This window comes from Mastigocoleus testarum BC008, from assembly GCF_001456025.1.
Classification (GTDB): Bacteria; Cyanobacteriota; Cyanobacteriia; order Cyanobacteriales; family Nostocaceae; genus Mastigocoleus; species Mastigocoleus testarum.
This window is the reverse complement of the sequence record NZ_LMTZ01000096.1, coordinates 1-57,671: the sequence shown is the minus strand read 5'-3', so window position 1 is coordinate 57,671 and position 57,671 is coordinate 1. Positions and strand designations below refer to the sequence as shown.

Here is a 57,671-nt window from a genome sequence, read left to right as displayed (position 1 = left end):
TGAGGTAAGTCCTGCTTATTTTTAATCAAATATGGTTCAGATAAACCTGAATTTCTTGGTAGAGACGTTGCATGCAACGTCTCTACAGCGTTATTTGTTTCAAAAGAATTCTTAACTGAACTGTATTGATCTTTAATTTTATTTGTGAGAAAACGGGCAATTTGACGAGAAACGAAGGGATGTCCGCCACTTTGGTAATGGATTTGTTGGGGTGTAGCTGCATCAAACTCTAAACCCATTAATTTACCAAGATTTACCAACATCTCTTGGGTTTCTTCCTCTGAGAAAGGTGGTAAAAATATTTCTTTGAAGAAGCTAAAAACTGGGTTTGTTGCAACTCCTGCTTGCGTCCAGGAATTAATCCGATTGCAATCGGGATGTACGTCAGCAACCAGTAATGAAATTTTCTTTTCTTGACATAATACTCGCAACGCTCCAAAAAAAGCATTGAATTCTTCAGCTTTTTCGCGATCATGTTCTGGTGTGGGAATAATTCTTTCTACTTCGTCTAAAAAGCACGGGATGGGTAGTTTATATTTCTTTTGGTTGTGATATTTTGTTTGGTTTTGGATCACACTGACATATTCATTCACCCGTTGAATAAATTCAGTTGTTAACTCAGCAGCAGGTTGCTCTCGAGGAAATGGTGCAAATTGGGGAAAGGGAGTTTCACTTTCTAAGCTAGATAAACCATCAATAATCTTGTTAAATAAATCCACAGCGTAACGAGAACCGCCATAGCTTTGCAAATCAATATGTATGATTGGATATTCCCGCAACATAAAACCCAATTGGATCAAAACTGAGGTTTTACCTGATTTACGCAATCCAAAAAGCCCTAATGCTTGATGTCTTAGTAGTTCTTCTCCTAAGCGTTGTAAGATTTCTGTACGACCGAAAAATGATAATGTGTCAGTAATGGCATTGCGATCATCAAAGAAGTCAGCATGTTGGAGATATCGATCAATATACTCATCCAGCAAGCCAATACAATTGTCTTTATCGCTTAAGGCTTTTTCCACTGATGTGATGGGAATGGGAATTAAGAGAAAATTATCCCGCAACCGCACCTTAGCAATTTCCATTCTGGCTGCAGGATCTGGAGGAATTTTGTAGATTAGTAAGCCAGCTTTGGGCGATCGCTCTGTTGTTATTTCTGTTTCTGCTGTCGATTCTGCTTTCAATTGTTGGGAAAGTTTTACCAAATGACTAATATCTTCATCTGTTGGGGTATCGATCGCGATCGCAACCGGGAAAGGCGCATAATTCCTCAAACTGCTTTCGATATTTTCAATGGTCAGGTATAGTTTTTGCTCCCGTTTGACCGTCGCATCGACCTGTTCTAAAAATTTTGCTACTAAATCTAAATACTGGGTTTTTTGTTCGTGTTGTTGTAATAATGACTTTACTTTTGCACCTTGCGTCCATTTTAGGGGTAAGCGCAACTGTAATAACTGAACAAACTTATCGCTTAATGTATGGTCTTTGCTGTTAGCAGCATAATCGATAATTCTTTCTCGCAGTTCAACTGCATAATCTAAAGGAAGTAAATTAGCTAATAATAAATAAACGCCGCGAAACCTAGGGTCACTAATGTGTTTTTGAATCCGTTCTTGAACTGCTTTATCTGCACCGCGAAAGTTTTGTACCAAGAAGAATTCCATAATTTTATCGTGGCGAAAATACCAGGTTTTCTCTGGTTCCCCTTTGTCACTCTCCCACTGACGACTGATAACCATCTTATATTTTTCATTTCCCAAGCATACTAATTCCGAACCAAATTCCTTGCTGGGTATAATGGTTTCGTCATACAATCGCATTTGATAAACAGCTTCAGAAAACCTTTTTAAAGGAAATTCCCGCTGATATTCTCGCTGATATTCAGCCGCCATCAGTTGATATTGTTGTTCTTGCAGGCGGAATAAATTTGGTTGCTGTCCTTGTGATAGCATCAGGGCAACCAAAGTTAAATCCATTGGGTTAGAAAGAATTCGCTTGGTTGCTGCTAAATCTTCTGGGGATTGTTGTTCGTTGAAAGCTTCCGCAAGATAGTTTGAACAAGCTTGGTCATATTGTGTAAATGATGCGTTAACTCCTTTGTCTTCTCCAGTCCCCAGTCTCCAATCCCCAATCGTCTCACCACGCAACAGCAAAAATTGCTCAATCTGTTCGCGTTCTAAAGGCTGCAATTCGTATTTCTTCGCAGTGGAAGGCGGTATCCAGTCTAGGGGCTGGGTTGTCATAATTATATTGCCCCGGAAATAGCTTTCTGCAAACTGGGAAATTTTTGCTCGAGTGTCTGCTGTAACTTCGTTGAGTCCGTCGATGCAGATATCTAAGGCTCCATTGTAAATCAGGTTTTTTAGGAACTTGAAATCATTTACTTGTTCTTTTAATTTGGCAGAAATTGCCTTGATTACCCCTTTATCACACTTTTGAGCGGGGAGATAAACAAGAATACGCTGGGAATTATTCGCTAAATGGCGCAGAAACATTGATTTACCCAAGCCAGATTCACCTTCTAAGACAATTTGTCCTTGAAGACTTGGGATTGCTTGAGTAATTGGTTGAACTTTTGACGTAATATATTTTGGGGAATAGTTATTTACTGTCATTGCGTTCAGCTTGCTGCGGGCTAGTGGAGCGCCAGTGTAGTGAAGCAATCCCCTTAGCATATGGACCTTGCGATTCAAAAACCTACTCGTCATTGCGAACGGAGCGCCAGCGTAGTAAAGCAATCCCCCTAAGATTTCGACCCTGTGATTACTTCCCATGCTCCCAATAACTCTAAATCTCTTATTCCTGCGTAAATCCCGACTTGAATTTAAAATTTGAACACTACCCGGTGGAACCTTCACATAAGATTCTCCAAAATAACCTTGCTCAACGAAATTATCTAATCGTGCATCTGCTAACAGCAAAGGTTTAAATGGTTGTAACAATCTTTCACGGAACCAGGGAACCAAAGTTAGCAGTAAGCCAATATAACCAAAACCAAGAATTCGTCTCAGCCAAGGATTCCATAACAAAGGTGCAAGAACTGGAGTAAATTTGGGGTAAAGAAGAATCAGGGTAAGCCAAATCGCAAGGTGAATCAGGATAATATTTCTGGCAATAAAAAACCATTTCCAAAATTCCAGATCATTAATAACACTATGCACAGTGTCAGCATAGTGAGATCTGCCATCTTTAAGGTTTTTATGGTGACGTTGAAGTAAATTGATGTCCCATGCTTCCCAAGAAACTTTTTTGGAAACCCTAGCAATCTGTCGTGCTAATTCCCGTTGTAAGTCTGGTAGGGAATCACACAGTTTCCAACTTCGTTCAAATAATTTCATGATTTTCCTGCCTTGAGCAACAGTTAAATCATTTGGTGTAGTTTTAACTTTGGGTTTACCAATCCATTTCATTAGAGTTTCTACATCTTGCTCTCCACCACCGATAAAATGGGCTAAAAATCTCAATCGATTAATTTCTGAAGGATAATAATGCACTGCATTCAGAATTTGCACAGTGACCGATAAACCTTGTTTTTCTAACTTTGGTAGTGCTCTTGCTGCGAAATCACGCACAAAAGAGTCAGAATCTTTAAGGAGTAGGGTAATTTGGGGTGCAATTTCTTTCGCTTTCATCTCCCCCAGTGCTGTTGCTGCGGAATTACGCACAGAAGACTTAGAATCTTTAAGAAGTAGGGCAATTTGGGGTGCAAATTCTTTCGCTTTCATCTGCACCAGTGCTGTTGCTGCGGAATTACGCACATAAAACTGAGAATCTTTAAGGAGTAGGGCAATTTGGGGTGCAAATTCTTTCGCTTTCATATTCCCCAGTGCTGTTGCTGCGGAATTACGCACAGAAGACTCAGAATCTTTAAGGAGTAGGGCAATTTGGGGCGCAAATTCTTTCGCTTTCATATTCCCCAGTGCTGTTGCTGCAGAATTACGCGCAGAAGACTCAGAATCTTTAAGGAGTAGGGCAATTTGGGGTGCAAATTTTTTCGCTTTCATCTGCACCAGTGCTGTTGCTGCGAAATAACGCACAGAAGACTGAGAATCTTTAAGGAGTAGGGCAATTTGGGGTGCAAATTCTTTCGCTTTCATCTCCCCCAGTGCTCTTGCTGCGGAATAACGCACAGAAGACTCAGAACTTTTAAGGAGTAGGGCAATTTGGGGTGCAATTTCTTTCGCTTTCATATTCCCCAGTATTGTTGCTGCGAAATAACGCACAGAAGACTCAGAATCTTTAAGGAGTAGGGTAATTTGGGGTGCAATTTCTTTCGCTTTCATCTCCCCCAGTGCTGTTGCTGCGGAATTACGCACAGAAGACTTAGAATCTTTAAGAAGTAGGGCAATTTGGGGTGCAAATTCTTTCGCTTTCATCTCCCCCAGTGCTGTTGCTGCGGAATTACGCACATAAAACTGAGAATCTTTAAGGAGTAGGGCAATTTGGGGTGCAAATTCTTTCGCTTTCATATTCCCCAGTGCTGTTGCTGCGGAATTACGCACGTCCGAGTCAGAATCTTTAAGGAGTAGGGCAATTTGGGGTGCAATTTCTTTCGCTTTCATATTCCCCAGTGCTGTTGCTGCGGAATTACGCACAGAAGACTCAGAACTTTTAAGGAGTAGGGCAATTTGGGGTGCAATTTCTTTCGCTTTCATATTCCCCAGTGCTGTTGCTGCGGAATTACGCACATCCGAGTCAGAATCTTTAAGGAGTAGGGCAATTTGGGGTGCAAATTCTTTCGCTTTCATATTCCCCAGTGCTGTTGCTGCAGAATTACGCACATCCGAGTCAGAATCTTTAAGGAGTAGGGCAATTTGGGGTGCAAATTCTTTCGCTTTTATATTCCCCAGTGCTGTTGCTGCAGCTCTACGGGAAAAGTTCTTTTCTTTTTTATCTTCCTTATCTGGAGGTGATAACTGTTCAAGCAATAGATTCTCAACTTCTTTATAGTTGGGAATTTGGTTTTTGGGATGGTCTAATTTATATGTTCCTAATCTATTTGCAGCTTCCAGCCTTACTACTGCATAAGGGTCTTTTAGCGCTGCTACTATACCTTTCATTTCCCATTCTTTCGGCGGTTTTGGCTTTTCTTCTTGAGCGCTAACCGAGGGTAAGGACAAAGAAATAATTAATAAAAAAGTAACCAAGAAAACCCAAATGGGAGCAACCTTGGGGCGGTGGCAGGAAAATGCAGTCATAAATCATACATATAAATAATTTTATTAACTTGCTTTTATTGTAAAAATTATTGTAAAAAGAATTTTCACTACCACAAATACGCCAGTGCTTCTGGGAGCATCTCAAATTTTGTCATTGCGAGCGTAATGAAATGAAGCGTTCGCGGAGCGCGTCCTCAGCAATCACAAATTCTAGATGTTGCGATTGCTTCATTCTGCTTCGCTGCATTCGCAATGACAAGCTATATTCTCGGTAAATTTTAAAAATTGAGATGCTCCCAGTGGGTCTTGCTCGGTGTTGTAGCAATCATATTTGATTTGTAAATAGATAAATCCCGTAGAGACGTTGCATGCAACGTCTCTACAGAATACATGCAACGTCTCTACAGAGTGGGAATATGAAAATGTATTTGATTCAAATAGAAACCGCTATAGTCGTCATTACAAATAAATCATCTAATTACTGTCTAGAAGTAGCAACTTTCACCTCTTCAATCGCGCCCGATCTCCCCATTGTTTTCGCCATTTCTTGATTGACACTTACTAAAACTCCCCCTGCATTCCCAGCACGAACTGTAAGTTCCTTATTTGCTTTCCAATTACGTTTACTTCCCTTCGCTAATTTACCTTCATATTTAACTTTGCCATCCGCTACCACCCGAATCCAAGATTCTTCTTTCAAAGTGATTCCTACTTGTACTTGTTTTTGGGATGGTTGATTATTTTTTTGATTCCCAACAGAGGAATCTTTTTCAGAATTTATCTGAGATTTTTCTGGATTTTGAGATAATTGCAACTGCGAATCATTTACATTACTATTAGCACTTAATGATGCAGTATTTAAGAAAGTAGATAAACCACTTATAGAAAATAAAATTAAGAAAATATAAATAAGATAAAGATGTACCGAGCTTAATTGTCCAATTGGTCTGACAACCCAGGGTGAATTAATCGTAATTTTACTCGAACCTAAAGGATAAGTACTAGCAAATTCCGCTCCATTAAAACCAAGGACATTAGCAAATTCTCTAATCAAACCTTGAGTATAAATTGGTTCTGGAAGCTCCGCTAAATTCGCTTGTTCTATTGCTTGCAATAACCGACGTGAAATCCTTGTCATTGCAACAATTTCATCCAGCGAAAAACCTTTTTCTTCACGACAAGTGCGTAGTTGGGCACCCATCTCCGTTAATCTTTCTGCTCTTTGCTCTTCTAGTGATATATTCGACTGCTGTTTTTCCTGCTTTTTAAACCACTTCATCTTTGGTTTGACTCCTTGGAATACCTTAATCATTAATGGGGATATACGGGGATTATTCGCACAAATTATTCGCACAAATTATTGATACAAATTATTGGTACAAAAAATTAACTTCAAAGTCTTTGAGATAACGGTATTGTCCTGGAGATAGACTCTCTTTTTTTGATGTATTTAATTTGATTTGACCAATAGCGGTACGATGCAGCTTGATTACTGGGTATCCCATTTGTTTCGCCACAAGGCGAATTTGGCGTTTTCTTCCTTCCTTGAGAATAATTTCGAGTTCACTAGTCGCAGCCAATTTTCTCAGCAGACGCACCTTTGCTGGTCTAGTTCTCCTTCCATCTAAAAGCACACCCTGACGCCATTGTTCTAATACTTCTTCCGGGGGAAATCCTTTTACTACTACTCGATAAGTCTTGGGGACACTGTGACGAGGATGAGTCAGTCGAAATGTTAGTTCGCCATCATTAGTTAATAATAATGCTCCTGTAGAATCAGCATCTAGACGACCAACAGGATGAATTCCTTTTCCTTTTCTCAGTTCTTGTGGTAATAAATCTAAAACCGTTTGTCTTCCCTGTGGGTCATCACATGTTGTTACAACACCTTTAGGTTTATGTAACAATAAGTACACTTTTTCCGGATTATTCTTAGGTAATACTGGATTATTATCAATTTCAATTATGTCAATTTGTGGGTCTATTTTTTGTCCTATATGTGCTAGCTCATTATTAACTTTTACGCGAGAATGCCTAATCATTTCTTCGGCTTTTCTTCGCGAAGCAACTCCCCACTGTGATAGTATTTTCTGTATTTTCACCCCCATCTGATACCTGGTATATTTTATATCTAGAAAATTAGTGTATATACTGCTTATGAATTATTGATAGCGATAATCGCTACATTTAAATTCTGCTCGAGTACATTTAAATCGTAACTTCACATTTATAAAGCTAGAGTAAACAAATGTCACATAATACCTCAAAGAAAAAAAAATCCAGAAAAATTCGTGTATTCACCAAAGTACTCACAGCGGCTCTTAAATTGTGGCTGCGATCGCAAGTAAGTCAAATATCCCAATTAGAACTGGAAATAAAAGCCAACGATGGTGAAATACTTTCTGGTTGCATACCCTGGGTATCAATTCTTGCTAGTGACGCAGTGTATCAAGGTATTCACCTGACCGAAGTCCAGCTGATAGCAGAAAATATTCGCATTAATATTGGCTCAGTACTCAAAGGTCAACCACTACAGCTACTAGAAACAGTCCGAGTGTTTGGTGAGTTGAGAATTGAAGAAAGCGACCTGAACGCTTCTCTTCCATCAACATTATTATCCGCAGCTTTAAACGATGTCATGACTCAGATTTTACCAGAAGATATTGCTAAATCCAAGTTAACTAATTGGCAAAAAATCATTATTGAAGAAAGGAAAATATTGCTCAATGGAAATTTATGTAAACAAAGTATTTACGAGCAAGTAGATATTGTTATTGGCTTAAGTTTATTGGGCTCTCAGAAGTTACAATTGTCTCCGATCCATATCACTAAATCTGATGAAAATATAATAAAAAATCATACAGAATATATTGATTTAGGAGACGATGTAGATATTCAATATTTGAATTTGAGTAAAGGAATACTTGCATGTAAGGGGACAGTGAATGTTAATCCTTAAATTAAATCCTTAAATTAGTCGTAAGCAAAATATTAACAGGTATTTTTTGTTGTACAATTTTTAACTATTACTTAAAAAAACCACAAATAAAACCGGGTAGTAGCTGGTTTAAGAAAAGATTAAAAATTGTTAATTTACTAACTATTCCTGTGTTTAGTTAGCTAATGCAAATTATTGGTATTAGTTTTTAATATTAATTATTACTCGAACGTTTTTGTAACAAGAAATGTAAATAAAATAGTTGGGGATTAAATATATGAAAACTAATTCCCTGACTATTAATCAATAGATAACTTAGTGCCTTGACACCTAGAGTGTTTTGCATTACATTGTAATACATGATATGTGGATAAAATATTGAATCTTAAAAATATTGAATCCCAATAATATTTAAATATAAGTCTTTAATTATAAAGTTAAAGTAACTTTACCATCCAATTACTACATTACAAAAAGATTCTGGTGTTGCTTACTAATTTTCATAGAGTTGTGACACCAATATTACTTGAAAAATATATTTGCATGCTAACTAGACTAATTTATTTGTCTAGCTATTTAAATCTCTATCTAATTAAATCTCTGTCTAACAGTTCCAATATGAAACAATAAGATTTTTACGATATTAAGGGCTTACTTATTTATTGATATCTGAACGATAGCAAATTACACATAACAAAATTTTTATACATAAATATCTTCCGAGTAATTTTTCAAATTTGATAGAAAATACTCGGATACGTAACATTTAAATTTGAAAATAGATTATCATCTGTAAATCTTGATTCCTTAATTTTTGATTGCTGCATAAATTCAAATATGGGATTTGATTATTTTGGTAAAAGTGACGACTATCGAAACAAAAATCAACCTAGCCTACTTGCTAATGGTTGGAGACCATTTAATCGTGAATTTGATTGGGATTTTTTGTGGCAATTATTTCATCAAGACACGCAAGAGTTAACTCAAAAAAGTTTGAATTTAGCAAGTCGTGTTGGAGAAAACTTAGGTAGAAATAATTATGCTTGGTGGGCAAACTTATTAAATATTTTCTCTGAAGATACGCGTTATGAAGTTGAAAAATTTTGGAATTACATTACACCAGAACCTTTATCGCCGGACTATCGTTACAAAGATATTCTAAGCACTGAGACTCCCATAGTTCAGTTTGTAAGCCGTAATAGTATTCCAATTGACTATGTCCTCAACCGTCTCCAGGAGATTGCTGTATTCAGAGTTTTAGATTTACTAGGTTGTCCGGATGTTATTACCCAATATTATTTAGAACGTGACTTTTATTTTCCTGTAGAAAAATTTAATGGTTGGGAGCGTTTGGATGTTGTCAACAGTGTGTACGCTTATTGGTCTCAACATGATGTTTGGCTCCAAATCGATCCCTATGACAGAGGTCGAAGACAATATACCTTAATGGCGAAAGATATACAGCCACTAATCAATAAAGCAACCTACGACTTAGCTGTGATGCTGAGTGGATACCAAAGTCGTGTGGGAAAAATTCATAGTGAATTCCCCATCAAAACTTTTGGAGCAAATATCCAAACTTTTACTGACTCAGTACAGCAAGCAATTCTTAATCAAAACCAGTTAGCTGTTCTGGTACACGGAAAACCTGGGACGGGGAAAACAGCTTGGACTCAAGCTGTTGCGAAAGAAATCCTTGCACCTTTGGGTTATGTTATCTTCATCTTGGATCATGATGCTATTTCCAACTTTGTTCCACCATCTTACTTAGAAAGAATTTGTCTCATTATCAACGAAGCAGATAATTTAGCTCAAGATCGCGCTAGTGAAGTAGCACAATATAGTAATAAAACAGAGCATATTTTGAGTTTACTTGATGGAACTCTATACCAGAGTGTTATTGATCATTCTGGCATACAAATGCGACAAAGATTAGTGGTTTTGATGACTTGTAACACTACTGAAAGATTAGACCCAGCAATGTTGCGTAAAGGAAGAGTAGATTTACTCCAAGAGTTCAGTCAAAAGTTTGTTTAATTATTATTTAAACGGGGAATATAGCAATCAGCAATTCCAAATCATTTATGAGATTCATGAAAATCAATATTGTAGAGGCGTTGCAGAGCCTGAAGCTTTGGCTTAACCTCTGCAATGTCTTTACTTTATCTGCTAATCAAATATGATTGCTATAAGTAACAGAAAATAGGGAGCAAAAACTTTCTCATTCAAGTATATTTTTACTAATGTAGATGAAAAAATTAAATAATTGAGAGCAGAATTGTGCCCGGTAGTCCACTGCTTTGCTAACAGAATTTGGGAGATAGGAGCCAGAATTGGAATCTCTTTGCACCTGCTTTCTGGAAGGTTAGTTATACCTTACTTACTTTTAATTAGCTATAAGTAGCTTTTAATTAGCTATAAGTAGTGAGATGTATCCCTGGTATGATGACGGAGGGGTAATTTGCAGAACCATTATGTTTACTGATGTAAATAACTCAGAATAAACATAGTAGCTGCGCGTGTTTGAATGGAATAATATATAGTCTTAAGGTTGTTTATGCTCCCAAAATCTCTTTAAAACGCAGCAAAAATTGCGTTATTTCTGAAACAATTACAGTAACATCTAGAGATTTAAGATGCTCTTAACTTGATGTAGATAATGACAGATTTAGGTAACAAGTTGGGTCAACTTATTCCTCATAAGCAACTAGAAGTACACAATCATCAAGTAAAGATGGAATTTCCGCAGTCGCAACAATTATTGCAACTAGTAATGGATAATATTCCCCAGTCCATATTCTGGAAAGACTGTAACGGTGTTTATCTGGGTTGCAACCGCAATTTTGCTCGCGATGCAGGTGTTGGAGAACCGGAAAATATTATTGGTAAAACAGATTACGATTTACCTTGGACATGCGAGGAAGCCGAATGGTACCGAGAATGCGATCGACGTGTGATGGAGGAAGGAATACCCCAACTCCATATTCATGAAACTCAGCAACAAGCAGATGGAAAACAATTTTGGGTGGATACCAATAAAATTCCACTCCGAGACTATCAGGGTAATATAGTTGGTATTCTCGGTACTTATGAGGATATAACTGAACGCAAACAAGGTGAAGAAAGCTTAAAAAAATTAAAGAACACCTTAGAGGCAAAAATAGAAGAACGCACTACACAACTTCGTCAAGTAGAAACACGTCTTTCCCGAATTACAGACAACTTACCAGGAATGATCTATCAGTTTCGCCTCGATTCCGATGGTAGTGTATCATTTCCTTATATTTCCTCTGGATGTCGGGAAATTTATGGACTTGAGCCGCAACAAGTACAGCAAAACTATGAATTGCTCTATAATTGCGTCCATCCAAGTGACTTCCCTGGTTTAGAAGAAAGTATTTTGACTTCTGCTCTAACACTAGAAAAATGGGAATATGAGTGGCGAATTACTACTATCTCCGGTCAACAGAAGTGGTTAAGGGGAATGTCTAAACCCGAATTACAATTAGATGGTTCTATTGTCTGGGATGGTTGTATCGTTGAAATCACCAAACGTAAGAAAGCTGAAGCAGAACTCAAAGAACTCAATGAGAAATTAGAAGCCAGAGTAGAAGAGCGCACTCTAGAACTACGCCAAAGTGAAAAAAGACTGCGAACTGTTATTTCCTATGCTCCAATTATTCTGTTTGCTTTAGATCGAGAAGCTCGCTTTACTTTTTCTGATGGTAAAGGTTTACAAGCTTTGGGACTTAAATCAGGAGAAGTCATTGGGGTTTCTGTCTATGAATTCTACCAAGATTTTCCTGAAATTCTTGCCCAAATTGATTCAGCTTTTGCAGGACAAGAAGTAACTGATGTTGTGAAAGTAAATGGAATATTTTTTGAAAGTCATTACTCCCCCCAGCGAAACCAAGCAGGTGAAATTATAGGGGTTACTGGGTTATCTGTAGATATTAGCGAACGTAAAAAAGTAGAAGCAGCTCTTAAAGAACAAATACAACTCTCTGTTTTTCGTGCTTCTATAAATTCTACACTGATAGCAAGTGGTAATTTACAGCATATTCTGCAACATTGTACCGAACTAGTTGTTAAATATCTCGATGCTGCTTTTGCTCGGATTTGGACCCTAAATCCACAAGAAAATGTTTTAGAGTTACAAGCCAGTGCCGGGATATATACCCATATTAATGGGTTTCACGGTCGCGTACCTGTAGGTAAGTACAAAATTGGTTTAATTGCTCAAGAACGCCAGCCACATTTAACTAATTCTGTACAAACTGACCCAAGAGTTACCGATAAAAAGTGGGCAAGAGAAGAATCTATGGTTGCTTTTGCAGGCTATCCTCTGATATTTAACCACAAATTGGTTGGGGTCATCGCAATGTTCGCCCGCCATGAATTATCAGAATCTGTTTTAAATGAGTTATCTTTCGTTGCAAATGAAATATCTCTCGGTATCAGTCGCAAACAAGCAGAAATTCAGTTGCATCACAAAGCAAATGAGTTAGAAAAGACTTTACACGAGTTAAAACATGCTCAAGCACAATTGATCCAAAGTGAGAAGATGTCTTCCTTGGGTCAAATGGTTGCAGGTGTTGCCCATGAGATTAATAATCCTGCTAATTTTATCTATGGTAATCTCACCCATGCAAGAGAATATACTCGAGATTTATTGGGTCTTTTGGAACTTTATCAAAAAAAATACCCTAATCCTCCCCAAGAAATTAAACGAGAAATCGAATCTATCGAACTTGATTTTCTCATTCACGATTTGACAAAACTATTTCGTTCCATGGAAGAAGGTACACGACGCATCCGAGAAATTGTAATTTCTCTGCGTAATTTTTCTCGTCTTGATGAGGCTTCATTTAAGCAGGTTGATATCCATGAAGGTATTGAAAGTACATTAATGATTTTGCAAAATCGTCTTAAAGCAAAATCAAATCGCCCAGAAATTAAGGTGTTCAAAAATTATGGTGACCTTCCTCAAGTTGAATGTTATCCCGGTCAACTCAACCAAGTATTTATGAATATCTTGATTAATGCTATTGATTCTTTGGAGTCAGATATAGCTGATAATTATAATCATTTACCAGAATTTCCAAGCCCTCAGATTTACATCCAAACTAAAAAAATAAATCAAAACAGGATTTCTGTTAATATTACAGACAACGGTGCTGGGATCGAACCAGGAATTTTTGCTAAGCTATTTGACCCATTTTTCACCACCAAAGATGTAGGTAAAGGTACTGGATTAGGTTTGTCAATTAGTTATCAAATTATTGTGGATGAACATGGTGGAAATTTATCGTTTGAATCAACTCTAGGAACAGGTGCTAGCTTCACTATCGAAATACCAATAACTCATTCCTTATTTCGCTTGCATTCAAGATAAACCTGAGATGAGCCAAGTAAAATTACAGATATTAAATAAATAAATTCAAGATATTAAACTAAAGGCATTAAACTCGCTATAAGTTCTTGATTTTGTTCATCTGTACCTACGGTGATGCGTAACTTATTTTTTAGACCGGGTTGTTTAAAATAACGAATTAAAATTCCTTGGGCTTTAAGTTTTAAGTATATATCTTCAGCATTATCTCGGGGTGGTTGAACGAGCAAAAAGTTTGTTTGGGAGTCCCAAACGCGAAAGCTTAGTTCTCTGAATTCTGATGCTAACTTTTCCCTTGATGTTGTAATTTTTTCTATGCAAGCATTCTTATAAGCTCGATCTAGGATTGCAGCAGCACCAACAGCACAGGCGATCGCATCTATATTGTAACTGTCTTTGATTTTATACAAACCTGTCAATAGTTTAGGATTCGCAATCCCAAAACCCAGCCTAATCCCTGCAAGAGAATATCCTTTCGATAAAGTCCGGATTGAAATTACATTGTCAAACTCTTTAACAATAGACAATGCATCTTCCGTTGTAAAATCAACATAAGCCTCATCAACAACTAACACACCGGACAGATTTGTAGCTAGCGATCGCAAATCTTTTAACGGTACTACATGTCCAGAAGGACTATTGGGTGTAGCGATGAATGTAATAGCACCATCAGCCCGAATAATTTCTTCAACAGGTAAACGATAATCTTCTGGGTAGGGAATTTCAATAACTTCAGCTGGTTGCATCGATGCCAAAGTACGATAAAGTACATAAGTTGGCATGGGGTAAACTACTTTTCGTCCTGGTTCAGCACAAGCGCGAATTACTAAATTTAAAACTTCATCGCTACCGTTACCAACAATTATCCAATCAGGGGGAACATCTAACACTTCACCCACAGCATTACGGAATTCATTTGCAAAAGGATCGGAATACCTGCGTAAACGTTTCCAGTCAAAATTTTGCAACACTTTTTCCACCGCAGGTGAAGGGGAATAGGGATTTTCATTACTATTAAGCTTAATAATTTTACTCCCAGGTTTGGGTTGTTCTCCGGGGATATATCCGGTCATTGCATCAATATTAGAACGAAAAAAACTACCCATTACTTTTTCCTTTGTTCTTATTCTTTGTAGTTAATTTATAAATTACTGCTTGTCACAAGTCTTAGAGACGCGATATGTCCTGTCTCTAGAATATGGCGAAAATAATGAATAGACCTACGGAGCAAGTAAATATTCCTTGATAAACTCTGAAACTCCATCACCATGAACTTTAGTTGCAACCCAATTAGCTTTTGCTTTGACTACATCTTGTGCGTTACCAACAGCAACTTTAAATCCACAAATATCGAAAAGTTGTAAATCATTCTCTGCATCGCCAATAGCAATTACTCGCTCACTTGTAAAATCAAAATGTAATAATGCTTTTTCTAGTCCCTTTGCTTTATCTATTCCTGCAGGTAAAATCAAAGGTCGGTTTTTATGGGGAATAATCTGTAGAGGAAATTTAAATTCATTGACTATAGCATTTACTTTTTCAGCATATTGACTGTAAACTGCCGTCACAACTCTATCTTGATGAAATGGGACGCCATTTTTCATTAATTGACCGAGAAATTCTAAGGGAGGACTATTTGCTAAAAATTCTAGTTTTCCAGTAGATGGAAAGTATAGGATTGCTCCATTTTCAGCAACAACTGAGTCAAACATTTCAATTTGGGGGCAGGCATATAATAAACTATCAAATCCCCTTCCTGTAACTATACTCAGAAGATAACCTGCTTCTTTTGCAAGTAATAAAGCTTTTTCGGCACTGTTAGTCAATGTACCTTTTGTAGCAATTGTCTCATCATAGTCAGTCGCCAACATTTTAAATTTAGACATCGATCTTGAGTAAGAAGTAAGAAGTAAGAAGTAAATAATTCACAATCCCCAGTCCCCAGTCGCTAATCCCCAGTAATACCTACTTCCCAATACAAAATTTACTAAATATGCGATCCAAAACTGATTCTGTCACCTCATCACCTGTAATTTCTCCTAAAGCTTGAATAGCACCCCGTAAATCAATTGACCAAAAATCAAAAGCTAAATGTTGTTGGGCTGTAATTTGTACCTGTTCTAAAGATTTTTTCGCTCTAACCAGTGCTGCAGCTTGTCGTTGATTAATGGCAATATCTAAGTCTGCAGCTTGTAGTTTACCCAAACCAATTTTCTCTAAAATCGCTGCTTCTAAAGCATCAATACCTTGATTTTGGGCAGCAGCTGTCATGACTCTAGAGTGTGACTCCTGAATTTGAGATTCAAGATTTATTATTTCATTTTCTGGTAACAAATCAATTTTGTTCGCCACTAAGATTACAGGACGATGTTTGATGCGATCGTAAATTTCTCCATCCGCATCTGTCCAACCAACAGAAGCATCAATAGTAAATAATATTAAATCTGCTGCTTTTGCTGCACCCTCAGAACGCTCGACACCAATTTTTTCAACTTGGTCTTCTGTATCTCTAATTCCTGCGGTATCTAGTACTTGTACTGGTATTCCACCAACAACTAACTGGGATTCCACAACATCCCGAGTAGTTCCAGGTAAATTAGTTACAATTGCTTTATCAGTGCGACTCCAAGCGTTTAACAGACTAGATTTTCCTACATTGGGGCGTCCAACAATTGCAACTCTCAAACCACTCCGCAACATTTCACCTTTATTTGCTGTTGCTAACAATTTAGCAATTTCAGCAATAAAATTTTCAATTTGTACTAATATCCCATCACAATCTAAAGGCGGTAAATCATCTTCAAAATCTATTCGGGCTTCAATTTCTGCTAAAACATCCAAGCATTGGGCGCGTAATTTTCCGATAGAAACAGCTAATTTACCTTGTATACCTGCAAGTGCTGCTTGTGCTGCTTGAGGAGATTTTGCACCTACCAAATCTTTTATGCTTTCAGCTTGAGTTAAATCTAGCCTCCCATTTAAAAAGGCGCGGAGGGTAAATTCTCCAGGTTGGGCGAGCCTCGCACCATTTTCCAAGCATAGTTGCAATACTTGTTGTACCGCCATAATTCCGCCATGACAGTGAAATTCCACCACATCTTCGCGGGTATAGGAACGAGGTGCTTTCATAATTAATAAAAGTGCTTCATCCACAGTTTGTTTTGTTTGGGGATGGCGGATATAACCATAAAGAATGCGGTGAGTTTCCCAAACTTGATTTCCCGGGGTATGAAAAATAGTCTCAGCAATTTTCATTGCTTCTGAACCAGAGACGCGCACGATTCCTACACTACCTTGTTGGGGGACAACAGCAGTAGCAATGGCTGTAATAGTTCCAGTGGTGGCAAATATTTCCGACATCAGCGCCTTTAATTGAGATTCAATATTTGTAATTGATATTGGTTAGATTAGCAATTTTGTGTTTTCTTTTCAGATTACTTTAGTTGATATCAGAGTTGATGTAATAGGTAATTTATCAAATTGGAGTTCATTCCCAGAGCAAATCTGACTAGCGATAAAATATTTAGGTAGGAGAAGGGTATTTCTACTTATCCGGTCTACAATTCCGGATTACCTTCTACAGTAGGCGCTTTAAGATGATGCGCGATTAGAGATCCAAAGAGAAAATAAACAAGGAAACCTGAAATGGAGAGCACCGAAATCAATTGCAAAGAAGCCTGTATTAATGGCTGTGTTTTAGGTGATAAATGTCCTAATACCGAGTACAGAGAAGAAGCGACAAAATTTATTGAGAATACCTCTTTAGATAAAATGTTAGAGATGGCAGAAGCTGCAAGAATGAAGAAAATGATGGAACCTCCCAAATGGGTTATTCCAGACGATTTGTAGCTGGGAGCTTTAATTAAGAAAATTTCTGTAAGCATTGCTTCTAACCCCCAACTATAACTTAGCTCAGTTGGGGTCGTTCACATCTCCCTATAAAACTATCATAGTACGCAAACATCACAAAATGTAATTCTAATTTTCGCAAACTAGAGGTAATTAATGGCTATCGTTAATCAATTCTTGAATAGGTTTATTAGAAGGTTGTTTGTCTTTAAGTTAAAAACCTACTTTTAAGATGATATTACATGCTTTTCTTGCTTTCGCTAAAGTAGTACATGGTGGCCTTACAAAACAAAATGAATAACAGTACAATTGCCGCAGCACAAAAAGCGCTTTTGGCTAAGCAACAATTACCGTCAACCTTTGGTTCAGATGCAGTACGCCCCAACTACGAAGGATTAGGATTGGCGAATATCGCGGCTCTGGCTATCGAACAACTTTGTCTTGATGCGCCAAGTTTAAGCGAGCAAGCAACATTACCAGCTTTTAATCCCAAATTATTAGGAGTTGACACGATCGCTTCTGCTTGGGAAGAATGGCTGCGACAAGCCCCAATTAATCATATGGTGTTATTAATTATGGATGGCTTGGGTTTCGATCAGTTGCAAAGCTTGATGGATGCAAAAGATACTCCAGAGCTTGCGATCGCTTCCCATAAACAGCAAGCTTTTTTTATGCCGATAACTTCCGTTTATCCCAGCACAACGGTCACTGCATTAACTTCAGCTGCAACAGGTTACGCACCGGCTCAACATGGCATAATGGGCACTAATATTTATTTCCGAGAAATTGGTAGCGTTGTTAACCTGATTGGTTTTTGTCCTAATATAGCTCCAACTTCTGCATCTTTTCTTGATACTCAACTTAATCCAGACACCTTACTACCCGTACCTAATATTTATTTGCGGATGGAGAAAGCTGGTGTGGATGTAGAAATTATCAATTTTTATCGATTCAAACAAACAAGTATCAGCCGTTATACTAGCGGAGGTAGTCAAGCCGGAACCAGTAACTTTAAAGGTTACATGACTGCTGCTGATGCTTTCGCTCAGTTACGTCAACGTTTGCTAGCCAGTAACAATCAAACAAAAAGCTTTACTTACATATATTTGCCTAACATCGATGGAGTTTCTCATCGCTACGGACCTTTAACTCCTTCATATCGGGCAGAAATTGCTGCAATTGATTTTGCCCTTAAACGCGAACTTTTAGATCCCCTAGCGGGTCACAGTGATACTGTTATGCTACTAACAGCAGACCACGGACAACGTCAGTCATTCCCAGATAAAATTTTATGGCTTGACGAACATCCGGATTTAACTAAATTTCTATCGGTCCCAGCGGTAACGGGTGAGTCGCGAATTCGTTTTTTACACGTCAAGCATGGAGCAGAAGCTGCTGTTCTTAACTATATGCAGCAAAATTTTAGCGAAGAATTCTTAATCGTAACTACTTCAGAAGCTATTGAGTTAGGTTTGTTTGGAATTCCCGGTAAAGAAATGAATATGGAATCCAAGGACAGAATTGGCGATTTGTTAGTTATTCCACGTGGAGAATGGATGTGTCGTCAGCAAGTTACTAAGGAAGAGCGTCATCATGGACCGACTGGAGTTCATGGTGGTTTAAGCCGCGCTGAAATGATAACCCCATTTTTAGCTTATCGTTTTTAGCTGTTAATTAACCTCTAGCTAGAAAATTTACTCATAATTTCTATCTTTTGGGAGTTTTCAGGCAATATAGTACTTCTAATATAATCTTCTCAACGTAGCATAGTCCTACTTACTGGTAAGAGTCACTTATCTATTTGATTTGCTGGAGGTTACTTGCACATGTGTTGATAGAGCTTGCTGAATGAAAGTTACTCCCAACTCGTAGACAGGTAAATGCAATCTACAGATTTATTTTGGATATATTTTTAGACCCTTACAATGGTGCTTAAAAACTTTATATCTAATTAGTTAAGGAGCTAAAAATCAGCCACTCCATTGGCATAGTAAATTACTTTTTTATAAACAATTAACTCCGTATATTTGAATCAGTTAATTTATCTTTTAGATGTCTAAATGTCTATATATCACTGAGCTTATATCGCATACAAGTAACGAAAGTTACTGTTTGTAGGGGTAAATAGATTATAATTTAAGTGATAGTAAATAGGAATTAATGCTGTTTAAATTTAGAAGGTATAAGTAATTTGCTCAAAATATCTATATTTTCGTGCAATTACTACTATTTACCCCAAATTAACCAGAATTATTTCCTACCGTCAAGATTATTTGTCTAAGTATTAGATAAACAACTTCACTACACTCTATAACAAGTGAGTATTGTTATATCTGTTGCTTTTCAGGCATTCATATTCAGCGAATGTATGAAAAGTATTTATATTTGTTAGGGTTTTTATTTATCTCAGTCAGATACTGGAGAAATTATTAAGTGCTTTAAAGTATTTTTATATTAAATTTCCGTCATTATACTCAGAACGTGGTGCTTTAAATAAATTTAAATTATAACTAAGATTACTTTTTTGAATTATGCAATGACTTCAATAATTTAATGAAACCATTGTAATTAGCTGCTTAGAAGGATGCAGTTTCACGACAAGAATTATGTGATGACAATCACAAAAACTTATGATTAAGATCCTCCCCTGAAATAGTTGTACTGGGCATAATACGTATAACTGAACTCTAGCCGAGTCATTAATAGGGAACACACTAATTGCCGACAGCCTTCCACCAAAGACTGTCGGTTTTTTATTTTCTTCAATCGGTTTCTTATAGTGACGTGGGAATTGATATCAGATAGAGCTAGGCAGTTATTAACCTAAGGTTTTCAGGCTAATAATTAAATCTTTAAGGATTGTGGAAATATCATAAGAAAGTAGTTCAAGACGTCTTTTGCAGAAGTGATAAAGGGGGTTGTAGTTCCCCTACTGAGCATTACTCCTCACAAATAAGTTTTATAGTCGATGTTATGTTTGACTACAAAATTTATAACTATGAATACTAAAGCCTTATATAATTCAGCTCATTCCAAATTCCACTCAGGAAGAGTGTGATTACTTCATAATGATTAATACCAGAAATTTTTGTGATAAACGCCGTACAGGCGTTTCGCGTTAGAAGCATCCTGACGCGTTCATCTATGAGGATGCTTCTAACCCATCGTTCCTATTTCCCAACACCTAAAAGTTCGTACCTTATCTAATTGAAAGTACTATTTTAACTAAAGCACTCAGACACAAAACTTAAACTGAAAGCTAAAACTCAGCACTCTGTGGTGTTCTGGGAAATGGAATTACATCACGAATATTAGTCATACCAGTCATGAATTGAACCAACCTTTCAAAGCCAAGTCCAAACCCTGCATGGGGGACAGTTCCATAACGTCGTAAATCCATATACCACCACAAATCTTCTGGTTCAAGTCCTTGAGCTTTGACTCGTCTCTCCAACACATCCAACCGTTCTTCCCGTTGAGAACCGCCAATTATTTCACCTATTTTGGGTGCAAGAATATCCATTGCAGCCACAGTTTTTTCGTCGTCATTCAGACGCATATAAAACGCTTTAATTTCTGTGGGGTAATCAGTAACAATCGTTGGTTTTTTAAATAATTTTTCGCAGAGATAGCGTTCGTGTTCAGATTGTAAATCTAAACCCCAACTTACTGGATATTCAAATTTAACCTTGGCTTTTTCTAGAAGCTTGATGGCTTCAGTGTAAGTAACACGTTCAAATTTATTGTCAATAATATTGTTAGCCGTTTCCAATACAGTTTTATCTATCCGCAGATTAAAAAATTCCATATCTTCGGAACAATGTTTTAAAACGTATTGGAAGATATACTTGAGAAACTCCTCGGCTAAATCCATATCTCCGTTAAGATCGCAAAAAGCCATCTCTGGTTCGACCATCCAAAATTCTGCTAAATGTCGGGAGGTATTGGAATTCTCTGCACGGAAAGTAGGACCGAAGGTATAGACGTTACTGAAGCTCATCGCCATAACTTCAGCTTCTAACTGACCGCTCACGGTCAAATATGTAGGTTTTGCAAAAAAATCTTTGCTGTAGTCTACTTCCTTTTTATCCGTAAGTGGAACATTTTTTAAATCTAAATTAGTAACGTTGAAAAGTTCACCCGCACCTTCACAGTCACTTGCGGTGATAATAGGTGTGTGTACCCATAAAAATTCCCGTTCTTGGAAGAATTGGTGAATTGCTGTAGCGCAAGCATTTCTCACCCGTAAAACAGCACCTAAAGAGTTGGTACGGTTACGTAGGTGTCCAATAGTGCGTAAAAATTCAAAGGAATGACGCTTCTTTTGTAAGGGGTAGGTTTCCGGATCTGCTTCACCGTAAACTTTGATAGTTTGTGCTTTGAGTTCGATTCGCTGTCCTTTTCCTTGGGAAGGTACTAATACTCCCGTAACTTCTACTGAAGCACCTGTATTTAGTTTCTTTAGAACAGCTTCATAATCTAATGTATTTTCGTCCAAAACTACTTGCAGACCAGCTAAGGAAGAACCATCGTTGACTTCTATAAAAGCAAATCCTTTTAATTCTCGTTTGGTTCGCACCCAACCACATGCTGTGAGTTTCTCTTCAGCTTCCCCACTGTGCAGTATGTCTTTAATCCGTCGATTTATCATCTTAACCAGCAAAACTTTTTAATAACCAGCCTATGATAACGCCCAATCCAGCAAAGCGGATGACTTGCCAGAAGGCATCTTTTAAGCCACTCTTGGAAAAAATGATAATACCACCAAATAGCGCCAGATAACTCCTGGAAAATAAACCCAAATTATCTTCTAAGGTTTCTAGTTGTGCTTTAACCTGTTCCAAATTTAATTTTAATTCTTGCTTCGAGTTCTTTTGAAGGGTTTGTTTTTTATTTTGTTTCTTTAGTTGCTCTAAGCGCTGAGCTAGTTCATTTTGACGTTGTCGCTCAGTAAGTATTTTACTGTAGCGGTTTTTTAAGACTTGAAGTGTTTGTTCAGCTTCAACAATTAATCCTTCAAATACCTCTAGGAGATTTTCTTCTTCAGACTGTTTAGATGGTCGATCAGGTAAATTCATACAAGGTTGTAAAGTAAAGGAAAACGCCTAAATAATGCCTACCTGTCATGTCTCAAGCTACCCATTTGAACCAAAGTAATCAATTAAGTGAAATTAGTACTCTAGAACTAGCTCAAGCTTTAATGGAGAGATTGAGTATTTCTCCTAACGATTGGCATCGACTCAAGTCTAACCGCAAAGCTCGTGCTTGCGAACAGACAGCAGCAGCATTAGTTTTTCTACTTAAAGACTCTCAACAAGAAGCCCTTCCGAGGCTGCAACAAGCTACTGGCTGGCTAGACAAGTCTATCAGTGCGCCACCTTGTCCTACCCACGGTCATAAGAAAAATAAAGAGTAGGCATTGTTAATCGCTATCTTTATCTTTGTTTATTTAGATTTAGGTAGCATTTGACGGTTGACACTTAGAACTCGACTGAGGTAAGTTAACCGTCAATTATTGGTTATCAAAGTTCTTAACCTAGATTTGATTTCAGTATGATATACATCACAGACATCCCCCAATCCCATGTTGTATATATTTGTAAGCGTTAGATAAGTGTTAGAATCTCACTGACTCTACTGTGTGTATCTGAGTGCTCTGCCTTCCAATATTCAAGATTTATTATTAAGTATGTTTATTTCGATAGTAAAGTAAGCAATCTCCTAAATTAAATTTAGGAGTGCTTCAGAAATCTAATAAACAACATACAATAGAGATTCCTTTTTATTATTCCAGACAATACCTATGTTCTCGTCCTCGAGAATAGTAGCATTGCGGAAATTAATTGTTATTACGTGAAAGTAAAGGTATCCTAGGACGACTTTCTAATTGTTTACAAAGTCTTAATTCGGTACCAGTTCTATTCCACTCAACTCGATCGAATATTAGATGCAAGATACTCAAACCACGACCACTTTCTGACTCATCTGGAGGAAGATACTCCTCAGGATCGTCACGATATTGACAATTCGGGTTGAAGCCACATCCTTGGTCTGAAATGATCCACCAGTACCTGTCGTCTATCAAAGAAAAACGAACAACTACCTTTTTACTAGGATCTAAATTGTTCCCATGTTTCGCTGCGTTAACTAAGGCTTCTTGAAGCCCTAAACGCAGTTCGGCTTGCATTTTGTTTGGTATTTCTGCCAGGAGTAAATCTAAAATTGGGCAGAGATATAGAGTTGAGGCGAAACTAATAGTGCCCCAATTACGTCCGACAGGACGGAGTGAAATAGTAATCACAAGAGAAACCCCGTAGCTTCAGAGTTAGCTAGACATCAGGCAAGCTGTCACAGGCACCCTGATTAAAATTTAGGTGGTCTTCTTTCCTTCAAGCAAGTTTTAATCTTTAGAAATAAATTTTGAAAATGCTTATTACACTGACTATCTTTTATAGAATTAAGTTCTTGAATTAAGTTGATAACAAATCAGATTTTTGTATATTTATCTGCAACTGCAGTTCATAACTAAAAATTACTTTTAAGCCAAAAGAGTGTTCATATACTCTTTACTTTTGCTGATTTGTAATTTAAACAACTAAATTTATAACTTTTAAGAAGTCCATGCAGCTTTAATTTATTTACTCAAAAGGAATCATATTTTCAGATTAGTTCAATTTTAGCATTTTTACTATACGCTAGGCTACAAATTTGGAATTTGACTTTTTTGTAAAGGACTTACTTCCCGCATCTATTTGTGATAATACAGCGAAAGCTGCTGCTTCGACGTGAGCGGTTTGTGGAAAGAAATCGGCGGGCACTATCCTAGTTATATTATATACTTTATCTTGGCAAAGTAATTTCAAGTCTCGAGCTAAGGTTGAAGCTTTGCAGCTAACGTATACAATACGCTCTGGCTTTGACATAAGAAGTGTTTCAATCACTTGGATGTCGCATCCCTTGCGTGGAGGGTCGAGTAAAACAATATCTGGAGTCAAATCCATTTTAGGTAGCAATTCCTCTACTTTACCTGCATAAAATGTAACATTGTCAATGTTGTTGATTCGGGCGTTCAATTTTGCTTGTTCTACAGCTTTGACTTGCATTTCTAGACCCACGGCTTGTCCTACTTGTTTGGCAAGTGGCAGAGTTAATGTGCCAATGCCACAGTAAGTATCAAGAAGCAATTCATTACCTTGTAAATTCAGTTCTGACTGAATAATTTGCAACAGAGATTCAGCTGTCTCTGTATATACTTGGAAAAAAGTTTCAGCTTGAATTTGAAATTCCAAACCGGCAAATTTTTCTCGCAGATAAGGTCTGCCAGCGATACAACGAGTATCAGATCCAAATATGACATTCGTACGTTCGCCATTCTGGTTTAACATCACTCCTACAAGCGGGGGATAGTGGTCTAACCACTCTTGTGCTTGTTCTTCTATTCCTGGTATATTTACTTGTTTAGCTACTATTGTTAATAAGATTTCGCCAGTCCGACGACCGATCCGGAAGCTGATGTGACGAATTTCTCCTTGGTGTAGCTTTTCGTTGTATGGTTTCCAACCCCGTCGCTCTATGTCTTGTTTAACCCTTTTGAGTAAAGGTTCCAAGCGAACGTCTTGTATAGGGCAATGATTCAAATTAATTAATTTGTGGCTATTTTTTTGATAGTAACCAGCAATAAATTTACCGTTACCAGAAGTACCCACAGGATAGGTCGCTTTATTGCGATAACCCAGCGCTTCAAGTGCTTTTAAAACTGGAGCAACCGGAGGGTTCGCAAAACCTCCAATTCGTTCCAAGGCTTGAATTACTCGATTGCGCTTTGCTTCTAGCTGTAATTGATAATTGATATGTTGCCACTGACAACCACCACACTTGTCTGCCACAATACATGATGGCCGAATACGATTGGGTGATGGCTGTCTAATTTCCTGTAACTTGCCATGGGCATATTTAGGTTTCACATGTCGCAGTCTAGCAATAACCCTATCGCCCGGAACTGTATCTGCTACAAATACTACTCGTCCATCCTTTTTACCAACTCCATCTCCTGTATCATTCAAATCAACAATCTCAACTTCGATTAATTCACCCTGTCGCCATTTGGTTTCAGTCATTGCTATTTAGCTGTTTATTTAGTTCATTTTCACTGCTTACATTCAATAGTTGCAGCGTTATAAGCTAATAGTTAATGGATAACGGGTAAAAGTTATGAGCAAGGAGTAAGATTGTTCATTTTACCCGTAACAGCTGCCATATGTCCAAATAAAATTTTTAGTAGCCATTTTGCAGTGTTGCGATCGCATAAACTTTATTGACATATTTTAAGTATCTTGGCGTGTAAAGTACTGAAAAATCATACGTTTCGGCTTATCCCATCGGTTTTTATCATCGACCAAATCATGCTCTGTATTTTTGGATGAAGGGGTAATTATTACAATTTTCTCAAGCACCAGTACCTTGAAAACCTCTGGGCAAAATTGAACAATTTGAACAGAACTGTAGTAAGCCTTAATTAATAACTGTTCACTTCTACCCCTTAGACTCGTTAAACTAGCTAATAATATTTCATTTAAGACAATCGAAATAATCATGACTGTAGTAAGCCAAGTTATTCTGAAAGCTGATGACGAACTGCGTTACCCCAGCAGTGGCGAACTTAAGAATATCCAAGATTTTTTACAAACTGGACAACAAAGAGTAAGAATTGCCACAACCCTTTCTGAAAACGAGAAAAAAATAGTTGATCAAGCAACTAAACAATTATGGCAAAAGCGACCTGATTTTATCTCTCCTGGCGGTAATGCTTACGGACAGAAGGAGCGTTCCCTTTGTATCCGTGATTTTGGCTGGTATTTGCGCTTGATTACTTACGGTGTTCTTGCTGGAGATGTGGATCCTATTGAAGACATTGGCCTAGTCGGCGTACGTGAAATGTATAATTCTTTGGGAGTACCCGTTCCTGGAATGGTCGAAGCAATTAACTGTTTGAAAAAAGCTTCCTTGGAATTACTTAGCACAGAAGATGCCAATGAAGCCGCACCTTACTTTGATTACATCATTCAAGCAATGTCCTAACTGAGACTCTAGTGCCGCCTAGTTGGGTATTCTTTGGGCTTTTGAGGGAATAATTATAAACCAATAAGTTCAGGGAAAACTATTAGTCCCCAAAATCTATAAAATTCCCAATTTGATTTATCTTCCCCGCAAGTATTGGTGATTCTGGCTGTATTAGTCAATTCACTAAGTAAGTGCGGGGAAATTCTATTTAAATATGTTTATAAAATTACATATACTTATTCGCAAACTATAGTAGGGAGTAAAATTAGATATCTTCTTTATAGCTAATGTTACGCGTTTACACTTGTAATTGACAAAAAAATCAAAAATTATTTTCTAATCTAAAAATTGAAGGCTAATTTTAATATCTATAGGATCGATAAAAATAAGATCGATAAAAATGAAGTTTGTATGATGCTATTATTTTTATGAATAATTTATTCAATGTAAATAATTAAATATCCGGAAGGTTTCAGTAATTTATAAAAAAAAGATTTATTTTTGAATATAAAATTTACGTAAAATTTAATAAGACTTTTATTTAGCTTCAAAAATAGGAAATGAAATGACAAGCAAGAATAGCATAAGTATCTCTATCTTTCTTGATAAAGAGAATTTATGAATACCCCAAACAGAAAATTTTCGATAAGGATGAATACATCAAGTCTGCATAAAACTTGACTATCTGTTGATTATTTATGAATATTCCGCCCTGAGATGTGAGGAACTGGCGGAGAATCTACACCCAAATGTCTGAAGTAAGATAGTAACTATTTCTATGCTGTCTTGTATGCAGGAATCTAATAAAGTCATAAGATACTGCAACAAGTAAGAGATTAATTGAAATTGAAATACCGATCTATTCTCAGTGCCATTGCACCCTTTTAATTTGATATTGGCTATGGCATTTGAGAGTAGGTGCAGCTAAAAGTAAAATCATGAATGTATTTCACATTCCATCAAAAAACGTGGCGGTCGTATTCTTTTAAGAACAAATACATTTGTTTTACTTACCTAAGATAAATATTTTGAGACAGATTGACCCTGGTATATGCTCCATAATATCTGATTTGCAGAAGCCACTTAAGCTTTGCTCATCTGCATTTTTACAATTCCCCTATCTTAGGTATCAGAGTAAATCGTTGTGCAGTGGAAGGTATTATCCCTAATTTAAGGAAGTGAGAATAACGAAGTAGCTAGATTATTGATTTGAAAGTTCTGCTACAGACGTACGATTCATTTCTCGTATCCAAGCTAAAAGTGCATTTAAATATGCATTTGCAACTTTGCTCGCGACCTGTCTACCATCAAATGCAATGTTAAGGCTAGTAATCCCTTCAAGTAACATTTGGGAGCCTTTGTCGGTTAAGGTCACATTATTTTGACCGCTGCTTTTGATTGCTCCAACTTTCATTAGCTGTCTGAAGACACGTTGGTATGCACCGATTCTTTCATTTTTTCGCTTGATTCGGGTAATTAAATCTGAAGTATTAACTTCTTTAGTTTGGGCTCCAGAATCCCACAAAGCTAATAATAAGAGAGTTTGAGCGTTATCTTTCTTTGCTGTAGCTTTAGTTTTGGTTGTCTTTTTGCTATTGGACTTAGCTTTTACTTGCTCGCCAACCTTCGCACTAACCTTTTCAGAAGCTGATTTAGCTTTGGTCTGCTTAGTTGTGCTTGGAGCTTTCTCAGTATTGGCTTTTGTAGAAGTTTTCTTGGAAGTTGATTTACTTCTAGTTTTTTTGGTAGCAACTGGAGCTTTCTCGATAGAAGCTTTTGCAGTAGCAGTTTTCTTGGAAGTTGATTTAGCTTTGGTCTTCTTAGTTGTAACTGGAGCTTCCTCGGTAGCTACCTTTGTAGCAGTAGCAATTTTCTTGGAAGTTGATTTAGCTTTGGTCTTCTTAGTTGTAGTTGGAGCTTGCTCAGTCTTAGCCTTTGCAGCAGTTTTCTTAGAGTTAGACTTGGCTCTAGTTTGCTTGGTACTAGTTAGAGATTTTTTTTCGTTAGCTTTTTTAGGTTCTTGCTTTTGAGTGCTAGCTTTAGCCTTAGTTTTTGTCTCCACAGTCATAGTTTCACTAACGCTTTCATTTACGGAATTCTGATCTTTTGATTTTCTAGTGCGAGACTTTAGGGTAGTCGTTTTAGGATTAGATTTAGTCTTACTGTTAGTACTAGAACTAATTTTAGATTTTCTACTTTGAGAAGTTGTTTTTCTTGATGCCATTTTGCGTGTTTAATTTTACCTCCATAACCAGGATAATCTAGCGATCTATCTTTCTGGAGTATGGCAAAAAACATCAAGAAAATTTCTCTAAGGTATTTTGCCCTGGAGTATTTTTATTAACAAAAAATGAGAGCAAACAATCTATTTTGCCTGATACTAAGTTTAATAAAGAATAAGATAAATTTATTCCCTGGAGTTAATCTTTGTATTGAGGAATTTTTCTTAAATAAAGGCATGAGTATAAAGTATCGTCAGTGACTCAGGTCATGATATCTAGAATCTTTACTGGAAAATAATCTAAGATTGCAGAACGAAGATTTCTCCAATATTCAAATAATCTTGAGGTTGAATGATTGAATAAAAATCTCATTCAATCAAAACTTTGTAATCATAGGGTTTTGGGAATGCCACTCCAGTATAAAACCCCTCTTTCAAGGGGTTCATAGATCCAGTTAAAGGAATGAAAACTTCATATCTTTAAACTAGGGATATTTAATTACCTATCTGCAAATGATTACCATCTTCAAACAGCATATAGGAATCCTTGTGGATATGGGATTATTGAATCCACAAATGTCACACAATTCTTTATTTAAATTCTTCCAGTTGATCTAAGCGCAACCAGATGTTAGGGGTTGGAACCTTTCCAAATTTTACCAGAGCATAATCACCTTTAAGATCTAAAATTTCTCCGCGACTTTCAAATAAATAGGACGGGAAACGGGAGTCACTGGCTGTAGCTTCGGTACTATTTTCCAGTTGCTCGCGGATTGCACGAACCATTGTTCCTTTTTTGATCGGCATTACAATTCCTCTTGAGGCTAGTGAAATGTATTCTCAAAGATTTTAGCTTTTAGGGAAGTTGAATTACTCAGGTAATTGGTAATTGGTAATTGGTAATTGGTAATGGGTAATGGGTAATGGGTAATGGGTAATGGGTGTTAGCACAAGCGTGGCGTATGACTGGCGTCACGCTTGTGCTAAGAGCCATAAGCACTGCGTCTTGCCTGCCTTGCGGCATATGGTAATTAGTCATCAGTTTACTTTTCCTAGTGGGAAAAGCAATTGGCAAATCTGAAGGTAATTTTACTGGTAGTTACGAGCGTTAATTCTGGTGAGTATAACTACGACTTATAAAGACCTCTTTATATTCTTTCTTCTCGAACTGCCCCATTCCAGATCATTTCTGACATTGATCGCAAAAATGAGTAGAACGTCCTGCTAGTCTAATTTTCTGAATGGGTGTCTCACAAATCCTACAGGGTTCCCCAGCCCGGTTATAAACAAATGCCAAACCACCATAATTTCCGTTAATACCTTTGACATTGAGGAAATTGCTAAATGTTGTACCGCCGACTTCAATGCTTGCTTTTAAGACTTCAATAATTGCTATTCGTAAGTCCTTAATTTGTTTTTCCTGCAAATTCAAGCATAAGGTTTCTGGTAAAATACCACTTTTAAACAGTGCCTCATCTGCATAAATATTACCTAAACCGGCGACTACCGATTGATCTAATAGTGCAGCTTTAATCGAACGACGGCGATTATGGAGTTTATTTGCTAAGTACTTAGTTGTGAATTCTGATACAAATGGATCTACCGCTAACTTACTCAAACCTGGAATCGCACTTTCAATTTCAACTTTTGGAGGAACCCACCACATCTGACCAAAAGTGCGTTGATCGACAAAACGTAATTCCTGTTCTTTACCAAAGAATATTCTAACTCTCGTGTGCTTATGTACTGGTTCCTGAGGATGCAGCCACAATAATTGACCTGTCATTCGCAAATGTACGCCCAGCCAGCTTTTTTGGGAGTCATAAGAAATCTGGTCCTTGTGTATTCCATTTTCCTGTTTCCTGGGAGCTACAGGCATAAGTTCGGCGAGAAGATACTTACCGCGACGGTACCAACTAGTAATTCTGCTTTCTTGAATCCCATCCAAAAATTCAGCAGCAGAAAAAGGATAGGCGATGGTGCGGTGAAGCAACACATCCCCACCCGTTATTTTTTGATCGAGGGTTAGTTGGTTTAACCCCCGTTTGACAGTTTCAACTTCAGGTAGTTCAGGCACAATTTAACGGGACTCGGTACCTTGATTGGGATCGCCCTCTACTTTTGCGCTGCTTCCTTTTCCAGTATTCCTTTCTGTAGGATTCACAGGAGTTTGTTTCCCACCGGAAGCTGTAGGAGTTTTCTTCTTCCCTTTGGGTGCTTCTACTTCTAGCAACTCATCAAGAGCAAAATTATTGGTATTAATGCCAGAGTAGTTAACTTTGTTAAACCGCACAATCGCAGGATACTTGATACCACTTTTGTCAATTGTTGCCACTGTACCCACATCTTGGTACCAGTAAGATTCCCGACGAAGAATACGAACTTTAGAACCACGTTGAACCATAAGTTTTTTACCCTTTAGTTATCAATTACCATTTTATGTTTGGCTAATTGATTTCACTCTACAACCTGAAGGCATCCTTCAGAGGCTTTGTTAAGTTATTTTTCTTGAAAATTGGAGATTAGGTATTGGATGTTAAGACAGGGTAAATACTTAAATCCTAAAAATATTTGTACTACTTATCTACACTATTAATGATTTTAGGAAGTTCAACTGTTAACCAAGCTTTATTTATTTTTGATTAATGCAATGCAGATTCAAAAATTACAGATATTTATCCTTGACAAAACTTTAAGGGTCAAATAACATGTTTGGTCGCAAACAATAGAATAGACCATCCTATGTTTTAACTAAAACAAACACGCTGCCCTCATTACCTCTACCAATTCGTAAATCGTTATCAATATAAGTGATATCTAACCAACCTTGTTGTTCGTTATTTTTGAACATAAAATCGATCGCAGTAAACTTTTTACCAGTTTCAATTTCTCGAATGAATTCGCTGGGAGATTGATAGCGAATTAAGCTTTGCAAACCGATGATGGAACGTTCAAAATTCACACTAACGCGACGACGAGAAACTGGCTCGAATTTGGCTGCAACCCCAATTAAACCCTCTAGAAACGGCAAACCATAGATCTCAGCTATATTGTAAACTCGTTGACTCTCTACGCGAATACACTGGTAAATTTGTCCAAGTTTATAAAAGGGTAGCCGATCGAGCCTTAGTAATGCTTTGCTGGTAGTGTATAGTAAACGCCAGTTACCATCAAGCAGATGAACGGATTCAAGTAAATATGGGTTTGGATTTAAATCTTCCAGGGTGGCGATCGCAGCCAATATAGCTTGCTTTTCGGTCTCATTTGTTAATATACCGCGATTTTTCCCGCCAATCGTATTTAAAAGATTTGTTTTTGCGATCATCACTTGTTCAATCCCAGATTAATAAGTTGATTTCAAACAGATTCAGAAATAGTCTTTTATTTAGATGTATCAATAAATTAGATGTGTAGCATCCTACAAATTATTAATATTTGGTGGTGTTTGCTCGCCCATTATTTATCAAAGGATTTAATTTTTTCACTGATTGTTGTTTAAAAGAGTTGAATGAATAACTAACATTCTCAATCATCAAGTGATAGACTCTAAATTGTCTAGTTTCGTTAACATGAATTTGTCTCTTCCCCAGTATGTTAAATTCTCCTTTACGTGAAGCGCCTCGCAATCAAAGAGCAGCTGTAATTCCACTCAAACAAGAGTCATCATTATTGGATTGGTTGCGTTCTAGTGGACGTTTAATATCGCGTACTGTTCAAGAACAGGAACTTTCTGAAGAAGAGGAAGAAATTGAAACCCTAATGAGTGCTGATGATGGGATTGGTTACGACGATGATGTAGATGATGATGATGAAGAAGAGATCGCTGTAGAAGAGTAATCATTAAATTAATCCTGATAAGGCTGATTTGGGAGTCGGTGCAAATAACCACTGTGGTCAACTTTTTGAAGTGTGGAGTGAAGGAAAAATCCGTGGACGCTAAATTGTCTCCTCAACAAGGGATAAATCTCTCTGGCATCAGTCTGGTCTCTATTTTAGGTGTAGGCCTCGGTACTGCCTCACTAGTATTAGATGGGATCGCAAATAGATCGCCTTGGCAAGGAAATTCTCTAACTTTACCGCTTTTATTTTGCGCACTCTCTTGTGCTGCAATTGGCTTTTGGGTCGTACCTTTACTGCAAATGCTAAAAACTGGGCAAATCATCCGGGAGGAAGGTCCTCAAGCTCATTTGAAAAAAGCGGGTACCCCAACTATGGGTGGTATTTTCTTTATACCGGTAGGCGTTTTTGCTTCCTGTGTATGGTCTAATTTTGCTCCAGAGGTACTTGCTGTTTCTGCTCTAACTCTGGGTTATGGTTTGATAGGTTGGGTAGATGATTGGCAAATTTTACGTCGCAAATCAAATAAAGGTATATCACCTAAGATGAAGCTGGCATTGCAGGTAATTTTTGCTGCAATGTTTTGTTTATGGCTAATCTCAAATCAACCTTCCGATATTACTAATATAGCTTTACCATTAGGTTTTTCTCTGCCTTTGGGTTTATTATTTTGGCCTCTAGCTGGTTTTGTGCTGGTGGCAGAAAGTAATGCTACTAATCTCACAGATGGAGTTGACGGTTTAGCTGCAGGAACGGTTGCGATCGCTTTATTGGTTTTGGGTGCTCTTGTTGCTCCTGATTCCCCTGGCTTGATGATTTTCTGTGCCTCTTTAAGCGGTAGTTGTTTGGGATTTTTGGCACATAATAGGAATCCAGCCCGCGTTTTTATGGGCGATACGGGTTCTTTGGCGTTAGGAGGAGCTTTAGCTTCAGTAGCTTTGCTTACTAACAGCCTGGCATCACTCTTCATCCTCAGCGGTATATTCTTTGTGGAAACACTTTCGGTAATGGCGCAGGTAAGTTACTACAAAGCCACAAAGGGACCGGATGGGAAAGGTAAACGTTTGTTTAAGATGGCACCTTTGCACCATCATCTTGAATTATCTGGATGGTCAGAATTACAAGTTGTAGCTGTATTTTATATGGTTGGTGCAATTTTAGGAGTTATAAGTTTGTTTGGCGCTCAAATGTAGACGGTCAAATATAAATAAAATTAGTTTTTAATTCATTTTCATAAAAATTGAATGATTGATTCTTAACCTCCTCAAATTGAGGGGGTTTTTTGATATCAACAATTATATAGCGCTATGCCCGAGTCGTTGTAAGCGTGCCAGATCCGCCTTTAGTGCAGCTAGAGGCTAGAGGCTAGAGGCTATGCCGACGCCGCCGACGAAGGCTCTGACTAACGTCACCTTGGGGATCCGCCGACGCCCTTCTAATCTAGCTATTGCGTGTCCGTAGGACAAAAGTAAAAAGTAAAAACAGATCGCGCCCATAACTAAGGTCACCAGCGGGTCCGGCTACAAAAAGTTTATACTCATAGCTTTGCGGAATTTACCAATGTCCTAACTTTATTACGTATTACGTAGTGCTATAGTCCAAAAGTTATTGCAATATTTGACGCGTAAAATTTAGCATCACTTCAGAACCATCAAAAATAACTTTGTTAATTATGGATTAATTGTCATAAGCCCATAAATATTAAATTGATGTTTCAGTATTCTACTTCCTGCCTGCCGGTTCAAAATGGTTGTTGTTACAAAACATAATTGTTGTTACCCAAAGTATTTAATCTTTCTTGTGCAATTGACCAACCAAATGAACTAATTCTGGCAATATTAACTTTTCCATTGCCAAACGTACTGCATTGCTAGAACCGGGAAGGGAGAAAATTAATTTCTGTTGATAAACTCCTGCAACTGCACGAGACGCAATTGCCCGCGAACCTATGTCTTGATAACTAAGAAATCTAAATATTTCGCCGAATCCAGGTAATGTTTTTTCTAGTAATTTCTCAATCGCATCGTAGGTTGTATCTCTCGGTGCAATACCAGTACCACCATTCAGGACGATAGTATCTAAATTTGATTGTTTGCCCAATAATGTCAAACACTTTTGAATTTCTGCCGGTTCGTCCTTAAGAATTTTATAAGTCTCAATATTGTGATGGGCTTGTCTGAGAAATTGCTGTATTAGATCGCCGCTTTTATCTGTTTGTGGAGTTCTTGTATCGCTAACGGTAATCACAGCACAGTTGACTTTGATTTCTGAATTATCTGGATGAGGGATATTAGCCATTAGTAATTATTTCCAGGCGCATTATTGCGGACTACTATATCCCAGAATTACCGTTGCGAGCGGCTACTGTCATCAGCCATTTGTCTGACAATTCGTAAAGAAATGACTAGTGACTAATGACCAATAACCAACAATAGGTAAGTTCTAAGATTTATTCAATCCCAAGCCATTTTCTTCTGCATAGCGTTGCATAAAGCGCATGAAACGTTCCCATTCCTGGGCTGATTTCATTAGATGAACTGCTTCTAAAGCCTCTGGTTTCCCATTAATAAATTTTCCTTTAACTTCACGGGTGACAATCTCTCCTTCTTCGTCAACCATGTACATTCCCGTGATCTCTTCTGTATAACCTTCACTTAAAGCTGTAGGATTTTGAAAAATAAATGTTGCTGTACCGCTATTTCCAGTTTTCGATCTTGTTAGGCGAACTTCAGGAATTACTTCTTCGTTTATACCCCTTGAAAATTGAATTTTTGCCATGATGAGTGAATTTTAACTTTATTTAATACTTAAACTAATATTCTCTCATCATTTAGGGTTCTCTGGCGATCGGGGATTGACGATAGCACTGCGTGCCGCCTTGCGGCATATGGCGATTAGGGATTGGGGAAAAAGTCATCACTTCTGACTTCTGTAGAGACGTAGCAGAGGCTACGCCGACGCCAAAGGCTCTGCTACGTCTCTACGACTTCTGACTTCTGTTAGCAAAGCGGTGCGCTACCGCGCACAATTCTGACTCACTCAGCTTCTCGTTCCAGGAGCAAAGTAACAGGACCATCATTTTCTATCGCTACTTGCATCATCGCCCCAAATTTACCAGTTTCTACCCTTAAACTACTAGCGCGTAATTTTTCTATAAAAATATTATATAGTTCCTCAGCAATCTGAGGTTTTGCTGAACGATCAAAAGAAGGACGACGACCTTTGCGACAATTTCCGTACAGTGTAAATTGACTGACAACAAGTAATTCGCCACCAATTTCCTCTACGGATTTTTCCCAACGGTCACCACCTTCATGTTCTGGAAATAATCTTAAATCCAAACATTTGCGTACCATCCAGTCGATCTCGACATTAGTGTCAGTTGCAGCAATACCCACAAGCAGGTTAAGCCCGCGTCCAATTTTACCGACAACTTTATCTTCAACCACAACTTGGGATGATTTAACTCGCTGGATGATGACGCGCATATTTGTTTGAGATTATTTATTGCTTTCTTGTCATTATTAGACCCCTGGTAACCAGTAAGCAATTACCAATTACCATATGACGCTTACGCGTCACGCCTTGCTAACACTGCGCTAGCAGTGCGGGCGCATACCAATTACCAGTTACCAAAACTATTTCCCAAAACCTTGACCTCGATGTGTAGAAGGAAGACAAATACAATTTTCCAACTGTTCCAGTAATTTATCCTGTTCTAGGTTTTGACCAATAAGTACAAGTTGATTTTTCTTCTCGGTTTTCCACTCATCGTCATCTAAGGTAAAGCGTTTACCGCATAGGTGAAAAATATGACGTGCAGGGCTTTCATCAAACCATAAAATCCCTTTTGCCCGAAAGATTGTTTCGGGTAGTTGATTGTCTAGGAAATATTGAAATTTCTTAATAGATAGGGGTTTATCACTCTGGAAGGAAATGGAACTAAAACCGTCATTTTCTAAATGATGGGAATGATGATGGTGGTGGTCGTGGTCATGATGGTCGTGACCGCACTCAGAATGGTCGTGTTCATCATGTTCGTCACTACATTCAGAATGGTCGTGGTCATGATGGTCGTGGTTGTGATGATCGTGACTATGGTCGTGATGATCGTGGTTATGACCTTCGTTCTCAGTAGTTTGGAAATATTTATCTGTTTCGAATAAACCCACACTAAGAATCAAGGGTAGAGCGACTTGAGAATTTGTAGTGCGGAGAATTCTTGCACCTTCCTTCATATCTTTTATTCTGACTTCTAAAGCATCTAAATCTGCTTCATCTACCAAGTCAGCTTTATTTAGCAAAATAACATCACCGTAAGTTATTTGCTTGAGTGCAGCTTCGGAATTAAATAAATCCAAACTAAAATTAGCTGAATCCACCAAGGTGACAATTGAATCCAAGCGAGTGAGATCGCGTAACTCAGTACTTAAAAATGTCAGTGCAACTGGTAATGGGTCGGCAATTCCAGTTGTTTCTACAACTAAGTAATCAATGTTTTCTTGGCGTTCCAAAACCTTATAGACGGCATCTACCAAGTCGCTGTTAATAGTACAGCAAATACAGCCATTGCTTAATTCCACCATGTTATCGTCTTTATCTTCATTGGTGGAAACGATTAACTCGTTATCAATGCCTATTTCACCAAACTCGTTGACCAAAACAGCAGTTTTAACGCCCTGCTGATTGCTCAAGATATGGTTGAGTAATGTTGTCTTACCACTACCAAGGAAACCAGTAATAATGGTGACTGGCAAACCTTGTTTTGGGATATCTATTGCTTGTTGTTCAGAAGTAACTGCTTGCATAAGCCTGGGATCGAAATGCGATGGGAATTTGATGGTGGCGCAAAGAGTCCAGAAAACACTAGGATAAGGATGCTGGACTAACTCCATTGCTTTTACATATTATTATTGCTTATCTGCAATTTTAGGATTATTTGATTTTAGGATTATTTGATTTTAGGATTATTTGATTTTAGGATTATTTGACTTTAGGATTTTTTATTTATGAGTCTTAGCGTTTACAACTCCTTGACCCGTCGCCAAGAGGCATTTGAGACAGTAGAACCTGGAAAGGTAAAGATGTATTACTGTGGTGTGACAGTTTATGATTACTGTCATTTGGGTCATGCTAGGGCTTGTATCGTATGGGATGTTGTTCGTCGCTATCTTGATTTTCGTGGTTATCAGGTACGTTACGTCCAGAATTTTACTGATATTGATGACAAAATTCTTAATCGCGCTAGAAAAGAAGATTCCTCGATGAAAGCTGTTGCCGAAAAATATATCGACGCTTACTTTGAGGATATGGCGCGCCTGAATGTCAAGGAAGCTGATGAGTATCCCCGTGCAACTCACACCATGAATGGTATTCAGCGTTTAATTCACGATTTGGAACATAAAGGTTATGCTTACCCTTCCGAAGGTGATGTTTATTATGCCGTAAGACAATTTTCAGATTATGGCAAACTATCCGGACGCAAGTTAGAAGATTTACAAGCAGGTGCTAGCGAACGGGTGGATGTCAAAAATACTGAGTATCAGAAGAAGAAAGACCCATTTGATTTTGCTTTATGGAAAGCTGCAAAAGAGGGAGAACCGGCTTGGGAATCACCTTGGGGTAAAGGTCGTCCGGGATGGCATATAGAATGTTCGGCAATGGTGCGCGATCGCCTGGGTGACACCATTGATATTCATGCAGGTGGTGAAGATTTAATTTTCCCTCACCATGAAAATGAAATTGCTCAATCTGAAGCGGTGACAGGACAAGATTTATCTCGTTACTGGATGCACAACGGAATGGTGAAGGTGAACGGGGAAAAAATGTCCAAATCTTTGGGGAATTTCATTACAATTCGAGAATTGTTAGATAAGGGTGTAGATTCAATGGCTCTAAGGTTATTGGTATTGCAAACCCAATATCGGAAACCCATCGATTTTAGCGATCGGGCAATTGCGGGAGCAACTAATGGCTGGCACACTCTTAAGGAAGGTTTAATTTTTGGCGAGCGCTATGGGAAAAAACTAGGTTGGAAAGAAGAAAATACTTCATCTCCAATATCAGAAGCTGTAGAAAGATTCAAAGAAACAGTTGATAATGACTTTAATTTTCCTGGTGGCTTAGTCATATTATTTGAGTTAGCCAAAGACTTGGGTCGTGAAGGTAATATTATCGTTCACGAAGGTAAAACTTTAACTGCGTCAGAAAAACTAAAGCAGCAATGGCAAACTCTGGTTACTTTAGCCGGAGTTTTAGGTTTGGAAGCTGAGTCTGTAGCAACAACTAATGAGGTCAACAATACTGAAAGTGGCAATAATAATAGCAATGTTTTAAGTGATGCTGACATCGAGGAACTAATTCAGCGCAGAAAAGAAGCTAGAACAGCAAAAGACTTTGCCCAAGCAGATCGCATTCGGGATCAATTACAAGCCCAAGGTGTTGCACTAATTGATAGTAAAGAAGGTACCCGTTGGCATCGTAGTTAGGGAACAGTTGACAGTTAACAGCTAACAGTTAACAGTTAACAGTGAACAGTTAACTGTTAACAGTGAGCGGTTGAATGTTAATAATAGTAAAAAATTGATATCTGTTAGCACAGCGTGCGCGTTAGCAGCTGGTGGATCTGGAGGTAGCGCAGCTACAGCGTACCGCAGGAATTGCGGGTAAGTAAGTGTACATAGCGTATTAACTGTAGCCTGTAAAGGCGCGGCGTTAGCTATTAACTGACAACTGATAACTGATAACTGATAACTGACAACTGATATCATGTCCCAAAAGCACAATCCAATTCCCTTAATTAATATTGTGTTGGTAATTGCCACCTTTTTTTTAGTTATTTTACTGTGGCAATTACGGAGTTTGCTGTTAATCCTAATGGTTGCGATTGTCTTTGCATCCGCGATCGCACCAATAGTTGACACAGCAGAAAAAAGATTACATTTGCCCCGTTGGTTGGGCGTAATTGTTGTATACCTAGGTTTAATTGCGGTTTTAATCGGTGCGGGATTAATTATTGGTCCGAGTGTTGCAGTCCAAATACAACGCCTAGCAAATAAACTTCCGGGATATTTAGACAGCTTGGGAACACTTGCAGAAAACTTTGCAGCAAGAATTGGGATCACTGAAGCAGACTCAATTGAAAAATTCTTTGAGACCCAAGATGTTCAAGCATTGGTTAATTGGTTATTTCGTTCGACTCAAAGGGTACTATCACGTTCTTTTGGAGTAACTTTTGGCGTTTTAGGTGGAGTAATCAATATATTCTTAGGTTTAATTTTAGTTTTGATTACTTCCGGCTATATGGTGGCTGGTAGCAAAAGCTTGATTGAAGGTTTAGTATCTCTGTTTCCTTATCCTTGGAACGAACGCTTAGCGGCACAAGTTACGCCTATTTCCCGTCGGATGGGTGGTTATATTCAAGGTCGAGTAGTCGTGTCGGCAATTTTGGGTGTAGCAATTACTGCAGGCTTAGGAATTTTGGGGTTATCAGAGTTTGCTTTAGCATTGGGGGTAATTGCTGCATTCACCAATTTGATCCCATTTATTGGTCCAGTATTAGGTGCGATCCCAGCTTTAATTGTCGCTATTCCCCAAAGCGGTTTTACTTTCCTGTGGGTATTACTGTTGTTTGTAGTTATCCAAAATGTAGAAACTTACGTACTGGATCCTTTACTAGTAGGTTCTTCGGTAAGAGTCCATCCTTTATATCAGCTTTTAGGTGTATTAGGAGGAACACAAGTGTTAGGTATTGTTGGTGCGATCGTTGTTCCCCCTTGGGTGGCTGGAATTGCCGTCTTATTAGAAAATCTTTACTTGGCTCCAAAGCTGGAAGCAGAAGCTATTTTAACTACAAACTTAAATTCTTTAAATTCTGACCGGGAGATAGATTCAGTAGATATAGATTCGGTAAATTCTACAATGGAAAACTGCGACGATAAAGGCAAGATTGAGCTTTAGAGCAGAAGGAAATAGTAATCTCAAATTATATAAATTGGTCATGAGTGGGTAACCCCTAACCCAGATTCATGTCATTTTTTTACTAACGATTTCATCCGCATACAGTTTTGATAATAAATTATGGAAAAATTAATATTCATAACCCAAAAGTATTAAAAACAACTACTGTAGAAATATAGGATATGTTTTCCTAGAACGCGGTAAGACTAAATAAATAGATCAATGAGGGGTATAACCCCCTGTAAAACTGCAATATCCTGCAAACAAATTTTAGAAGACAGCAAATTTTACAGAAAAGAATTATTAGTCAAAAATAATACTTACAGTCTGGGATTATTCAGTAAATTTAATTGGCTATTAAGTAACGTCCATATTGTAAAGAAGAAATTGTTGAAAATAAGTCTGTAGAACAGGTTAGCTTTTGTATTAATAGTGATAATCCTACTCTGGCTAATTATTGATTACTAATGTCTGTTAATTTATCTGTTTCTCACACCTTAACCTCACCTTCTTTTTTTTCTTCTCAAACAACTCGCAAGGACATATTATCGAATCTCAATTATGCGGTCGCTAGTATTAATGTCCCTGTTGACTGGTTGGGTATAAGAGTTGTTAAAGAAACTCAAATTCATCGTCATTTTCGGGATGCAATGCCCCAAATGAATGGTAAAAATATTACACTTGGGGCGATGATTGAAGTTGCGATTGATGGTTGTATTGGTTATGCAGCAACTAATTATCTTGACATCCAAAATTTACAATTTGCAGCAGAAAAAGCCTGTAAACAAGCATATTCTGCCAAAAAGTGGTGGATGTATCCATTTCAAGTAGATAGAGAACGTCCCAAAGTAGTAGGTGAATATTTTTCTCCATTTGTTGAATCACTAGATACTTTGAATCCTGGAGAAATAAATGATATTTTGGTTCGTATCTGTAAGACCCTAAAAATTAGTGAAAAGATAGTTCAAACAACTGCTGAAGCTGTAACAACTGAAAGAGAAACATGGTTTGTTAGCAGTAATGGCTCAGAGATATATCAAAAGTTTTTGTTCCTGAGCACTTATTATGGAGTTACCGCACAGGATGGTAGTAATATACAACAGCGTACTAATAATGGTTGGCAAGCAAATTCCTATCAAGGTGGCTTAGAACTTTTCAAACAAGATAATCTTTGGGAAAAAGTAGAAACAATTGGTAAGCAGGCTGTAGAACTATTATCAGCGCAAGAATGTCCTACAACTTCCACTAATCTGGTACTAGCTCCAGATCAAATGATGTTACAAATTCATGAAAGCGTGGGACACCCCTTGGAAATTGACAGAATTTTGGGGGATGAACGTAACTATGCTGGTGGAAGTTTTATTAATAAAAATGATTTTGGGAAACTCGAATATGGTTCTCCCTTGATGAACATTACTTTCGATCCGACAATATCTGGTGAAATGGCAAGCTACAATTTTGACGATACTGGGGCTACAGCAAAACGAGAGTATTTAATTAGAGAGGGAGCACTACAGCGCGGTTTGGGTAGTTTGGAAAGTCAAGCCAGATCTGGAATTGATGGTGTTGCTTGCGCTCGTGCTTGTTCTTGGAACAGACCCGCAATCGACCGCATGGCGAATATTAATTTGGAACCTGGTACGGCTTCATTGGAGGAAATACTGAGCGGTATTGAGTATGGGGTGTATATGGAGTCTAACCGTTCTTGGTCTATTGATGATCGCCGCTATAAATTTCAATTTGGTTGCGAATATGGCAAATTAATTGAAAACGGAAAACTTACAAAAACTCTGCGAAATCCTAATTATAGAGCCACCACACCGGATTTCTGGCACAGTTTAACCAAAGTAGGGGATCGATCTACCTGGGAAATTTATGGTACCCCTTTCTGCGGGAAAGGAGAACCAAATCAAGCTATTTGGGTAGGACATGGTTCCCCCATATGTTTGTTTTCCAACGTTGAGGTCTTTGGTGGTGGGAAGTAAAAAGATGGAAAATCAGCTTTAATTTTTTGAGCTACCGCATCTTATAAGTTTTTAACCTCTATAAATATTCATTTAGCGGAGTAACCTAGGTATTAAATGGAGTACAAATTCCATCAAAAAGCCTGGGGAAGGTTAGTCTTATGAGGTGTGGTAGAACACATTTATAAATAAATAATTTCTCTTTCTCTTGTGTTCTCTACTTGTTTTATTTCGCTTATCTTTGCTTGTAATGAATAAAGAAAATATCTCTGTTTTAGAAACTTGTTTTAACCAATTAATCGAAAGTTTACTGGAGAAAAAAGCAACCAGCGAAGAATTTATTCTTAAACTCAGTAGTGAGTTTAGCCAGTTCACTCGTTTTAATCATGCAAGAATACGTCAAACAGGTATTGTATTAGATACTTGGATAAAATTTACTTTAATTAGAGATGGACGTACTGCTTTTAGAAAATTCCCTTTAGTGGGTAACTGGGAAATTGATTGGCGCGAAACACATAATGCTTTAGTGGAATTACGAAAAGAACTTCCTCTACTCGCTTTAGATCCACATTTAGTTTTACCATCAGCAACCAATCCCACTCGAGAAATATATTCAGGTAATTTATTAGCAGAAGATGCTGTTGCATCAACAGTATTAGAACCAGCAAAAGAACTAGATTTTACTGGTATTTATTCTGGAGGTATTGTTATTAGAGCCTATGCTGATTCTAGTGGTAATAAACATTGGTTTGCTAGCGATACCTTTACGTTAGATTATTCTATTTTTAGTCCTCAAGAACAGGCTGTAAAAGGTTTTCTTGCTGGAAATAATTGGGACGAAGAAAGATATCTAACAAAAATCACTAATGCAAAACAGCAACTAGAGTTACTTTCTCATCCACCCAAAAATATTCCTCGGGGAAATTACAAAACTTATTTTGCTCCTGCTGCTGTTAGTGAATTGCTAAGTATGCTTTCTTGGAGTGGTGTTAGTGAAGCTGATATTCAACAGGGAAATAGTGCTTTAGCCACTTTATCTCGAAAAGAAAAGCAGTTATCTCCAAAGTTTAATCTTAAAGAAAATTTTCAACGAGGTTCAGTACCGCGTTTCAATGAATGGGGAGAGGTAACAACTTCAGATATAAAGATTATTGAAAAAGGAGTTTTAGTTAATAGCTTAGTTAATTGTCGTTCCGCCAAAGAATATCAAAAAAAATCTAACGGTGCAAATCGTAATGAATCATTACGTACACCGGAAATTGAAGTAGGGAATTTAGAATCGGAAGAAATTCTCAATGCATTAGACACTGGTTTATATGTATCTAATTTGCATTATTTAAATTGGAGCGATTTACCTACTGGTAGAATTACCGGTATGACCCGCTACGCATGTTTTTGGGTCGAAGATGGTGAAATAGTTGCTCCTATTGAAGATTTGCGTTTTGATGAAACCCTTTACCGTTTCTGGGGTAATAATTTAATAGAATTTACTAACTTTCAAGAGTTTATTCCCAATTTGGGTACCTATGAAAATCGCCAACTCGGCGGAAGTATGGTTCCAGGAATGTTAGTAAAAGACTTTACTTATACTTTGTAAGGACTTCTAAAAATTAATATCATTATTTGTTGACAGTAGGATTTTTTGACAGTAGGGGCGCACCGAAGTGCGCCCTAACCAGTGGTATGTTTTTTAATTGGAAGTCCCTAACTAATGGCGATTGATTTGGATCAATTCAGTCAAAATACTATCCAAGCTACCATTAACTTGAATTTTCTCAATCTTCTCAGAAATCCTTTCCAATACTTCCAACTCTTTCAATCTTAATGCAACGGGATTATCTTCCATTACTCTCGCTGTATTCAACATACTGCGAGTAGCAGCAGTCTCTTCTCTCCGTCGTATAACGTTAGCTTGGGCTGATTTTTCAGCTTCTACAACTTTACCAAGAATATTTTTGATTTCACCGGGAAGAATAATGTCTTTGACTCCCACAGAATCAATTTCTATTCCGTATTCTGCTGCTTTAGGACGGATATATTGTGAAATACTATTATCTATTGCTCCTTTATCTTCTAAAATACGATCTAAAGCCTGTTCTCCCACTGCAGCACGTAAAGCAAACTGCAGTTCTTTGTACAAGAAACCAGTAATATCTGACAATCCATTTTTTGCTCTCAAGGGATCTTGGATACGAAAACCAGCAGTTAAATTCAAACGCAGAGGTACTTTGTCCTTGGATAAGATATCTTGTCCCGAAACTTCCATGTTCTGCAAACGCAAATCTATAACTTCGGTTTCAAAGGAACGTCCGTATACCCACCACGCATGAATTCCTGGTTCGAGTTGTGTTTGATATTCTTTGTTCGTATATAGTAGACCAACATGTTGGGAAGGTACTTGACAAACATGCAAATTATTACAACTCAAGCTTACAGTTTCTGGTAAACCCGAAACTAGTTCGGATGCTAAAGCATTTGAGAGTTTAGCGTCATTACTGATATCAATAATTTCAATATCAACACCTTGCCAAAATAATTTGCGACTAGTAGGAGGTAATATGGAGATCACCTTACCTTGATACCTGATATTTGCAACCTGTTGAGCAGTGGTTTCCACGATCGCGCAATAAGTTGCAACAAACTCTGGATGCTTGTCAATCAGCACCTCTTCCAGGGGAAAGTTTGGATTACGATCCAAACGACTCATAAGATAATGTGTTATACCCTTATGCGCTGTCCAAAAAGCGTATTCCCCAGGTTCTAGGGGACGCACAAAGTTATTTTGTACGTACAGTAAAGCAATTTGAGATTCGTTAACGAAGATTTTTGTTAATCCACTAAAATTAAATCCACGTAGTTGCTGTACGAATTGGGTGGGTAATTCTAGATTTTCTTCTAAGTTAAAGATGTGTGACTCTACCTCAATAAAACCACGCCAAAATGCTCGTAATTGGTTGGGTAAAATGTTTACCCATTTCTGACCCATTCGCACTAAAGCAGTTTCATTAAAGTTTGTACGTACTATTAACAGATATTCTTGTAGTTCTGCAGTATTATTCCTTAAGAGTAATTCCAGGTTTTCAATTTTTGCTTCTGGATTATTTAAATCAAATTTTTCAACTCGCCAATGCCGACCAAAATAAGTATAAGTTCCAGCAGTCAAAATCTTTTTAAAGTCACTGCGGTGATATAAAATTCCGATCTCGTTCGGTTTAATATAAAAAGTTTTCCACATAGATATATCGGTCGATGATTTGATCTGTTGCAACCAAGAACGAATTTTAGATATAAACATTAATAACTGTATTCAGAAGGTAGTATCTCAATTTTGGAAGCGATTCAAATAGACAATAATATATTGAGGTAAGGACAGCGATAAGAACTCAAGGACATGGAATAAATTCCCAATTCTTTCTATCTTTACAAGAAATTGAGATACTCTTAGTCACAGACAAAATGTAGTCTGTATACTACATTAAAATTAAAAGCTCCGTAAGTGCAGGTACGAATACAGTTCCGCAGCGGACAAAAGCTTCTCCATAACTGGATTAAGATAACTATCATCAAAGTTTAGAGTACCCAGGGGTAATCCAAAATTATCAAACAGTTCTCAAATATGGCGTTTGTTGTACTTTTCAGGATTCCCTCAGGAAAACTGAATGCAGCAAACAAAGGACACACTCAAGTTAACGAGAAACACAGTTGCTCTGGCTCCTTCACTGTAGCTACCGAGCGCTACGAGGTAACGAACGGTCGCAAGCACCTACACCACGGAGTTTTCCTTCCAAAAACAGATTTCTCCATCTTTGTTGGGAGTGATTAATTTGTGGCTTTCGCCGCCTTATTCCACATAAGGTGCCCAAAAACCCAGGACTGGGGTATTGTGGTTAAAAGTATAGGAATCGAACCTATCACCAATAGCTTAAGTGTCTATTGCTCTGCCAGTGAGCTAACTTCTAGATTGAAGGAAGCCTAATGTAGGATTGTTCGCATAGCGTCTCCCGAAGGGAGATACCCACGTTGATTGGCGATATACCAATGCTTTAGGCTATTGAAATAGTTTCAAGTATTTCGCGGAATACGCTCAAAGCAATGCTTGTCGTACCAGTCAGATATACAGAATCCGAACTACAGCGATACCGATCTATTTCTATACTACAAATGTAGCATAAAAAGAAATATAAGCAAGTTTTTTGGTTTTTTAATGCGCTTTGAAAGCTCGATAAAGCATTTAAAAACAAAATATAGAATTATTTGGGAATGTGGATTAAATAAAATATAAAAGTAGGATGCTGTTAGCATCGCGTAACGCACCATTCCAAATTTCAGAATTATAAGTTATTAAATTCTCGTTCCTTAGAAGTAATAATCAAAGACGCCTGCTACTTTTGATTACATTAGTTACAACATCTTTGACGCTCAAATAAATTACTAGTATCAGTAGGCAAAATTCTCCAAATTGAAGTATTGGATCTAAACGCCAACCTTGAAAAGTTAAAATTACGCCAGAAATCAACATTAAGAATGATGCAAATATAGCTTGAATCACATAAAAAATAATTGCTGAATTACTTAATTTCTTTGCACTTCTTCTGAGGAAAACTATCATGGAGATAAAATAAATTATGCTAAAAAGCATATAAAATAACCCAATCAAGCTGGCTGGGTTAAATCCAAGATTTATCTGAGCTAAAGTAAACATGCCTTTATACCCCAATTATTTCAAAAATCAAAATATAGATTTCTGTTTACCTAATTTAGGTTGAAATAAAGGGAAGATATACAGTTATATTTATAAATACTTTTGCAATAGTAGTCTCAATTTTTCTTTAGTTGCAGTAGGTGCTTTGTCTAAAGGAGTTAAAATTGAATACTTTAAAGCCGAATGAGCATCACTTACAGGTGGATTCTTACTCAAACTTTGTACTGCAGCTAAAATAACCTTCTGAGCATTGATAGCATTACGTTGCAAATTCTCCACTACCATTTCTACTGTCACACTATCATGGTCGGGATGCCAGCAATCATAATCTGTTACTAGCGCTAAAGTTGCATAAGCGATTTCCGCTTCCCGAGCCAATTTTGCTTCTGGTAGATTAGTCATACCAATTACTGTTGCGTCCCAACTACGGTACAAATTGGATTCGGCTTTGGTGGAAAATGCTGGACCTTCCATGCAGACATAGGTACCATCCTTATGGCTGGATACATCTGGTAAATCTAAAGATGCGATCGCTTCACTCAATACGTTAGCTAAATTTTTACATACCGGATCGCCAAAAGCGATATGAGCAACTATTCCCTCACCAAAAAAAGTAGAAGTGCGACCTTTTGTCCGATCAATAAACTGATCTGGAACCACCATATCAAGCGGTTTTACCTCTGCTTTCAGGGAACCTACAGCACTTGCGGAAATTAAGTACTCCACACCCAGTTTTTTCATAGCGTAGATATTGGCACGAAACGGTAATTCTGAAGGTAAAAGTGTATGATTGCGACCGTGGCGCGCCAAAAAAGCTACTTTTGTTCCTTCTAAACTACCCAGAATTAAGGCATCAGATGGAGAACCGAATGGTGTGTCTATCTGTATTTCCTCTACATCTTTGAGGGCATCCATCTTGTATAAACCGCTGCCACCAATAATACCAATTCGAGCTTCTGCCATGGGGTATAAACCTGTTTTCTTGCTTGCACATTTGCCCAATTATTTTACTGGGTAATGGTTAAATTCTGGAGATATGGGTGGGGTATTTCCAATAATTAACGGTTGGTAAATCATACGAGATGACTATAGCCACAACAGGAAATTTGTATGATTACAGTTAAATCATTATCCCCTATGGATTTAAAGATTATTTGCTGCAATTCTAATGAACAATAATTGATTTTATTGCTATCAATTAATTAATGCCATTGTAAGCGAGTGTAAGTACAACAATGATTTCAGCCGTTTGCACTTTATACGAAGGAGACTACCACTATGGTGTGGGAGTTTTGACTAATTCTCTCTATAACTACGGTTTTCGTGGTGTCGTATGGGCTGGGTATCGCGGTAATTTACCACCTTGGGCAAAATTGCTGAAAAATAAAGATGGTTATCATGAATTTTCCATTGCACAAGATTGCGTTATCCGATTTGTAGAGCTCACGACTACAAAACATCTGGCTTACTACAAACCGGATTTTATGTGGGATTTACTAGAAAAATACTGTCCAGAAGTCGATGCTCTTTGTTACTTCGATCCTGATATTGTTAATAAATTTAATTGGGAATTTTATCAGAATTGGTTTCGTCACGGCATCGCTCTTTGTGGAGATTCGTGGTTTAGGGTTCCTGCAAACCATCCCAGACGTTTAGCTTGGAAAGAATTTGCTCTGGATAATGGCTTTGATTGCAAACGCGATTTAGATTTTAACTACAACAGTGGTTTTGTTGGTGTTCCTCGTAGTTATAAATCTATTCTTTTGCTCTGGAAAAAGCTGATAGAGATTGGTACAGCTGCAGGACATTCAGATATTGAAGATTTTACCAATAGAAATGGTGATACTTACCCTTACCTTGATACGGATCAGACCTACTTTAACTTGGCGCTGATGCTGACTTCTTATCCATTGAGTACGGTTGGTCCTGAAGGAATGGATTTTTTACCTGGTGGTAATATCATGTCCCATGCTGCGGCTCCAAAGGTTAAACCTTGGCGTAAGAAAATTATTGTGAATGCTTTGCAAGGTGACAGTCCAAACTTAACCGACAAAGCATATTGGCAACATTCTCAAGGACCCATTCAGATTTATTCAGAAATAAAAGTTCAATGGTATAAATTTGCCTTACGTTTCGGTTCTGGTATTGGTCGTTTGATCCGTAGAGCACCAATTTAAATTTAAGTCTGTTTTTAAAGCCTTTTGTATGGGTGCTGAAAGGAGATTAAAACGGGATTTTGGGGATTTGACCATAAATTTGATATAAATTTATGCTGAACGGACAATCAGAAAAAAATAATCCACTATAAAAATGTCCATGCTACAAGCATGAACTATATTGAGGATAATAAGTTTTCTGATGTCTTATTGCTTGTTTTACTAATAGTTAAACTAGCAGCAGAAAAATAAATTATAAATATTCTACTCGTGCATCTAAACCCCGTTCGCGCAGTTCTTTAGAAACTTCTCGGGCTTGGGAAATATCTTCAAATTCTCCGGCGTTGACGTACTCTCCCCGTGGAGATCGAGCAGCAAAAGCGTTGGGAATAAATTGGCGTACTCTCCACAGAATATCACGTCCGTTGACGGGTACTACCACCACGTAACGCCTATCACCTCGCCGACGATTTAAGCCTAATTGTTTTGATGTTTCTCGATCTACGGCTCCAGTGATTGATAAACCATTAAATCTTTGGTAAGCAGCTACAGCTTCCCTTGTTGTCGGACCAAAATAACCCGTAGGTTCCTGTCGGAAAAATCCTAACTCTTGTAAACGTTTTTGGAGTTGCGTTACTCCTTTTCCCCTATCACCTTCTCGTAGGAGTACTTCCGAACCACCCATACCGGCATTAAAATTATCATTTGGAATTGTATTTGGAACGTAAGATTGATCGCCAGAACGATTATTAATTTCTGTGCGAATTGCAATTAAAGTATTGCGATCAGCTATTCCATTCGCACGCAAACCTCTGTATTCCTGAAATCTCATTACAGCTCTTTCAGTACGGGAACCAAAGGAACCATCCACCGAACCATTATAAACTCCCAAGCGTTGTAAGTTTGATTGTAACTCTCTCACCCATTCACCATTACAACCAACAGAAAGAGCTTCAAAATCAGGATTACAGTAGCGACCGTTAGAAGGTCTAGATGCTGCGGGTTGTATTCTGGGTGCTCTAGCAGTTTCTAAACCCCTGCGAATTGCAGCATTAGTCCTAGGTCCGACAACCCCAATAGCAGATATACCGTTATCTCGCTGAAATCGTCTAACTGCTGCTTCAGTTAAATTACGAAAATGACCGGTGATTGGTCCGTTATAATAACCCAATGTTTTTAAATTTCGTTGTAGTCGCCTTACGGTTGGACCACTACTACCATTTCTTAAACCACCACCTCTTCTCGTACCACCACACCTACGATTGAGTGCTCTTGTAGTGCGCGGTCCGACCTTACCGACCTGTTGCAAACCTACAGCAGCTTGAAATCTTGTTACAGCAGCTTCAGTCGCAGAGCCATAAAACCCTGTGACCCTAGCGTTAAAATAGCCTAATCTTTTTAAACATCTTTGAATATAACTAACCTGTTGACCTTGCTGACCCCTTTCCCGAGCTGAAGCTGTTTGTGTTGTCGTTCCAACAAATAGTAAGGCGATCGCAACTAACAAAACAGATTTGACTGGGTTGTTCGCAAGTCTTACCCATTTTGATTCAGTTAATAATTTTAAATCAACTCCTTTAGGAATATGTTCCCCAAACTCGGGTTCCTGATCGCTTAAGTTAAATTGAACTTTGTTGATATTTTCCATCTTTAATTCTCAATTTTTTGCCTAGATAAATTTCGGTTATACCGGATTGACCTAGCAAAGCAATATTTGCTGTCTGATTTTTATACAAGCGTTAATTTAGAAGCATTGACGTGCGAGGGTTGATTTAAGAGCTATTGTAGTTTTACTTTAAACGAACTATAAGATTATATTTATTCCACAGTGAAAGTTACTAAGATATCGGAAACAACTGTCATCTTAAAGCTTTTATAATTGCATATAAGAAATAATACTTAAATGCTATTCAATTTGCCTTATGTTTTGAGATGCTCCCAATCTAAATTCCTTTCGGTTGAGTGTTTATGGCTTCAGATGAAGACAAGTAAAGGCAAAGCGGGCAGTATGAGAAGAAAATTGTAATCCTTTTGTTCAGTTTTTACTTCTTATCATTAGGTGAAAACGATAAGTATTTACCGAGTTATGAGATAACTATACTTACACAGAATTTTACCTGATGCTAAAGTATATAACAAAACAGAATGTTAAGACATTTTATACTTAATTAACAGTAGTTTTTAACTGAAAGCAAGTATAAACTTAAAGCCTAAGTCTTGTTGCGACTGGAATAAGAAATGAAACTACTGTGATTTAAATACGTATATAGCACTACATAATTAGGTAGGATTTTGATCAAAACTGAAACCTAGGAAGTTTGAGTATCTAAAGATTCAAATAAAATTTCACGATGTATCAGTGCTCGATCCAACATAAACTTTAGGCGGTCTTGTGAAAGTGCTTCTCCATTAGCGTAATGTTCTATCCATGCTTTGCTCATCAAGTTGGGATCGTCAGGTAAGGAAGCTAAATCCCAACCAGGTAGATCTAAATCTTCCATTAGTCGATTAATTTTAGGATCGTAACTGATAGCAAAACAGCGACATTCTTCTGCTGCTGCCATAATTAAACTATGTAAACGCATTCCAATAGCCATTTCTACTCCACGATAAATACCCTTGAGAATTTGTGGCTCTTCTACACAGATAATTTTGCTGTCCTCGGTAAGTTGTGCTTTTATTCCTTCTGCAATACTTAGGTCTTTATTCTTTTGAAAAGGTAAAAGTAAAATAAATGTTTCTGTGGCTTTTTGAAAGTCAACTAGAGCACGAGTTAAATTATGCAAACGGTCTGGGGTAAGTTGTGAATGATTCCGTAATGTTACAGCAACTCTGGGTGCTGGTAGGTCGGATAACCCTGGTAACGGCTGGGATTCTAACGCCCATACTGGGTCGGGAGCAAGGATATGAGGAATTTTCCACTCTGAAAGCAAAGCAGCAGATACGCGATCGCGAACGCTCACCCGAGTGCAACTACCAAAAGTTGTTTTAGCTAACCAACGAGTTATGGGTCGCTGTAAAGGACCTATTCCTTGACCCCAAGCAACTGTTTTTAAACCCATTTTTTGGGCGATCGCCATTATTGTTCCATAGTAGAAGGGGTTAAGAGCGCTAGTCGCATCTTGAATTAAACTTCCTCCACCCCAAATAAAAGCATCACAAGAGCGTAAAGCTTTTGTCACTTCTAATAAAGATTTGCGTTCGTATACTTCCACCCCATAACGCTTTCGGGTTTCTTCTAGATTCCCGGAGAGTACTACAGGTGTTACTGACGGTGGTAGCATTTGCAAGAGCGTTGCTAGCAAAGCCTCATCTCCACCGTTCCCCAAACCATAATATCCAGATAACAATGCTCGCATAGCCATGTTGGATTTCAGTTAAATCAAAGGTTTTTTGGAAGAAGACGCAAATACTTGTCTTCAACCTGATATTTTGCATAAATATAGACCACAAACAAGACACTTCTGCCACAACTTATTAAAAGAAAGCAAACTGTATCTTGTTGGTTCCTAACCTGTCCTACTGTGCTGTACTAAATTCACAGCTATAACCTCAGAGCTTTACAATTCAAATTTGTAGCTCAGAATCCATAATCTAAAACTAATAAATAATATGCACGCACTTTCAATCCCAACCTGGATAATTCATGTTTCAAGCGTTATTGAGTGGATCGCCGCGATCTGGTTAATCTGGGAATATGGCGAAATAACTGGTAATCGTAGTTGGTGGACGTTATCTCTGGCTATGTTACCGGCTTTGGTGAGTGCGATGTGTGCTTGTACTTGGCACTTTTTTGATAATGCCGAATTTTTGGAGTGGTTAGTGATTTTGCAAGCCAGTATGACTTTACTTGGTAACTTTACCCTTTTGGTTGCATCTTGGTGGATTTGGCGAGCTAGTAAATCTTTTGATGAGAATACTTCACAGCTTTAAAAAATAAAAACCCATAAAGAAATCAAAAATAGTCTTTACTGGATGGACAAGATATTCAATCTAATCAATTACTCATTAACTGCTCACCATGATTTCAAAAGAAACTTTATTTGCTCTTTCGTTGTTTCCCTATTTAGGATTTTTGTGGTTTTTGAGTCGCGTTCCTCAGGTACCTCGTTTAGCACTCATCGGTTTCTATGGGACTTTGGTATTTGTGGCTATCACTATTCCTGCAGAACTATACGCCCAATCTGCTTATGGTAAATCCTTAGCAAACGTTGATTGGCTGCATGGAAGTGCGGAAGTTTTTCTCACTCTGACTAACATTTTAATTGTCCTGGGTTTTCGGAAAGCAATTATTCAAGCAAAACAAAAGAATGAAGAAGGACAAAGTTAGCCACAGGACTTACCTACGCAACGTAAGCATAGCGTGTCCGTAGGACATAGATTTGTCATTGCGACGGTCACTACATGTAGGGTTAGCAAAGCGTCTCCCAAAGGGAGATAGCAATCTCAGGGACTTTGGCGTTAGTGTAAGCGTGTCCGCAGGACATATACCTCACTGTCGCTTTTCTTTATGGAAACCCAATACCTAGAACTGTGCTACTTTAGCTGCGCTACCTACGGAACGGAACAAATCCGGTATGTTTACGCGCTTGCACTAACGTAATGACGTAATTACGTTTATTTCGTGTAAGTCCTGAGCCAAACAAGTTAGTATTTAATATTTAAACTTTATTTAATATTTAAACTTTAAGACTTCATAATTCAAACTTTATAATTTCCATTTCAAAAGTCAAAAAAACTTATAAATTAGAATTTTGAATATTTTTACTTACAAAAAATTATTCACACAAAGTAATCTACCCTATGTGAATACACTTATTTTATTGACGTTAATTTTGTTTTATATATAACAAATAGAATTGTTCATTATATATTTTTTCGTAATTAACACAAGTCTCTGTAAGTCTTTGGCTATCTTTGTAGTTTAATAACCCTTGTAATACTTTTCCAAGCGTTAATTCTTAATGGCTGTATCTCTAGAGCCAAAAATATCAAATGTATCAATATATTTGCCTAATAGATAAACTTTATTCTAAACTTTCTATGAATTACAACTTACTTTATTCATTTTATCTTTAGAGAGTATTGGGGAAAACCCGGATACAATTAGAAAACTATCAAAAAGCTTTTTCATAGTAAAAACTTTGAATTAATTTTTATTAGGGGAATAAATAAATGCCAGACTGTAATTCAGGTGTGTTGGCAAGTGATTTGGCTGGAAATTTATATATCAATCCGAGTTATCTACAAACGCGGGAAAGGATTAACTACCTCATAAGAAATTATCTCTCGGCAGGGATATTATATTCTCATTTACATAATTTTTACACTTCCTTAAAAACCCCATATAGCACACATCACCACCAATCACTTAATTGGCAAAACATTAACTTTAAACAAGTTATAGGTGTTTCTAGTGATTTATTTCTCAATAAAATCATTACTGCTGCAAAGTTAGAAATGAAATGTCATGATAGCGAGACAGAAATACGAGCATATTTGCAAGCTGTAAATCCACGAATGTCATGTTTTTTAGAAAGTATTTCACCTCCAAGTAAAACAAAATCCATGTTCAATAGGACAAGTAGAAGCAAGGAGTATAAAGAATCAGATTTATTTAGGAAAATATATCAGAGGTTAACTGCGAAAGAACTTAATATTCAATATGGGTCTGTTAAAACCTATAAACTAAAAGGTCACCTAAAAGAAGAGATTTATAATAATGCATTAAATAATATTGTCGACCAGTGGAATGCCATATCTACTTATATTTGGTTAATGGCACATTCAACAGGAGAATTACAGGAGTTAATGCTTCAACCTCTACAAAATGAAGTAAATTATTTAGCAAAATTTTGGAGTATTAGTTGCTGGGCATTTAGTAATTCCTTTATTTCTAGTTTACAAAAGCGTACTCAAAAACTTACGGATTTAATTAGAAGGGAAGAGAAACAAGAAAAGCAAAAAAATGAAATTTTAGAGCTTAATAGTGCTTTACACTTTGTAGAAGTTACTTTTACTTTTACAAGTGTGATGATGCAACTGTATCAGTGGCATAAAACCCTAGATGACACATACTTAGAAAATCTATTTTCTTGTCCAAGTAATTTGGGTCAAACGAATTAAGAATAAATAAACTATGGCGTAACTCAATTACCTTCAATTTTTTTGACTAATACTCTCATATATTAATCTTGTTTGATTTCTAAGATGATTTTTAGAAGTGGGAAGCAGAGAAGATAAAGTGTACTTAGTATTTTAAGCTTAAGTATAGTCTCAACCAACAAAAATATATTGAGTATTGTTAGAAAAAAGAAGTAAGTCTCAAAGATAATAATCTTATATCCTAAAAAGCCACATTAAATTAAAATGTAATCTAAAGCCGAAAAAGATGTTTGTTATATCTTTTCGTGTTATCTATAGTAATTTTGCAATAAATTGTATTTTGTGTAATGGATGTTATTCCAGCGATTGACTTGCTAGACGGTCGTTGCGTACGACTATATCAAGGTGACTACGATAAATCGCAAGTTTTCAATGAAAATCCTGTCGATGTTGCTAAAGAATGGGTAGACCAAGGTGCGACTGTATTACATGTAGTCGATCTTGATGGTGCTAAAGCTGGTTCGGTGGTTAATCAAAGTGCGATAGAAGCTATTGCTAGGGAAGTATCCGTACCAATTCAATTGGGAGGAGGTCTACGTAATCGCGATACAGTCGAACAAGTATTTAATCTGGGAGTACAGCGAGCAATTCTCGGGACAATCGCAGTTGAGCAACCTCAATTAGTCAGAGAACTCTGTCAAGCATTTCCTGGAAAAATTGCGATCGGTATTGATGCTCGAAATGGTAAAGTGGCGACTCGTGGTTGGCTAGAAACTTCGGAAGTTTTAGCAACTGAACTGGCGGTGCAAATGGAAGAGTTTGGTGCTTCCGCAATAATTTATACGGATATTCAACGTGATGGGACTTTATCTGGTCCTAATTTCGATGCATTACGGGAACTTGCAGCAGCCATCAAAATTCCCATCATTGCTTCTGGTGGTGTCAGTTCAATTACCGATTTACTCAGTTTATTAGCTTTAGAGCAATATGGTGTGAATGGCGCTATAGTTGGTCGCGCTTTATATACGGGTGATATTTCTTTATTAGAAGCTTTGCAAGCTGTTGGTCCAGGAAGAATTCAAGATGTTCCTCCTAATACAGATTTTTCCACATTCGCTTAAAAGCTTTAAATCCTTGATTAAACAAGCATTCGCACACTTTACAGGGTTTTGACTCGGTCGTGTGCTGATTCTTTTTTTTACTTTTCCGGATTGATAAGGTGCCCTGCTGTATCCAATCTTAGAGAGAGTTAAGAAAGATAGATTGTTTCTTTAGTAACCTTCTTTCTACTTCAATTATTTTCATCTCTGGTAAAGTTCAATATAGATGTTGACCAAATAAATATCAGTTGAACTCAGCAGAATGACTACTGATTGGAAGTAGTTATTTAAACTACCACTTGATAGCATGATAAAGCTGTACAAGTATCATATTTAAATATTAATTAAAAGTTTAATCAAGCAACGGGTTTCCTCTAATTTAGGGACGCAAAAGACAGCGTCTCTATTTTTTTATTTATGCTTCTTGAGTATTGAGGTTTGAATCAATATTTTTTTAACTTACTAAAAATCTAGTGGTTCACCATGGAGATTTTTAGAAGTCATTTATTGGTAAGTAGTTGGGCTTTTAGCCCTGTTTAATATATTTTTATACGCTAAAGCGCAATTACAAACCTATCAAAATTAATGTGGTGGAGTACCAGTTACTGAAATCATTATTCTGATTAAATAAAACCACATAATATAGCGCTACGCTGGGTCTTAAAGCCCTGTGTGCATGGTCTGTCATGTTCTACCTACACCCCATGCTAATGAATTTTGCGCAACGGTACTAGATTTTATTTGCTATTTTTTCTGGAATTTATAAATGAATAAATGTAGTAAATTTTGGAGTTAATTCAGAGCATCAAAATCATGACACAACAAAAATTACCAACAGATATTGTCGCAAAAACAATGGATTGGCTGAAATCCTGGGGAAACAGAAAACCCGTACCCAATAACGGTAGACCAGATAGAAGAAGAAGAGGTTAATATTTTCATATCCTAAAAAAGTTGGTGAATGATTAACTGTTGAAGTTTTATTGGTAGATAAATATATCATTCCAAATATCAAAATGATGACTTGAAGGCAAAAATATTTTTAGAAAAGCTGAGTTTCTGATTCTGCAAGAGTCATCTAAAGATTATGTATAAAAATTTTTTTAGAGACGTACATTAGTACGTCTCTATATCGTTTAAATCAACCCATCTTCCGCACTCTAACTGTCACAATCGGTAATTACTTAAATAAATCAATAATAAAAGAGTAAAAAAGTACTTTTTACCAC

General features: G+C 37.5%; 45 protein-coding genes, 1 tRNA gene and 1 pseudogene (1 of these 47 running past the window's edge). 19 read left to right on the top strand and 28 right to left on the bottom strand.

Features of this window, described 5'->3' with window-relative positions; all coding sequences use genetic code 11:
• The 3 genes from BC008_RS52480 to BC008_RS20410 all read right to left on the bottom strand — a co-directional run.
• A protein-coding gene (locus tag BC008_RS52480) for a HEAT repeat domain-containing protein (RefSeq protein ID WP_058183797.1) crosses the window boundary here: on the bottom strand, window positions 1-5,198 show its 5' portion. It extends 442 nt beyond the left edge of the window; only the first 5,198 of its 5,640 coding nucleotides appear in the window; it begins with the start codon at window positions 5,196-5,198; its stop codon lies beyond the left edge, outside the window.
• A 439-nt stretch (window positions 5,199-5,637) separates the two neighbouring features.
• The gene (locus BC008_RS20415; RefSeq protein WP_027843420.1) at window positions 5,638-6,438 is read right to left on the bottom strand and encodes a helix-turn-helix domain-containing protein; all 801 of its coding nucleotides are present in this window, start codon (window positions 6,436-6,438) and stop codon (window positions 5,638-5,640) included.
• Window positions 6,439-6,529: 91 nt separating this feature from the next.
• A complete protein-coding gene (locus BC008_RS20410; RefSeq protein ID WP_027843419.1) occupies window positions 6,530-7,267 on the bottom strand; it encodes a pseudouridine synthase in 738 nt (245 codons plus the stop codon).
• Between the two features lie 140 nt (window positions 7,268-7,407).
• Here BC008_RS20410 and BC008_RS20405 point away from each other — a divergent pair, with 140 nt between their 5' ends.
• The 3 genes from BC008_RS20405 (at window position 7,408) to BC008_RS20395 (ending at window position 13,492) form a co-directional block, all read left to right on the top strand.
• Entirely contained in the window at window positions 7,408-8,118 is a 711-nt protein-coding gene (locus BC008_RS20405) for an LmeA family phospholipid-binding protein (RefSeq protein WP_027843418.1), read from the top strand.
• Window positions 8,119-8,934: 816 nt separating this feature from the next.
• Complete coding sequence (locus tag BC008_RS20400; protein ID WP_027843417.1) at window positions 8,935-10,134, top strand: AAA family ATPase; 1,200 nt, start codon at window positions 8,935-8,937, stop codon at window positions 10,132-10,134.
• Between the two features lie 622 nt (window positions 10,135-10,756).
• Window positions 10,757-13,492, top strand: coding sequence for a PAS domain S-box protein (locus BC008_RS20395; RefSeq protein WP_027843416.1), 2,736 nt, complete (start codon window positions 10,757-10,759; stop codon window positions 13,490-13,492).
• A 53-nt stretch (window positions 13,493-13,545) separates the two neighbouring features.
• Here BC008_RS20395 and hisC read toward each other — a convergent pair whose 3' ends face one another.
• From hisC to mnmE, 3 genes are all read right to left on the bottom strand, one after another.
• Window positions 13,546-14,595, bottom strand: a complete 1,050-nt coding sequence (gene hisC / locus BC008_RS20390; RefSeq protein WP_027843415.1) for a histidinol-phosphate transaminase — start codon at window positions 14,593-14,595, stop codon at window positions 13,546-13,548.
• Between the two features lie 114 nt (window positions 14,596-14,709).
• Window positions 14,710-15,375: an HAD family hydrolase gene (locus BC008_RS20385; protein WP_027843414.1), complete on the bottom strand. Its 666-nt coding sequence runs from the start codon at window positions 15,373-15,375 to the stop codon at window positions 14,710-14,712.
• A gap of 79 nt (window positions 15,376-15,454) precedes the next feature.
• Entirely contained in the window at window positions 15,455-16,849 is a 1,395-nt protein-coding gene (gene mnmE / locus BC008_RS20380; protein WP_027843413.1) for a tRNA uridine-5-carboxymethylaminomethyl(34) synthesis GTPase MnmE, read from the bottom strand.
• 285 nt (window positions 16,850-17,134) lie between these two features.
• Between mnmE and BC008_RS20375 the strand changes: the two genes are divergently transcribed.
• Together BC008_RS20375 and BC008_RS20370 are read left to right on the top strand one after the other, a co-directional pair.
• Window positions 17,135-17,338 carry a hypothetical protein gene (locus tag BC008_RS20375; protein ID WP_027843412.1) on the top strand — a complete coding sequence of 68 codons (204 nt, stop codon included), beginning with the start codon at window positions 17,135-17,137 and terminating at the stop codon, window positions 17,336-17,338.
• 293 nt (window positions 17,339-17,631) lie between these two features.
• Window positions 17,632-19,005, top strand: a complete 1,374-nt coding sequence (locus BC008_RS20370; RefSeq protein ID WP_027843411.1) for an alkaline phosphatase family protein — start codon at window positions 17,632-17,634, stop codon at window positions 19,003-19,005.
• A 1,592-nt stretch (window positions 19,006-20,597) separates the two neighbouring features.
• On the opposite strand, the gene asnS is transcribed toward BC008_RS20370, so the two are convergent.
• Both asnS and BC008_RS20360 read right to left on the bottom strand, forming a co-directional pair.
• Entirely contained in the window at window positions 20,598-21,989 is a 1,392-nt protein-coding gene (asnS, locus tag BC008_RS20365) for an asparagine--tRNA ligase (RefSeq protein ID WP_027843410.1), read from the bottom strand.
• 1 nt (window position 21,990) lies between these two features.
• On the bottom strand, window positions 21,991-22,416 hold the full coding sequence (locus BC008_RS20360; RefSeq protein ID WP_027843409.1) for a hypothetical protein: 426 nt from the start codon (window positions 22,414-22,416) through the stop codon (window positions 21,991-21,993).
• A gap of 47 nt (window positions 22,417-22,463) precedes the next feature.
• Here BC008_RS20360 and BC008_RS20355 point away from each other — a divergent pair, with 47 nt between their 5' ends.
• Window positions 22,464-22,754 carry a DUF6439 family protein gene (locus BC008_RS20355; RefSeq protein WP_027843408.1) on the top strand — a complete coding sequence of 97 codons (291 nt, stop codon included), beginning with the start codon at window positions 22,464-22,466 and terminating at the stop codon, window positions 22,752-22,754.
• A 423-nt stretch (window positions 22,755-23,177) separates the two neighbouring features.
• Here BC008_RS20355 and BC008_RS20350 read toward each other — a convergent pair whose 3' ends face one another.
• The 3 genes from BC008_RS20350 to BC008_RS20340 all read right to left on the bottom strand — a co-directional run bounded on the left by BC008_RS20350 (window position 23,178) and on the right by BC008_RS20340 (window position 25,932).
• Window positions 23,178-23,639, bottom strand: a complete 462-nt coding sequence (locus BC008_RS20350; protein WP_058183796.1) for an ATP-binding protein — start codon at window positions 23,637-23,639, stop codon at window positions 23,178-23,180.
• Between the two features lie 394 nt (window positions 23,640-24,033).
• Window positions 24,034-25,455: a 23S rRNA (uracil(1939)-C(5))-methyltransferase RlmD gene (gene rlmD, locus BC008_RS20345; RefSeq protein WP_027843407.1), complete on the bottom strand. Its 1,422-nt coding sequence runs from the start codon at window positions 25,453-25,455 to the stop codon at window positions 24,034-24,036.
• Between the two features lie 207 nt (window positions 25,456-25,662).
• Window positions 25,663-25,932 (bottom strand): hypothetical protein, encoded by a 270-nt coding sequence (locus tag BC008_RS20340; protein ID WP_027843406.1) that lies wholly within the window; start codon window positions 25,930-25,932, stop codon window positions 25,663-25,665.
• Between BC008_RS20340 and BC008_RS20335 the strand changes: the two genes are divergently transcribed.
• Window positions 25,931-26,416: an allophycocyanin subunit alpha-B gene (locus tag BC008_RS20335; protein WP_027843405.1), complete on the top strand. Its 486-nt coding sequence runs from the start codon at window positions 25,931-25,933 to the stop codon at window positions 26,414-26,416. The genes BC008_RS20340 and BC008_RS20335 overlap by 2 nt on opposite strands.
• 1,183 nt (window positions 26,417-27,599) lie before the next feature.
• Here BC008_RS20335 and BC008_RS20330 read toward each other — a convergent pair.
• From BC008_RS20330 to BC008_RS20310, 7 genes and pseudogenes are all read right to left on the bottom strand, one after another.
• The gene (locus BC008_RS20330; RefSeq protein ID WP_058183795.1) at window positions 27,600-28,466 is read right to left on the bottom strand and encodes a hypothetical protein; all 867 of its coding nucleotides are present in this window, start codon (window positions 28,464-28,466) and stop codon (window positions 27,600-27,602) included.
• A gap of 59 nt (window positions 28,467-28,525) precedes the next feature.
• On the bottom strand, window positions 28,526-28,696 hold the full coding sequence (locus BC008_RS49595; RefSeq protein WP_161938138.1) for a hypothetical protein: 171 nt from the start codon (window positions 28,694-28,696) through the stop codon (window positions 28,526-28,528).
• A gap of 514 nt (window positions 28,697-29,210) precedes the next feature.
• Window positions 29,211-29,426 (bottom strand): NAD(P)H-quinone oxidoreductase subunit O, encoded by a 216-nt coding sequence (gene ndhO, locus BC008_RS20325; protein ID WP_027846036.1) that lies wholly within the window; start codon window positions 29,424-29,426, stop codon window positions 29,211-29,213.
• A gap of 67 nt (window positions 29,427-29,493) precedes the next feature.
• A complete protein-coding gene (locus BC008_RS50625) occupies window positions 29,494-29,658 on the bottom strand; it encodes a hypothetical protein (protein WP_201026150.1) in 165 nt (54 codons plus the stop codon).
• Window positions 29,659-29,802: 144 nt separating this feature from the next.
• The gene (locus BC008_RS20320) at window positions 29,803-30,696 is read right to left on the bottom strand and encodes a DNA-formamidopyrimidine glycosylase (RefSeq protein WP_027846035.1); all 894 of its coding nucleotides are present in this window, start codon (window positions 30,694-30,696) and stop codon (window positions 29,803-29,805) included.
• Window positions 30,697-30,822: 126 nt separating this feature from the next.
• Window positions 30,823-31,023 (bottom strand): annotated as a pseudogene (locus tag BC008_RS51425) (photosystem I reaction center subunit IV); the annotation flags it as partial.
• Between the two features lie 336 nt (window positions 31,024-31,359).
• Window positions 31,360-31,944: a PAP/fibrillin family protein gene (locus BC008_RS20310; RefSeq protein WP_027846033.1), complete on the bottom strand. Its 585-nt coding sequence runs from the start codon at window positions 31,942-31,944 to the stop codon at window positions 31,360-31,362.
• A gap of 266 nt (window positions 31,945-32,210) precedes the next feature.
• On the opposite strand from BC008_RS20310, the gene BC008_RS20305 reads away from it, so the two are divergent.
• On the top strand, window positions 32,211-32,456 hold the full coding sequence (locus tag BC008_RS20305; protein ID WP_027846032.1) for a DUF3134 domain-containing protein: 246 nt from the start codon (window positions 32,211-32,213) through the stop codon (window positions 32,454-32,456).
• Window positions 32,457-32,548: 92 nt separating this feature from the next.
• Entirely contained in the window at window positions 32,549-33,649 is a 1,101-nt protein-coding gene (gene mraY, locus BC008_RS20300; RefSeq protein ID WP_027846031.1) for a phospho-N-acetylmuramoyl-pentapeptide-transferase, read from the top strand.
• A 595-nt stretch (window positions 33,650-34,244) separates the two neighbouring features.
• Here the strand turns inward: mraY and BC008_RS20295 are convergent.
• The 4 genes from BC008_RS20295 to BC008_RS20280 form a co-directional block, all read right to left on the bottom strand.
• Window positions 34,245-34,754, bottom strand: a complete 510-nt coding sequence (locus BC008_RS20295; RefSeq protein ID WP_027846030.1) for a MogA/MoaB family molybdenum cofactor biosynthesis protein — start codon at window positions 34,752-34,754, stop codon at window positions 34,245-34,247.
• A gap of 144 nt (window positions 34,755-34,898) precedes the next feature.
• Window positions 34,899-35,234 (bottom strand): photosystem II reaction center protein Psb28, encoded by a 336-nt coding sequence (gene psb28, locus BC008_RS20290; protein WP_027846029.1) that lies wholly within the window; start codon window positions 35,232-35,234, stop codon window positions 34,899-34,901.
• Between the two features lie 257 nt (window positions 35,235-35,491).
• On the bottom strand, window positions 35,492-35,944 hold the full coding sequence (gene dtd / locus BC008_RS20285; RefSeq protein WP_058183794.1) for a D-aminoacyl-tRNA deacylase: 453 nt from the start codon (window positions 35,942-35,944) through the stop codon (window positions 35,492-35,494).
• A gap of 150 nt (window positions 35,945-36,094) precedes the next feature.
• A complete protein-coding gene (locus BC008_RS20280; protein WP_027847062.1) occupies window positions 36,095-37,264 on the bottom strand; it encodes a CobW family GTP-binding protein in 1,170 nt (389 codons plus the stop codon).
• A gap of 201 nt (window positions 37,265-37,465) precedes the next feature.
• Here BC008_RS20280 and cysS point away from each other — a divergent pair, with 201 nt between their 5' ends.
• The 4 genes from cysS (at window position 37,466) to BC008_RS20260 (ending at window position 43,976) form a co-directional block, all read left to right on the top strand.
• On the top strand, window positions 37,466-38,944 hold the full coding sequence (gene cysS, locus BC008_RS20275; RefSeq protein WP_027844419.1) for a cysteine--tRNA ligase: 1,479 nt from the start codon (window positions 37,466-37,468) through the stop codon (window positions 38,942-38,944).
• Between the two features lie 280 nt (window positions 38,945-39,224).
• A complete protein-coding gene (locus BC008_RS20270; protein WP_027844418.1) occupies window positions 39,225-40,415 on the top strand; it encodes an AI-2E family transporter in 1,191 nt (396 codons plus the stop codon).
• 467 nt (window positions 40,416-40,882) lie between these two features.
• Window positions 40,883-42,400 (top strand): TldD/PmbA family protein, encoded by a 1,518-nt coding sequence (locus BC008_RS20265; protein WP_153009631.1) that lies wholly within the window; start codon window positions 40,883-40,885, stop codon window positions 42,398-42,400.
• 229 nt (window positions 42,401-42,629) lie between these two features.
• Window positions 42,630-43,976, top strand: coding sequence for a TldD/PmbA family protein (locus tag BC008_RS20260; RefSeq protein WP_027844416.1), 1,347 nt, complete (start codon window positions 42,630-42,632; stop codon window positions 43,974-43,976).
• A gap of 111 nt (window positions 43,977-44,087) precedes the next feature.
• Here BC008_RS20260 and BC008_RS20255 read toward each other — a convergent pair whose 3' ends face one another.
• Window positions 44,088-45,614, bottom strand: a complete 1,527-nt coding sequence (locus BC008_RS20255) for a slipin family protein (RefSeq protein WP_027844415.1) — start codon at window positions 45,612-45,614, stop codon at window positions 44,088-44,090.
• 381 nt (window positions 45,615-45,995) lie between these two features.
• Here BC008_RS20255 and BC008_RS48495 point away from each other — a divergent pair, with 381 nt between their 5' ends.
• On the top strand, window positions 45,996-46,202 hold the full coding sequence (locus BC008_RS48495; protein ID WP_153009630.1) for a hypothetical protein: 207 nt from the start codon (window positions 45,996-45,998) through the stop codon (window positions 46,200-46,202).
• 61 nt (window positions 46,203-46,263) lie between these two features.
• Here BC008_RS48495 and BC008_RS20250 read toward each other — a convergent pair.
• From BC008_RS20250 to BC008_RS20240, 3 genes are all read right to left on the bottom strand, one after another.
• A tRNA-Lys gene (locus BC008_RS20250) sits at window positions 46,264-46,338 on the bottom strand.
• 410 nt (window positions 46,339-46,748) lie between these two features.
• Window positions 46,749-47,081, bottom strand: a complete 333-nt coding sequence (locus tag BC008_RS20245) for a Ycf66 family protein (protein WP_027844414.1) — start codon at window positions 47,079-47,081, stop codon at window positions 46,749-46,751.
• Between the two features lie 90 nt (window positions 47,082-47,171).
• A complete protein-coding gene (locus BC008_RS20240) occupies window positions 47,172-48,044 on the bottom strand; it encodes an S-methyl-5'-thioadenosine phosphorylase (protein WP_027844413.1) in 873 nt (290 codons plus the stop codon).
• A 272-nt stretch (window positions 48,045-48,316) separates the two neighbouring features.
• On the opposite strand from BC008_RS20240, the gene BC008_RS20235 reads away from it, so the two are divergent.
• Window positions 48,317-49,258: a hypothetical protein gene (locus tag BC008_RS20235; RefSeq protein WP_027844412.1), complete on the top strand. Its 942-nt coding sequence runs from the start codon at window positions 48,317-48,319 to the stop codon at window positions 49,256-49,258.
• 232 nt (window positions 49,259-49,490) lie between these two features.
• Here BC008_RS20235 and BC008_RS20230 read toward each other — a convergent pair whose 3' ends face one another.
• Both BC008_RS20230 and csaB read right to left on the bottom strand, forming a co-directional pair.
• Window positions 49,491-50,885 carry a peptidoglycan-binding domain-containing protein gene (locus BC008_RS20230; RefSeq protein WP_027844411.1) on the bottom strand — a complete coding sequence of 465 codons (1,395 nt, stop codon included), beginning with the start codon at window positions 50,883-50,885 and terminating at the stop codon, window positions 49,491-49,493.
• Between the two features lie 661 nt (window positions 50,886-51,546).
• Window positions 51,547-52,596: a polysaccharide pyruvyl transferase CsaB gene (gene csaB / locus BC008_RS20225; protein ID WP_027844410.1), complete on the bottom strand. Its 1,050-nt coding sequence runs from the start codon at window positions 52,594-52,596 to the stop codon at window positions 51,547-51,549.
• Between the two features lie 253 nt (window positions 52,597-52,849).
• On the opposite strand from csaB, the gene BC008_RS20220 reads away from it, so the two are divergent.
• The 4 genes from BC008_RS20220 (at window position 52,850) to hisA (ending at window position 56,463) form a co-directional block, all read left to right on the top strand.
• A complete protein-coding gene (locus BC008_RS20220; RefSeq protein ID WP_027844409.1) occupies window positions 52,850-53,170 on the top strand; it encodes a DUF2499 domain-containing protein in 321 nt (106 codons plus the stop codon).
• 88 nt (window positions 53,171-53,258) lie between these two features.
• On the top strand, window positions 53,259-53,567 hold the full coding sequence (locus BC008_RS20215; protein WP_027844408.1) for a DUF3593 domain-containing protein: 309 nt from the start codon (window positions 53,259-53,261) through the stop codon (window positions 53,565-53,567).
• 845 nt (window positions 53,568-54,412) lie between these two features.
• The gene (locus BC008_RS20210; protein ID WP_027846638.1) at window positions 54,413-55,363 is read left to right on the top strand and encodes a hypothetical protein; all 951 of its coding nucleotides are present in this window, start codon (window positions 54,413-54,415) and stop codon (window positions 55,361-55,363) included.
• A 326-nt stretch (window positions 55,364-55,689) separates the two neighbouring features.
• On the top strand, window positions 55,690-56,463 hold the full coding sequence (hisA, locus tag BC008_RS20205; RefSeq protein ID WP_027846639.1) for a 1-(5-phosphoribosyl)-5-[(5-phosphoribosylamino)methylideneamino]imidazole-4-carboxamide isomerase: 774 nt from the start codon (window positions 55,690-55,692) through the stop codon (window positions 56,461-56,463).
• Window positions 56,464-57,671: the final 1,208 nt, after the last annotated feature.

Coding starts and splice junctions, on each gene's coding strand:
- BC008_RS20415 (WP_027843420.1), bottom strand. CDS start 6,438: ATGAAGTGGTTTAAAAAGCAGGAAAAACAGCAGTCGAATATATCACTA.
- BC008_RS20410 (WP_027843419.1), bottom strand. CDS start 7,267: ATGGGGGTGAAAATACAGAAAATACTATCACAGTGGGGAGTTGCTTCG.
- BC008_RS20405 (WP_027843418.1), top strand. CDS start 7,408: ATGTCACATAATACCTCAAAGAAAAAAAAATCCAGAAAAATTCGTGTA.
- BC008_RS20400 (WP_027843417.1), top strand. CDS start 8,935: ATGGGATTTGATTATTTTGGTAAAAGTGACGACTATCGAAACAAAAAT.
- BC008_RS20395 (WP_027843416.1), top strand. CDS start 10,757: ATGACAGATTTAGGTAACAAGTTGGGTCAACTTATTCCTCATAAGCAA.
- hisC (WP_027843415.1), bottom strand. CDS start 14,595: ATGGGTAGTTTTTTTCGTTCTAATATTGATGCAATGACCGGATATATC.
- BC008_RS20385 (WP_027843414.1), bottom strand. CDS start 15,375: ATGTCTAAATTTAAAATGTTGGCGACTGACTATGATGAGACAATTGCT.
- mnmE (WP_027843413.1), bottom strand. CDS start 16,849: ATGTCGGAAATATTTGCCACCACTGGAACTATTACAGCCATTGCTACT.
- BC008_RS20375 (WP_027843412.1), top strand. CDS start 17,135: ATGGAGAGCACCGAAATCAATTGCAAAGAAGCCTGTATTAATGGCTGT.
- BC008_RS20370 (WP_027843411.1), top strand. CDS start 17,632: ATGAATAACAGTACAATTGCCGCAGCACAAAAAGCGCTTTTGGCTAAG.
- asnS (WP_027843410.1), bottom strand. CDS start 21,989: ATGATAAATCGACGGATTAAAGACATACTGCACAGTGGGGAAGCTGAA.
- BC008_RS20360 (WP_027843409.1), bottom strand. CDS start 22,416: ATGAATTTACCTGATCGACCATCTAAACAGTCTGAAGAAGAAAATCTC.
- BC008_RS20355 (WP_027843408.1), top strand. CDS start 22,464: ATGTCTCAAGCTACCCATTTGAACCAAAGTAATCAATTAAGTGAAATT.
- rlmD (WP_027843407.1), bottom strand. CDS start 25,455: ATGACTGAAACCAAATGGCGACAGGGTGAATTAATCGAAGTTGAGATT.
- BC008_RS20335 (WP_027843405.1), top strand. CDS start 25,931: ATGACTGTAGTAAGCCAAGTTATTCTGAAAGCTGATGACGAACTGCGT.
- BC008_RS20340 (WP_027843406.1), bottom strand. CDS start 25,932: ATGATTATTTCGATTGTCTTAAATGAAATATTATTAGCTAGTTTAACG.
- BC008_RS20330 (WP_058183795.1), bottom strand. CDS start 28,466: ATGACTGTGGAGACAAAAACTAAGGCTAAAGCTAGCACTCAAAAGCAA.
- BC008_RS49595 (WP_161938138.1), bottom strand. CDS start 28,696: ATGTTTTTTGCCATACTCCAGAAAGATAGATCGCTAGATTATCCTGGT.
- ndhO (WP_027846036.1), bottom strand. CDS start 29,426: ATGCCGATCAAAAAAGGAACAATGGTTCGTGCAATCCGCGAGCAACTG.
- BC008_RS50625 (WP_201026150.1), bottom strand. CDS start 29,658: ATGACTAATTACCATATGCCGCAAGGCAGGCAAGACGCAGTGCTTATG.
- BC008_RS20310 (WP_027846033.1), bottom strand. CDS start 31,944: ATGATCGCAAAAACAAATCTTTTAAATACGATTGGCGGGAAAAATCGC.
- BC008_RS20305 (WP_027846032.1), top strand. CDS start 32,211: ATGTTAAATTCTCCTTTACGTGAAGCGCCTCGCAATCAAAGAGCAGCT.
- BC008_RS20295 (WP_027846030.1), bottom strand. CDS start 34,754: ATGGCTAATATCCCTCATCCAGATAATTCAGAAATCAAAGTCAACTGT.
- psb28 (WP_027846029.1), bottom strand. CDS start 35,234: ATGGCAAAAATTCAATTTTCAAGGGGTATAAACGAAGAAGTAATTCCT.
- dtd (WP_058183794.1), bottom strand. CDS start 35,944: ATGCGCGTCATCATCCAGCGAGTTAAATCATCCCAAGTTGTGGTTGAA.
- BC008_RS20280 (WP_027847062.1), bottom strand. CDS start 37,264: ATGCAAGCAGTTACTTCTGAACAACAAGCAATAGATATCCCAAAACAA.
- cysS (WP_027844419.1), top strand. CDS start 37,466: ATGAGTCTTAGCGTTTACAACTCCTTGACCCGTCGCCAAGAGGCATTT.
- BC008_RS20270 (WP_027844418.1), top strand. CDS start 39,225: ATGTCCCAAAAGCACAATCCAATTCCCTTAATTAATATTGTGTTGGTA.
- BC008_RS20265 (WP_153009631.1), top strand. CDS start 40,883: ATGTCTGTTAATTTATCTGTTTCTCACACCTTAACCTCACCTTCTTTT.
- BC008_RS20260 (WP_027844416.1), top strand. CDS start 42,630: ATGAATAAAGAAAATATCTCTGTTTTAGAAACTTGTTTTAACCAATTA.
- BC008_RS20255 (WP_027844415.1), bottom strand. CDS start 45,614: ATGTGGAAAACTTTTTATATTAAACCGAACGAGATCGGAATTTTATAT.
- BC008_RS48495 (WP_153009630.1), top strand. CDS start 45,996: ATGGCGTTTGTTGTACTTTTCAGGATTCCCTCAGGAAAACTGAATGCA.
- BC008_RS20245 (WP_027844414.1), bottom strand. CDS start 47,081: ATGTTTACTTTAGCTCAGATAAATCTTGGATTTAACCCAGCCAGCTTG.
- BC008_RS20240 (WP_027844413.1), bottom strand. CDS start 48,044: ATGGCAGAAGCTCGAATTGGTATTATTGGTGGCAGCGGTTTATACAAG.
- BC008_RS20235 (WP_027844412.1), top strand. CDS start 48,317: ATGATTTCAGCCGTTTGCACTTTATACGAAGGAGACTACCACTATGGT.
- BC008_RS20230 (WP_027844411.1), bottom strand. CDS start 50,885: ATGGAAAATATCAACAAAGTTCAATTTAACTTAAGCGATCAGGAACCC.
- csaB (WP_027844410.1), bottom strand. CDS start 52,596: ATGCGAGCATTGTTATCTGGATATTATGGTTTGGGGAACGGTGGAGAT.
- BC008_RS20220 (WP_027844409.1), top strand. CDS start 52,850: ATGCACGCACTTTCAATCCCAACCTGGATAATTCATGTTTCAAGCGTT.
- BC008_RS20215 (WP_027844408.1), top strand. CDS start 53,259: ATGATTTCAAAAGAAACTTTATTTGCTCTTTCGTTGTTTCCCTATTTA.
- BC008_RS20210 (WP_027846638.1), top strand. CDS start 54,413: ATGCCAGACTGTAATTCAGGTGTGTTGGCAAGTGATTTGGCTGGAAAT.
- hisA (WP_027846639.1), top strand. CDS start 55,690: ATGGATGTTATTCCAGCGATTGACTTGCTAGACGGTCGTTGCGTACGA.